Genomic DNA, 57,671 nt, shown 5'->3' with positions numbered 1-57,671 from the left:
GTCCACGTATTCCACCGCTTTCTGTGGATAACTTGTTAATAACTCCTGATTTATTGTTGAGAAACCCCATTAAATCAATACATATGCAAATGTGGATAACCTGTTAAAACAAATTGTAATAAGCAAAAGTCCGTTAAATCGGGATTTTATCTTAAAATTAGGTTAAACCTTGCAAAAATAATGGATTTCTACCTAACTTTCAGTTGTTTTTTAAAAATTATACGCTTTTAAAACGTTTTATCTATAGATATGTCGTTTATTATTCCTAATAAGGGTGAAAATATCGAATGTTAACTTAGCTTTTTCCTCATATATTTTGTAAAATAATTAAACATCAACTTCTTGTATTGTGTATAACTTTTTTTGTACTTATTTATAATGAGTATAATTTCACTAATTTAGCGTTTACAAATGCCGTTGTCATCACTTTTTATAACTTATGCACAACCAGTATTCACAACAGTGGATAAGTGACTTAAAATCTTCACAAAGACCGCCGTATACTTTGATATAATAGTGCTCGCGGGCTTTTTTAAGGTTGTGGTTAACTTGTGGATAACATGTGTTTTACGATATATTTTAGTATTTATCCACATCTTACAAAGCAATTGATAAAAATAACGAACTATTTTAGAAAGGTAGACGAACAATGAATATAAAAATCATCGGCGTTGGCAAATTAAAGGAAAAATACCTGAAAGATGGTATTGCAGAATACACAAAACGTTTGCATAAATTCGCTAAGGTAGAAATTATTGAAGTGCCTGATGAAAAAGCACCCGAACAATTATCTCAAGCACAAATGGATCAAGTAATGTCTAAGGAAGGTGAACGTATCCTTAATAAAATTAAAGATAAAGAATACGTTTTTGCATTAGCCATTAAAGGAACCGAACGTTCTAGTGAAGAAATGGCTGCTGAAATTGATCATTTAACGACCACAGGCAAGTCAGATTTAACTTTTGTGATCGGTAGTTCCTTAGGATTATCACCCGAAGTACTAAAACGAGCCAATACACAAATCAGTTTTGGGCGCTTCACATTACCTCATCAATTAATGCGTCTTGTATTAACTGAACAGATTTATCGTAGCTTTATGATTAATGCACATACGCCATATCATAAATAGGTCATATAAATTAGGGATGCTCTCCTCATTTTTGTATATATAAACATAATGAAAGATATGTACTAATTTTTATTAAATGTCCCATATGTGATTTAATAAACAATGTATTTGCATGATAAATGGTATTAAATTTAATATTAAATCTTGTATTTCGGAATTAAATAGTGTAATGTACTCCTTGTAGGTTTGGTGTAAGCGGTTGCACCTATTGATATTTTATTTAATTATTAGGAGATTTATGCATATGACAGAGTACATTACTAGTGAACGTGAACAAAAAATTGATTTTGTTAATACAACCGATTTGGAAGAGGGCGCTGCAAAAGTCATTCCAAAGGGTGGTTATGGTTATATCCAGAGTGGTGCTGGCGATTTAATTACATATAAGAACAATGTTAAGGCATTCGATAAGAAGGTTATTGTTCCTGGTGTCTTACGAGATGTTGAAGATCCCGATACATCCGTTGATTTCCAAGACATGCACTTAACAGCACCAATTATTATGGCACCTGTTGCCGCCCACGGTTTAGCTCACGTTGAAGGTGAGAAGTACTCAGCAAAAGGGGTTTCTAACTTTGGTTCAATCTTCACTGCTTCTTCATTCGCATCAACAACATTAGAAGACATTCGTGAAGCTGGTGGTCAAGATGCTAACCAATGGTTCCAATTCTATATGAGTAAGGATAACGGTATTAACGATCAAATCATCGAAACTGCAGAACGCAATGGTTCAAAAGCAATCGTTTTGACTGCTGATGCAACACTAGGTGGTAATCGTGAAGCCGACAAGCGTAATCACTTTACGTTCCCACTACCAATGCCAATTGTAGCTGCCTATCAATCAGGGGTTGGCCAAACAATGGATGCTGTGTATAAGTCTGCTAAGCAAAAGTTAGCTCCACGTGATGTGGAATATATTGCTAGCCATACTGATATTCCTGTTTATGTTAAGGGTGTGCAAAGTGCTGAGGATGCTTACCGATCACTAGAATCTGGTGCTCGTGGAATCTGGGTTACTAACCATGGTGGTCGTCAATTAGACGGTGGTCCTGCAGCATTCGAATCACTTGAAACAGTTGCCGAAGCCGTTAATGGTCGCGCACCCGTTGTCTTTGACAGTGGTATTCGTCGTGGTCAACACGCCTTTAAGGCATTGGCTTCTGGTGCTGACTTGGTTGCCATTGGTCGTCCTGCTATTTACGGTCTAGCACTTGGTGGTGCTACTGGTGTTGAACAAGTCTTCAACTTCTTTAAGGATGAACTAGCACTCGTTATGCAATTGGCAGGTACACAAACAATTGATGACGTTAGAAAATTCACTTTGCGAGACACATGGTAATTAAAAATAAAAAATAAATTAACACTTTAGGAGAAGACATGGATATTCCACAAGATAGAAGTTATGAAGCTGATGTTCCTAGCGTAGAGGCCAAAGAAGCGCCTGCTGAGAAATCACCTTTATTCCAAAAAATTGATGAAGCTTTAATGAATAAAGTTGCGCTATTTAACAATAGTTATGCACGCTATGCTGCACGAGCAATGCTCGCAACCTTATTCCTAACACTAGGAACCGCTGCTGCATTCGGAACAGCGCTAGAAGCTGAAAAAATAGCACCTGGTTCAGGAAAGTTCACTTTCGCTTTCATGTTTAGTTGGTCACTTGTGATGATCATCTTCATGGGAGCTGAACTTGGAACCTCAAATATGTTATTTATGACCGTTGGTGTTTATCGTAAAAAGTTGAAAGTCTCTAAGGCAGCTAAGATTCTTGGTACCACGTTACTATTTAACTTAATCGGGGGAATTCTATTTGCTTATATGGTTTCCCTAACCGGACCATTCCAGGATTTGCCAGCTGGTAATTACCTATTTACTGGTATTGCTAGTAAGTTGGGTAAGTCATCACTTCAAATTTTCGTCGAAGCTATTTTCGCTAACGTTATCGTTAACACGGCCTTCACGATCAACTTACGTATGAAGGATGATGGTGGTAAAGTTATGGCTATTATTTTCGTTATCTTTATCTTTGCTTTCTTAGGATACGAACACGTTATCGCCAACTTCCCAGCATTCTCATTAGCTTTCTTTGCTTCAAACGGTGCAATTGCTGGTATGACGCTTGGAAGTATACTACACAATCTATTCTTTGCCCTGATCGGTAACTATGTCGGTGGTGCATTGATTATTGGAATGACATATGCTTGGTTGAACCGTACCAAGACATCATATGTTGACTAATACAAATTAACTATAAAAAGCATTGCAATCAGTGAGTTGCAATGCTTTTTTTGTGTTATTGAATTATTCTTCTAAAAAGAGTTTATTAGACAATAAAAACCATAGTCACATTATGTTGGTGACTATGGTTTTTATACTTAATATTCACCTACTGTTTGACGCTTCTTAGGTGAAATAACCCCAAATAGAAGGGTTACCACCATCAAAATCAAATGAACAACGACTAACCAAGGCTTATCCTGGAATACTCCAATATAGAATCCCATATACATAGAAACAATATAACTTAATCCAAATTGCAAGATGAACGCCCAGTCAACATTTTTAAAGAAATCAACTTGTTGTTTCATAAATACTGCGTAAAGCATATACAACAGAATACCAATGAACAAAACTAGGAATGCCACGATAGCAAATGAAGCAACGAAATTATTGATTAATGCAAAGATAGCAACAACCACAATAAACGCAGCTAATCCTTCTAGATAGTTAATAATTGAGAACCAAAAACTACGTGCATTACTGTCTTGTACGTGGAACTTGCGCTTGTTGAACGCCATAATCATTGACAGCGGTACAATAGCACCCGAATATCCCAAATAATTCATCCAAGGAATACCATATAATGCGTCAATCGTAATCTTCAAATCCGTTGGGTAACCGTGCCAAACCCACATACCACCGCTTGTACGAATGGCAATGATGTCCCAGATCAAATCCCAACCAATCACAATCACATACGCAATTAACCCAGCGGCAAAGGGCGTCTTCACGATTTTCTTAGCTGCTGAGATAGCCAATGGCATGAGCAATCCCCAGCCAAGACCAACCCATAAAGGCACACTCTTCAAAGCACCAGCGTCACCAATATTAATCAGAAAATGAGAATAATAGTGGTACGTTTTAAAGATATATACACTAAATAACTCTAAAGAAACACCCAATAATGAACACGTAATCAACTGAAATAATTGCTCAAGTCGTTTATTTTTGACCAGCACCACGGCTGCCGAAAGATAAACAAAATAGAAAACCACTTCAATTGTTCGTGCTAATACCATATTAGTCACAACATTAAACCTCCTAGTAGAAATGAGAATAATAGCACCATAATCAATTAAATCATAATTAACTAATTGCTGTGATTTTAAGGCCAACCTTTACACGTGTCAAGTTTTTAACTTTTGCAATTTTTCAGGCAAGAATCTATCGAAAAAATAACTTCTTTGTGTTCGCTTAACAGTAAAGCCGACAACACAATACCAAACTTTTTAGGCAGTTTTATTGGTTGAGTAACTATACACTATGACACTATAATGCATATGTAAGATTAATAACGAAGATATAAAAGAGGGAATTTCACATGGCAAAAGCACGTTTAATGGACCAACCTGCAGATTTTGAAAAATTAGGCATTGATCCTAACAAAGTTCAAACTTGGGAAGACGATCGTCGCGATACTGACATACCTGGTACATCAGAAGTTTGGTATTTTGATGCTATTTTAGATGATGGTAGTAAAGCCGTTTTCTACTTCCATCCAAAGTCACCATATAAGCTTCAAGAAGCCGGTGATCATCCTGATATCGGTATTTTTATTACTTCACCAGAGGGAGAAACCTATGGTCAACAAATCATTGATTATCCAGCCGAGGAGTCATATTTCGGTAAAGAGAAGTGTGATGTAAAGGTTGGACCACACAGTGTTGTTGGTGACTTCAAAGATTACGAAATTCATATTGATCCAGTAGCTGATGTGGCTGCTGACTTGCACTTCCATGCGCTTGTTAAGCCATTCCGGCAAGGAAATACTGGTATCATCACCTTAGGAGATAATGATGAATATCATTATACTGACTTAAGTGTTGTGAAGAACCAAGTCACTGGAACATTAACTTATAACGGTGAAACTCATGAAGTCACTGGCTCAGGTTACCACGATCACCAATGGGTAAATATTTCACCAATCGTGGCTTGGCATCACTGGCTTTGGGGACACTTGTATACTGAGAACTACACTGTATTAATTTATGATTTCGTTGCTGCTAAGCAATTCGATTACCAGCAAATTCCATTCTTTGGTGTAATGGACAACAAAACTGGTGAAGTCATCTTCCAAACGGATGGTAACTTCACACACGAAACTGAATTGACCTTACAACCAGAAATCAAGAAGCATTTCCCAAAGACTTCAAAGTATACCTTCGCAAATGCAGATGGTGAGACTGTTACGTTCACAACAGAATGGCACCAAGAACTTGAGGTTCGTAACATGTACTGGGGTGCAACGGATGAAGTTCGCGCACAATATGATAAGATGGGCATTCAACCCGGTTATATGCGTTACTTTGCAAAGGGAACCTTGTCATTTGAAGAGGATGGCCAGCAAGTAACTGAATCAGGAGATATGATTTACGAGTATAATTACGGTGGTAAAGAAGACCCTGAAGCACACGTTTAATTCCACAATTTAAAAACTAAAAAGGACAGCTATGTAGTTTACTGAAAGTTCATTTCAGATGACATAATAGCTGTCTTTTTTAATACAACAAGCTGACCATAACTGGTTTGAAGTTTGACAAATAAAATCCTTAATGATAATATGAGAAAATTTAAAAAATAATTAGACATTGAAAAGAAGAGTAGTTATTCAAACTAGTAGACAGAGAAACCCGTTTGGTAAAAAGGGTAATTCGTGCGAATAATGAAGATGAACTTAGAGTCTAGATATTGATCATTTGGCTAGTATTCTCGGTGTGGTGCCCGTTATTTTCACCAGGTTTACTGAAAAGTGAACTTATTAAGCCTATTTAGTGTGAACTAATAGGAAATTCAGGTGGTACCACGAAGCTTTCGCCCTGTGCATTTATTGCATAGGCGAAAGCTTTTTTATTTGGCGTACATAAAACGATTAGAAAGGCAAAACAATTAAAAAAGCAACTACTACGACACTAACGACTAACAAAGAGGGAGTTTAACACATGAGCGAAACTAACTATAACGATGCAACCAAAATCATTCACGATACTGTACGTCCAGATCCATTGACTGGCGCTGTTAACACACCCGTATATTTTTCTTCAACTTTTGCACAGAAGGACCCTTGGAATCTGGGAAAGTATGACTACGCAAGAAGTGGCAATCCTACTCGTGATCAAGTAGAAGAGAGCATCGCTAATTTGGAAGGTGGTTCACGTGGCTTTGCTTTCTCGACTGGTATGGCTGCAATTACAGCAGCTTTTTTGACCCTCCATCAAGGTGACCACATTATTATCACAAAAGATGTTTATGGGGGTACGTTCCGTTTGGTTACTGAACTGTTGCCTAATTACGGTATCAGCCATACATTTGTTGATTTAAATGACCAAGAGGCGCTAGAAGCAGCTTATCAAGAAAACACAAAGGTCGTTTATGCAGAAACGCCATCTAATCCGACCCTTACCGTCGTTGACTTAGCAGCAACAGCTAAGTCAACTCATGCCCATGGTGCCTTGCTATTTGCCGACAACACTTTCATGACACCACTTTATCAAAAGCCACTATCGCTTGGTGCTGATTTGGTTATTCACAGTGCCACAAAGTTTTTGTCTGGTCATTCCGACATTTTGGCCGGCCTGGTTGTAACCAAAGATGATGCTTTGGGAGATGCCGTTTATTTCATTCAAAATGCCATGGGCGCAACGCTTAGTATCGGTGACTGTTGGTTGCTATTACGTGGCCTGAAAACACTCAAAGTTTGTTTACAAACAGAAACAGAGAGCACGACCAAGATTGCGCAGTGGCTACAACAACAGCCAGCTGTCAAAGCTGTTAATTACCCCGGATTAAAAGACGATTCAAATTATGCCATTCAATCTAAACAAGCATTATCAGGTGGGGCGGTCTTATCGTTTAATATTGGCAGTGAAGACAATGTCCAGACCCTAGTGCAACACCTACAGTTGCCTATTTTTTTAGTCTCTCTGGGAGCAGTTGAGACGATTCTGTCATATCCTTGTACGATGTCCCATGCCGAACTTAGTCCCGAAGAACAACAAGCTAGTGGGGTGACACCAGGATTACTACGCCTATCAGTAGGTCTCGAAGATTTTGACGATTTAAAGCAAGATTTTGCCCAAGCATTGGCTTATTTAACAGATTAGTAAGTTGCTGCTAAAAATTAACATGCCTTTAAATACAAAAACAAGTGGTTGGGATACACAAATATCCCAACCACTTTTTATAATAAAAATATATTAATTATAAGTCTGTAAATGTTATAGCATGAACCACCAGCTTCAAAACAACTCTTACATTGTTCAGTTTGAACGCACGACTTTCTTCGCAGGCAAAAATAATGATGCCAATAAACCAATCAATGCAAATCCTATCATCAGAATAAAGGCCCAATAAAAGCCGTGCTCAAGCGCAATTTGATGAGGCATGTGTGACTGCAAAGTAATCGTTAACGTAACAATTAACATCGAAATTGCTGTTCCAAATGAACCACCAACTTGTCTAAGAGTTGATGACGCTGCATTCGCATGCGCTGTTAAATCAGACTGCACCGCATTAATAGCTGCCGTAAACGTTGTCATCATCGTGAAAGAAATACCGACCATTCGTACAGCGTAACTGATACCAATAACTAACAAACTCGTTGTTGTATCAAACATCAACATTGGCAATGTCCCTAGTATCAGCATGCCAAAACCAAATAATGATAATTTCTTGATACCCAATTTATCATACAGGATACCAGATACCGGGTTACAAATCATCATAACGATTGCACCTGGCATCATAATCAAACCTGAAGTCAATGCTGTTTCGTCTCTGGTAGTTTGTATATATAGTGGCAATACCAACTCAACACTGACCATCGCAATATTACTGATCATACTTAATAATGTGCAGATATCAAATTGAATATTTTTAAACACGCGAATATCTAATAATGGTTGGGGGAGCTGTAATTGACGGCGACCGAAAAGATAAATCGTTACAAGCCCGATGATAAACAAAACTGCTAACAACGGCGTGACTTTACCGGTATTACCAACTTCTGACAACGCATATAACAGTAAGCCAAAACCAATAATTGATTCTAAGAACGATAACATATCTGTTGTCTGTTTATTAGGCACGTGTAAATTACCAATCGTAAATATAGCCACAACGCCAATTAATGCACTAAGCGCACTTAAAATAATAAATAACATTTGCCAGTGACTATACTGTAAGATCACTCCTGATATCGTTGGACCAATTGCAGGACCAAAACCGATAACTAGCCCTGTAATTCCCATCGCCATCCCACGTTTTTCTGGTGGAAACATCATCAAAATAACATTTTGAATAAACGGCATTAAGCCACCGGCTGCGACTGCTTCAATTATTCTACCGGTCAACAAGATACCGAAATTAGGTGCGAAAACACAAATCAACGAACCGATAAAAAAGATACCAATCATGGTTAAATAATTTTGCCGTAGATTAAATGACTCAAAAATCCAAGCAGACAGGGGAATCATTAAACCGACAACTAATAAATAGGCTGTCGTTAACCATTGAGCTGAAGACTGTGTCACTTGAAAAGCCGACATGATGGTAGGTATTGCATTATTTAAAAACGTTTCCGCCAACAGGGCGACAAACGCACCGGCTAACAATACAATCATCATGACGGTTCTCTTCTTTGTACTAATTGCTTGAGACGTCATACTTCCTCCTTATAATATGTAGCATGCTACACTTTATACAAAAAACACCATTAAAAATGATGAATAATCGTACTTAGATACTGTTGTAATTGTTGAATATCTGCATCACTTAACTGACTGACAATTTGCTTATTAACATCTGTCATCGTTTGCCGAATATCATCAATATGCTTTTCAAGTAATTGAAAACCCTTATTTGATAAGGAAAGCGTAACTTGGCGATGATCCGTTTCTAAATAACCAACATCAACCAAGCCATGGTTAGCTAGCCGTTTGACAATACTACGAATCGTTGGGTGGCTTAAAACAAATTTATCAGCAACTTCTTTTTGCGTGATTGTTCTACCTTTTGATTCATATAAATAAACCATTAACGTAATTTGTGGTCCCGTCAAAGGGTACTCGCTAATTAAACTTGCGACCCGGCTATTTAATTCCTTTTCAATTAACGTATTCGCAATTTTTATCTGTGGTCCAATTTCATCCAAGAATGTTTGTTGCATAATTTCTCTCCAAAAATATGTTGCTTGCTACACTAAATTCTATCACTTCCATTTACTTTGTAAATAACCTAAATGATACAAAAAGAGAACGAGACAAAAGTCGCTTTGAAGCCGGTTTGTAACGTTATTTGCGTCATTTTTGGCCGTAGCAAAGCGAAGGACAAGAATGTCGTAAATAACGTTATATTGGGGCTTCAGACTTTTGGAACGCGTTTATGCTAAATTTATAACCTTATAATTAATGCATTTTTAGCACAAAGAGGTTGGGACCGTTGTTTTGTCCCAACCTCTTTCAATTAATTTTTCGCTGGTAAACCAACTTGTTTTAACTGCTTTTCATCAGCAGCAATCATAATGGCAGTTGTTGTATCACCAACAACATTGAGCACCGTTCGGAAAATAACGGCAAACCAATCAATACCTGCCAACAAAGCTATACTTTCTAACGGTAAGCCAAGCGTTGGTACGATAATCGTAAGGGCAACTAAACCACCGCCAGGTACCGCAACTGTCCCTAAACAAGCCACAATGGCCAACATCACGATTTTAAACATCATGATAAATGATAAGGACAAACCATAAAATTGTGTCATGGTCACACAAGATAAGGCTAAGTACATCGCAAGGCCGTTACTATTCAGTGCCATCCCCAAAGGTAACACTAATTCACTAATTTCCTTCTTAATACCTAATCGCTTTTCGGCATCATGCATTTCAACAGGTAGGGAGGCTGCTGAAGATGTTGTCGTCATCGCAATAAGTAAGATGTTAGAAAAGCCGTGCATAACCGTCCGTAAAGACATGTGTGCACGCAGCATGATCATGCCAAACAAGGCCGCTAAAAATACTAATGTACCAATACCGAATAATGCTAAAAATTTAAACAGCGGAATCAAGACTGTTAAACCATTCTCAGCGATTACTGAAGCAATCAGAGCACCAATACCAAGCGGTGCTAGTCGTAATACCCATTGAATCAAATCAACCAGTAATTGATTAAGCTTTTCTAAGCCATTAACCAACCCTTGATACTTTTGCTGGTTATTTGCCTTACTCAAAACAACCCCAAAGCATAGCGCAAAGATAATAACTTGAATTGTATTACCTTTGGCAAGTGCATCAAAAATATTAGTAGGGAAAAAGCCCAAAATCATATCTGAAGTAGAAACTGGATGGCCGGTTAATTTTTCGACTAACTCAGGATTTAGTTTTAGATCAATCCCAACACCTGGCTTGAACCACCAACCTAATACAAGACCTACTAAAGCCGCTATAAAGGTCGTGCCCATAAACCAGGCAGCTGTTTTGACCCCCAATCGCCCTAATCGTTTGGTCGGTAATTTACCAATGGCTGCAATTACCGTACAAAAAACTAAGGGAATGACGGCCATTTGAATGAGTCTTAAAAAAATATCACCAATAATTTTAACACCGGCAATTTTGGTACCGAAAACGGCACCCAAGATCACCCCAATGACCATACCAATAATAATTTGCGTTGTTAGTTGGATTTTTCCTCGCATTTTTTATGCCTCATTTGCTTGAGCAGATAAACTAGCAGTTAACAATGCCACACCAATCAACAAATCTGACATTTTTGTATATTCAGCCGGCGCATGACTAATTCCAGCCTTACTTGGCACAAAAATCATGGTTGTTGGCACGACTGTATTCATAATTTGACTATCATGACCTGCACCCGAAAATAACTCTCGGAAGGGGAACTTCATTTGAGTGGCTATCTCAGCATTTTGTTTTCTTAATGCCTGTGATAAAAGGGTAGCAGGAACATGTAATGTCTGTTCGATTGTGACATTATCAAATTGCTTGACGACTGTGTTCATAGCTGACAAAAAGGTGGCTAATCGTTCATCGGATTCCTCGCGACAATCAATCGTAAATGTACAACTTTCAGCAATGACGTTGCTAACATTAGGTGACACGCGAATTTCACCAATCGTAAACGTCAAACTATTCGAGGACCGATCAACTAAATCATATAACCTTGCCATTAGATGACTGGCAGTGGCAATAGCATCTTGGCGTTGTGCCCTCGGCGTTGTACCAGCATGATTTGCTTGTCCATGTACCGTCACATTGTAACGATTTTGTGCAACAATGCCGGTTACTAACCCGATTGATTGGTGAGCTTGGGACAAACGTGGTCCTTGCTCAATATGCAATTCAGTAAAATTGGCTGGCAAGGGCGCTCGCTGTCGCCTAACATCAGGCATAGCCTGCAATTGCTTGATTGCATTTTCTCGCGCTTGTGCAAATGTTATGCCAGTTTCATCAACCAAGGCAGCGACTTGTTGCTGTTGGCCTGTATAATGCTTTGAACCGGTAAAAGCCGCTGGAAAACGACTACCTTCTTCTTCACTAAAAGAAATTAACCGTAGCGGCTTTTTAGGCAAACTACCTTGTTGGTACACTTTTTGAATGGCACAAAAACCACCAAGGACACCATACAAACCGTCATAGCGACCACCTTGTCGCACTGTATCCATATGTGAACCAGTCGCAATAGGTAATGTCGCTTCTTGCCCAGGAAAATCCAATGAGACGTTCCCATAATCATCAACTATTGCTTTGGCACCATACTTTTGGCCCAATAAAATCAATGTTTTTTGATTATGTAGCCACTGCTCACTATAAACTAAGCGATTTTGACCAGTATCAGCTGTCGTATTAAATTGATTTAACAAATCAGCTAGTTGGTGCTCTTCACTAAACATAATTATTTACTAATACCACTAACCGGTGATGATGCCGCTGCCTTCTTATCCAAGACACGTCCTGGATGAGCCAGATAACCCTTACGACCAGCTTCAACAGCCAATTTAAAGGCTTCTGACATTAGTGGAATGTCACCAGCTGTTGCCATAGCTGTATTAGCCATGACCGCTGCAGCACCCATTTCCATCGCTTCGGCAGCTTGGCTTGGACGGCCAATACCAGCATCAACGATTATTGGCGCATCAATCTCGTTAATTAAGATCTGAATCAATTCTTTAGTTGCCAAACCTTTGTTAGTTCCAATAGGGGCACCTAATGGCATCACCGCTGCAGCACCTGCTTCGACCAACTTACGGGCGGCATTTAAATCGGGTAGCATATATGGCATCACAATGAACCCTTCATCAGCCAACACCTTCGTTGCCTTAATGGTTTCCTCATTGTCAGGTAACAAATAAGTTGGATCTGGCACGACCTCAAGCTTAATAAAGTCACTACCACTTAACTCACGGGCAATGCGTGCCATACGAATAGCTTCCTCAGCATTCTTACTACCAGATGTATTTGGCAAAATAGTCACATCATCTGGAATATAATTCAAAATGTTCTCTTCACTCGTAGAAGTACGACGCAATGCCATCGTAATAATTTGGGCACCGGCATGGTGAATGGCAGAATCAATTAATTCATATGAATACTTACCTGATCCCAAAATAAAACGTGAAGAAAAGTAGTGACCACCAATAATTAAATCATCATTACTTTCGACCATGATTATTTATCTCCTATTCTGCTAGAACGGGTTGCTCAGTCAGTAAACGTAAAATGGCATTGGCTTCATGACCAGCACACACCATCACACGAGGTGCCATCAATCCTTCAGGGCCTTTACTGTAACCATCCCCGCAAATATATACATTTGATAATTGCTGTTTCGTCTGCATCTCATTCGTTATATGCAATCCAGCCATCCCGTTACCCATTACAAGTGGCTTGTCAGGATAATAATTGGTTACACCATCTAACAACATCGCTTTTGCCATCGGGTTATCGAAGGCTTCACAAACGATATCACAATCAGCAAATAACGTTTCAATATTGTCAGGTGTAATTTCAACTTGATAGATTTCAATATCAATAAATGGATTGAATTCTAACAAATTCTGCTTTAATGCCACGACCTTCGGCATACCAACTTGGCTAACTTTATATTGTTGTCGATTCAAATTACTCATTTCGATGATATCAAAATCAATAATTGTTAGATGACCAACGCCACTACGCGCTAGTGCAATCGCAATATTTGAGCCCAAACCACCAGCACCTGCAATCGTGACACGTGCATTCTGTAAAGGCTCAGTCGTACCAGCCACGTTACGTTCCTTCATTCCCATAAAGAAATCATTAACCGCAACTCCTTGAAACTTTGGCGTCATTTTATTTTTTCCTCTTTTCTAACCACCACCAACAAAAGAAATTAGTTCAACATGGTCATTTTCTGACAATGTTTGATTTGCTAATTCCTCACGATGCATAATCTTGCCGTTTAATTCCACCACAACGTTTTGCATCATATCTGTTTTTTCTTGTAATAAATCAGCTAATGTTTTACCAGCCATGTTGGCTGTTTCTTCACCATTTAAAATAATCAAAAAAATGCCCTCCTTTCTGATCTTGAAAGAAGGGCATTTGCACACAGTCAAATATCGCACTTCCTTCGATCGTATTAACGACATCAGGTTCATGGGTATGTTCTCAGCCTTTCGGCACCCCAGACGATGGTTGTTTAGATTTAGTTTTGCCAATTGCTCTATTCAATCCTTATAAAATAAAAAAGCAGTCTCTTTGTTTTCACAAAAAGACTGCCCATCAAAATCTATATACGGACTGTATCTTCCTGCGCAGGTTTTAACCAAATCAGGTTCAGTGGGTATGTTCTCAGCTTTTCAGCACCCCAGATACGTTAATTAACTTAACAAGATAACCATAGCATGTTTATCTGTAGAATACAACTAATTTTAGAAACCGCTTTCAAAAAATGTTAATATATTGCCTTTATCAACGTTCAAAAATTAGATAATCAATCAATGTTTTATTCTGTATAATACGACAAGTAGAAAAGTTAAGATGGTAGCTATTCCTATACTAAAGAGGAGGTGGTGCTTATGGTGTAATAACCATATTGAAACCAGATTCTAAAGAAAGGGGTAGTTGGGTGTCGATTTCAGATGCCCTACAACTGATGCTGATGTTTGGCACTTTTATTGTGTCCTTAATCACATTAGTTGTTGAGCTAATTAAAATTAGCAAAAAAAAATAACCGTCTTAGCTTAGCAGAGCTAACGGTTATTTCAACTTAGATTTTGCTACCGTCTAACGGTTCTACAAGGAGTCCTGTTGCCACAGGGCTCTTTTTCTATTCATATTATAACATGACTCAACTATAGTTGGCGATTTTTACGTATAACAATCCCTCAACTACATCGTTGCAGGCTTAACTGTCTGTTCTAAACGGCCCATCCACCAACCTAACCATGTTCCCAAGGCTAGTAGGGCAATCGAGAACAAATAATGCCAAATGGTGAAACCAGTATAATCTACGGGGACGATCATGACCGTTGAAGCCATGACAATACCAAAAATCATATGGAATAATTTCGCGTAGGCAACTTTGAAAATATAGGCCATAACCTTAGCTAACACAAGGACAATCACTAGTAGTCCTAATATTAGCGGTACCAAAACCGTCAAATCACCGGTCTTAATACCATCGCTCATCCCTTTATACAACCCCAAATAAATCAAAAAATTAGATGGGCTTAATCCCGGAACAAGTAATCCTAATCCAATCAAACCACCCGCTAAGAACCAAGCATGCATACTTGGCTCAATCGTTGAGAATAACGGCCGACCAAACCATAAAAATACTAACATTAAACTACCCGCAATCACGACTAAGCTAATGTCCCATTTTGAACGACCCATTTTTCCTGCTTCATACCATAATGTTGGCACGGTTCCTAAAATTGCGCCGATAAAGAACCATCGGGCCACACTCTCAATTTCTCCAAGCATAAAGCTAATCAAAAATGATAGTAAAAAAATCCCAATCACTGCGCCAATACCCACGGGCATAAAGAAACGCACATTTGCTTTAAAATTTTTCAATGGATTAGCCATAAACAAAATTAATCGTTCATATAATCCAAATACGGCAGCTAAAGCACCACCACTAATGCCTGGTAAAATAAATCCTGATCCAATTAATGCACCTTTAACAGCACGGAAGATACTATCTCCTGGTCGTTTTTGCATTGATTATTTCCTCATTTCATTTAATTCATCGTGTATTAGTCATTACGAGCAAAAAGCCCTTACTGTTAAGTATAACTAAACTTTCCTTATAATAAGTTAAAAAATCAGGTTTTATTAGCTTATTTTTTAACTACTGTCATGGACATTATTTGATATAATTAAATACAAAATTTAAACATGTAAGGGGATAAATCCTATGCCATTAACTTATACTCGTCAAGCGAGGTCCTCAGATATTGATGCTATCTACCGTATCATTCAACAAGCTGTCGCATATCTCGGTAGTCAAAATTCACCACAATGGCAAGGATCAGCCGAACCACGTCGCGAAGAATTTGAAGAAGATATCCGTCAGGGTGTTATGTATGTCTTAATTCATAATCACAAAGTTGCTGGGGTTGGAAAACTAGTGTCTGGTCCAGAAAAAGCCTACGAAGAAATTGATGGTTCTTGGTTAGGTAACGATGCACAGTACATGACCTTACATCGTATCGCAATCGATGCTGAAGTTCGTGGTCAAGGACTGGCTCATCAACTTATTCATGATTTAGTGATGTTATCTTTGGACCATGGGTATCGTGACATCCGCATTGATACGCATGAAATGAATAAAGGCATGCAAAAGACTATTAAAAAAGCTGATTTCGATTATCGTGGTCATGTTCAGATGCCCGTGCCAAACGGAGATCGACTGGCCTTTCAATTGTTATTAACGGATTAGCGAGCAAAACAAACTACGCTTAGAACAAAAAGTGGTTGAGACATTTACTTTGTCTCAACCACTTTCTTTAATATCCTATGATTTGCCGTTAAGTCCATCTTGAAATCCGTCAATAAGACTCAATATAAAGTCGTTGATTGCTGGAACTAAAAATAAAATGACTGTAATGGCTATTAGTATAATGATATGTCTGGGAACAATTTTATCTAATTTATGCCAATCTAGTTTAAACATAATGATAATCAAAAAAACAGCACCTAAGTCCGTAAAATACGAACTAATATTATAAACATCAATACTAGATATTTTCAGACCAATAAACATGATAAACGCAATTATAGCGCTAATAATAATTGCTTTAAGTATCTTTGACATTTTCATTTTGGCATCGATTTTTTCAACCAACTGCGTATCAGATTTAATAAATTCATCTAAAGAAATACCAAATAATTCACTCATGGTCACAATGTTAGTGAAACTGGGTAATGCTGTATTTTGTTCCCACTTAGAAATTGATTGACGCGAAATATGTAACTTATCAGCTAGAACCTGTTGTGACCATTTTTCTGCTTCACGCTGTTTTCTAATCTGTGACCCTAAATCCATAACTCTCATTCCTCCTAATACTAATAACCTATCGAATTTTGGCATAATTACCAAGCACCTAATAGTTGCATCCCCGTTGTGATAGGATTTAAAGCAAATAAAAATTGGTTGGAAATCTTTAAGATACTTTCCAACCAATCAATAATTTATACTTTATTTAAATGTTTTGACCATGAACTATAACCAATTAACATCAATCCAAAGAAGATGATGGTTAAGAAGACTGATAGTCTTGTTGATGGGTCGAATGCCAAAATAATTAGCACAACGACAAAGAAACCAATCGTTAAGTAGCTGGTTGCTGGGAACCAAGGCATCTTGTATGGATTATGAGCAGATTTCTCCGTTTGCTTATATTTAATATGAGCAACCAAAATCAATATCCAAACAAAAATAAAACTCATCGTGGCAACACTTGTGATCATTTCGAAAATCTTTGATGGGTAGAAATAGTTTAGCAATACGACTGCTAAAAAGACAATTGCTGATGCTAACATCCCGGTAACTGGCACCATATTTTTCGAAACTCGCGCCAATGACTTTGGTGCTTGTTTATTTTTAGCCAACACATATAACGTACGTGAAGTTGAGAAAATTGCTGAGTTAGCAGCCGACAGGGCAGCCGTTAATACCACAAAGTTTACTAAGGTTGCGGCAAAGTTAATTCCCATCCCTGAAAATACTTGAACGAATGGTGATTGTGACGTATCAATTTGGTTCCAAGGATAAACTGACATGATAACAGCAATTGCACCAACGTAGAACAAACCAATTCTTAATGGCACCGAATTAATAGCTTTAGGTAAATCACGTTCCGGATTTTCTGTTTCACCAGCAGTTAAACCAACCATCTCAATTCCGGTAAAGGCAAAGATTACCATTGGAAAGGCCATGATAAAGCCCTTAAACCCAGTGGCAAAGAAACCACCATGTGAAACCAAATTACCAAAACTGGCAGTATTACCACCAGTATGGAATCCAGAAAGGACCAAACCAATTCCAACCACGATTAAGGCAAGTATCGCAAATACCTTAATAGAAGCAAACCATGACTCCAACTCACCAAACCAACGGACATTAATCAAATTGAAAGTGACCAAGACAATAATAACAATTAATGGTGTTACCCATTGTGGTAAGGAAGGGAACCAATAACGCAAATAAATACCACTGGCAGTTAAATCTGCCATCGCCAAACTTGCCCAACTTAACCAGTATGCCCAACCAATCGCGAATTCCCATTTGTCACCCAAATAAATCCGAACGAAATCAATAAATGACCGTATCTTTGTATTTGATAGTAGCAATTCACCAACTGCGCGCATCATTAAGTATGCAAATAAACCTGTTATTGCATACGCCAAAATGAGCGCTGGCCCTGCCGCTTTGATTGCCGATCCTGATCCTAAAAATAGTCCCGTTCCAATCGCGCCACCAATAGCAATCATCTGCACATGACGTGCTTTAAGACCACGTGATAATTCACGTTCCGACTGATTATCCATAAATATACCTCACTGCATGAGGATACAAAAAAGTCCCCATGCCAAATTAAATTTGACATAGGGACGTTTAATAACGCGGTTCCACCCTAATTCTTAGTCGCTGACTAAGCCACTTAATTACAGGTAATTTTCGTCTCTCCAAAAGCTCCTTTACTAGCCGATAATAATTTGTTTTCACCAAACACAAATCTCTCTAGATATTATCAATAACCAATAACTTCTTTTTTCCTCAAGACACAAATTAGTATGACTAACTATATGCCGTTTGACCTTAATAGTCAATAGCAATGACTACCTAATTTTCGCCACTAATGATTCGAAACGCTTCACATCTTTTGTTTCACCCGCAACAGTTAACACATCACCCACTTGAATCAGCTCATCAGGTTCTGGCGTGATAATAACACGGTCTTCTGAACGGATAGCTATGATATTTAAACCATAAGTTTTCCTAATATCAATGTCTTCTATTGTTTTATTAGCAAAGCGCAAACTAACAATTTTGATTTCTCCCAATGAATATTTATCCCCTAGATCAATAAAATTAAGTAGGTTAGGGGTCATCAATTGTTCAGCCAAACGGTGGGCCATTTCATTTTCAGGTCTGACAACCTGGTCAGCACCAACCTTATCCAGTACGCGTGCATGCAAATTAGTTTCAGCTTTAGCAATCACATGACGAACACCATTGTCCTTCAATAGAATGGTTGTCAAAATTGAAGCTTGTTGATTATGACCAATCGCTACCACAACATGGTCGAAACTGGCCAAATCTAAATCACGCAAAGCATCCTCATCCTGAGCATCCGCAATGACCGCATGAGTTGCAATATCCATATAACTTTCAACCAACGTTGGGTCTTTATCAATTGCTAAAACCTCTTGATCAGCGTCTATTAGCGATTCTAGTAATGAGCTCCCAAAACGGCCCAAACCAATAATCGCATATGTCTGTTTCATATCGGTAACCTCTCAATTTTTCTTTAATTTATTCTATCACTAATGGTATCGAGACTATAAATTTAAATAGCTTGATTAACCTAAAAATAAGCTTTAAAATTAGCTATGTTCAATTATGAACTTTTCATGAACTTTGTGTGAAGTCTTATATATAGGACAAAATTTAATATTATATAGGGAGTTTTAGGACAGTTATGAGTACTTTTTCACGAACTGCAACATTGTTTTCAACAGTTGTTCTTGGAAGTATGCTAGCAACGACAACTGTTTCAAGTGTTAACACCGTTGTTAACGCTTCCGAAACAGAGACGACGCAAGCTGCTACCACCAAAAAGAATTACGCTTTGAAAATTTTGCAGGGGGACAAAGATGCAACTTCGACTGCATCACAGTTTTATCTAGACACTATTTCATTGGAGAAGCAGGCTAATGGTAATTACTATGCCTACTTAACTTCAAATACACCAGTTAATCTAGGTGATAAGCCTATTTCGAGTGAGGATACCCAGCACCAAGTTGTTGAAATGGGCACCACCGAAAAAAATGGGCATAACCAGACAGTTTATCGTCTAACTTTGACAGCCGATGAATTGGCTAGTGGTCAACCTATCAAAACGAAGGTTCACGTTAAGCTTGATGCGATGGATTATGATCATAAATACGATATTCGCCTAGCAATTCAAGGATTTAAGCCAGAAACGGCTGCTAGCTCTAGCGCTAACACAAGTTCTTCTTCAAGCTCAGTTAGTTCCGCTAGCTCAGAAAGCTCTTCAGTAAATTCTTCTGAAGTAAGTTCAAGTTCTTCAATTGCTGATTCAAGCACAACCACGAGCGTCGCACCTTCTAGCTCAAGTCAAACAAGCAGCAGCAATTCACAGTCATCTAATAATGATACAACTTCATCAAGTGTCGTGGCTGATGATAAAGCAAAAAGTACTGACACTAATTCATCAACTGTTAATGCCGAAGACAAGAGTGATTCGTCAACAGGATCAACAGTTAACGATACTGCTAAACAAAGTAACCTAAAGACAGGTGACTACAAAATTGCGGTCAGCCCTGATAGCCAGATGGATAAATTCTTCGCCAAGGAATTCAACGTTAAAGTTGGTGAGTCAACTAGTGTGGTTAGTGTGACTTACCAAGTTCCCGACATGATGAAGATGATTCCATCAGTCACTTTTGATGGTCAGACAAACTCAGTTGTTGATAACGCAACAACCGTTGACTTCACTATCCCAACTAAGGATTTGACGCCTGACAAAGATGGTAAAGTGACTTTGGCATCATTCACTAGTGTACCAATGAGTCCAAGTAAGGGTTATAACTCAAATATTACTTTTGATATGACCCCCGCACTTGCTGGTACAACAAGTGATAGTAACAGTTCATATAGCTCATCATCAGAATCAACGGCAGCATCTGACAAAGACATCTTGCAAGACGGCACTTATTCTATTAATTATAATGTCTACAAGTCAGGTACAACTACTGATTCAACGATGAAGACCTATATGAAGTCACCGGCAAACATTACCGTTAAAAATGATCAAGCAACGATCAAATTTGCAACGCAAAACGATGCTATGTCAATGATGAAGGAGTTTTCGATCAACGGCACCACCGCCAAAGCTGATGGTGATGATTGGGTCATAACTGTTCCTATTTCTGAATTATCAAAGACAATGAAATCCGACATGACGATTTACGTTGCCGCAATCGACTTCACTGAAAAGCCAAGCGCAGATATTGTCTTTGATATGAGTAGTACTAAGAAAACCAGTCCTGACAAAGATAGTAACAGTTCTTCTAGTGCTTCATCTTCAAGTAAGGACCGTTCTAACTCATCTTCTAGCCAAGTAAGCTCAAGTTCTACCAGTTCTTCTCATGATTCGAGCGTTTCATCTTCAAGTCAAACCAGCTCTAGTTCTGCTAGCTCTTCTAGCCAAGTAGATTCAAAAACTGATATTACCAAAGATGGTAAGTATTCTGTAAACTATGCTATCTACAAGTCTGGTACTAAAACTGATTCGACGATGAAGACCTACATGAAATCGCCGGCTAAAATCGCGGTTAAGGATGGTAAGGCAACTATTACCTTCGCAACAAAGAACGATGCTATGTCGATGATGAAGGCCTTTTCTGTTAATGGTACGAACGCTAAAGCTGACGGCAATAATTGGGTAGTAACCGTGCCTGTTTCTGACCTGTCAAAGACAATGAAGTCTAAGATGACAATTTATGTTCCTCAAATGGACTTCACTGAAAAGCCAAGTGCAGATATTGTCTTTGATATGAGCAGTGTTAAGAAGACGGGTGACAATGGTGATGGTAATGCTTCTAGTTCAAGTTCAAGTTCATCTTCTAGCCAAGCTAGCTCTTCTAGTGCATCCCATTCATCAAGTGCTTCGTCTTCAAATCAGGAAAGTTCAAGTTCTGCTAGTTCTTCTCATGCTTCAAGCGTTTCATCTTCTAGTCAGGCCAGCTCAAGTTCTGCCAGCTCTTCTAGCCAAAAAGATACTAAAGCTGACATTACCAAAGATGGTAAGTATTCTGTAAACTATGCTATCTACAAGTCTGGTACCAAGACTGATTCAGCAATGAAACGTTACATGAAGTCATCAGCTAAAGTTGCTGTTAAGGATGGCAAAGCAACCATTACCTTTGCAACAAAGAATGATGCTATGTCAATGATGAAGGCATTTTCTGTTAACGATAAAAACGCTAAAGCTGATGGTGATAATTGGGTCGTAACGGTCCCCGTTTCTGACCTATCAAAAACGATGAAGTCTAAGATGACAGTTTACGTCTCTCAAATAGACTTTACCGAACATCCAAGTGCAGACATTGTCTTTGATATGAGTAGTGTTAAGAAGACGGGTGACATTGGTAGTGGTAGTTCTTCTAGTTCAAGTTCTGCTGCTAGCCAAGCTAGTGATTCTAGTGCGTCTCATTCATCAAGCGCATCATCTTCAAGCCAGACCAGCTCAAGTTCTGCCAGTTCTTCTAGCCAAAAAGATTCAAAGGCTGATATCACCAAAGATGGTAAGTATTCTATAAACTACGCTATTTACAAATCTGGTACCAAAACTGATTCAACGATGAAGACTTACATGAAGTCGCCAGCAAATATTACTGTTAAAAGTGGTAAAGCAACCATCACGTTTGCAACAAAGAATAATGCCATGTCAATGATGAAGGCATTTTCGGTGAATGGCGTCACTGCTAAGGCAAGTGGTAATAATTGGACAGTAACTGTCCCTGTTTCTGCATTATCAAATAAACTGAAAGCTAGTATGACGATTTATGTTTCTGATTTAAACTTCACAGAGAAGCCAAATGCTGACATAGTCTTTGATATGAATAGTATCAAGAAGGGTGCCACCGATAATGGTGATGGCACTAATGATTCTTCTCATACAGGATCAACTGCCAATAAAATCAATACTGGTACTGCCTTATCAAAAAGCCCTCAAACGCTTGTTCCAAATGCAACTTTGCATCAACTAACGATTTTGCAAGGTAATAGTAATAGCACCTCAGTTGCTGCCCAATACTTCTTGCCAACCATTCAATTGGTTAAGAATAGTAACGGCTCATATACCGGTTATGTCACAACTCATACGCCAACAATGATGGGTTCAGCACCAATCTCATTTATGGATGGTACTCATCAAGTTAAACGCGTAAGTAACATTAAAACTGGTAACTACTACCAAGCAACTTACAAGTTCTCATTATCAGCAAACGAAGTGAAAGCACCAATCAACACAAAGATTCATGTACACTTCACAGCGCCATTGAACTATAACCATACTTACACGATTCGTTTAGTTATTGGTCGTGCGCTGAACAATGCTAGTGAGGCAACCCAACCAACAACTGGTTTGCCAAACATGTCTGGTGACACAATGACGATGCCATTGAACAACAGTGTTTCACGTGGAACATTCGACCCAGCCGCAACAGGCACATTTGAAAATAATGATGCTAATGCTGAGCAACAGGCCGATGAAATGACTGATAAGAAGGCTAATAAAGAGGCTAATTCAGATAAAAAAGCTACCGTTAAATCTGGTACAAATGTTGCCAAGAATGCCAAAGCTGATCAAAAAGATAACTCAACTCAACGTAATGTCCTTATTATCGCTGGTGGTATTATTGCTGCTGCCTTAGGATATGTTGGTGTATCACTATTGACCAACTTCTTTAAGAAGGGGTAAGTAGATGACTAACAGAAAATATTTACGCTATCTATTAAGTACCTTTGCATTGCTACTATTTATGTTTGGTATACAATTACCAGTTCATGCTGAATCATATAACGTACCGATGCAGGTACTGGAGAATGGTTCATCAAATACATCCTATGCGGCCGCTTACTTTGCAAAATCTGCAACAGTAACTCCAACTGGGAACGGTAGTTATAATGTCACATCGTCAGTTACAACCCAAAAGGACCTTGGTAATTATCCTGTACAAATCTTGAATATTGACGGCGCTGGTGCTAACGTTTCACGAAGCGACTCAGGTGATTCACAAACCATCACCTATAGCTTCACAACAACGGACTTAAAAGCTCGTCATAATGCAGCGATTAAGGTTGATGTTAATAGTATTAACTACCATCATAACTATGTTGTTGGTTTATCACTTGATGCCTCAGCAGTACCTGCTGCAGTATCATCAAGTTCATCTGCATCTAGTCAAGCTTCAAGTTCAAGTAGTCAATCGGCCAGTTCACAAGCCACGAGCTCAACTGAAATTGCAAGTAGTTCTAGCGTAACTGAAGCAAGCCAAAGTTCTGAGCCAGCTACTAGTTCTAGTGAAACGAGCAAGTCAGCTACAAGTAAGAGCAGCCAAAAAGCTACAAAACAAGTGACCAAAGAAACTCACCAAAATAAGGATAAGCAATTGCCTGTCGCTGCTATCGTCGGTGGTGGACTAGCAATTGGTGTTATTCTTGGGTTAGTAATTAATCTAAAAAAGAAGTAATTATCCTATGCGAAAACAACAAAAAGTATTAACCATTTTGTTGGTCATACTATTAATTATTAGTGCTGGTTGGGTTTGGTTAATGATGCGTCCAACTCATAACACAACGACCACTTCAAAACGAATCGTTGTGACAACCAATGCACAGGCGCAAATATTTAACCAACTAGATATACCTTTAGTTGGTGTCCCAACGCCTGGTGATCAGCAATCGCTCCCTAAGCAATATCGTGATTTACCGCAAGTTGGTAATCACGTTGCCCCAAATTTGGAGAAAATTGGTCAGTTAAAACCCGACTTGGTCTATTTGGATGCTGCTATTGCTTCAGACTATCAACAAAAACTAGACAGTGATGATATTAAGCATAAACAATTGAAGTTTGATACACTATCAGACCTCAAATCAGCGGTGACTTCTCTGGGTAAGACTTACCATAAAGATGCTGCTGCTAAAAAGCTAAATCAATCTCTGTCATTGCCACAACAACATCCCAAGAAACAACAAAATGTCTTGTTATTAATGGGGATGCCTGGTGGTTCATTCTTAGTTGGTACAAAGCATAGTTATGTTGGTGACTTAATTAACCAAGCTGGTGGTAACGTTGTTGGGTCAGGTTCAAGTCCATTTGTTTCTATGAATGCTGAACAAGTTGCGCAATCACAACCAACGGTTATCATTACAATGGCTCACGCAATGCCCGACAGTGTCTTTAAGAATTTTGATAGCTTGTTTAAACAATCAACCTGGCAAAACGTTCCGGCTGTTAAAGAAGGGCATGTTTACCGTGCTAAGGAGTCAAAATTCAGCATGACGGCCAATTTAAATGCACCTGAAGCTTATCAACAAATTCGGACTTGGCTCAAAAAGTAGGAGGAGACAATGTCCAAATATTATCGATTTATTTTGGCCATCTTAGTGATTGTCAGCATCCTAATTGCATTGGTTGTCGGCAGCACCCCGGTTTCGCTAGTAAAAGTCATGCAAGGAAATCATGACACTTGGCAATTAATTATTAATTACCGTTTACCGCGAATTCTAGTCACTGTGATTAGCGGTTCCCTGATTGGTATCAGCGGACTACTACTGCAAAGCGTTTTACGAAACCAACTCGTTGATACTTCAATTCTAGGAATTATGAATGGTAGTCAATTTTTGCTCATTGCTTTCCTGGTTTTTTTACCTAATTTGCTGAACAGCAATGTTTTACTTGGTAGCTTTGCCGGATTAGTGTTAACGACTATCTGGTTCATTGTCTTACCTAAACAGCAACCACCGTTACGGTTGATTCTGCTGGGTATTGCAACGGCAATGACTTTCCAAGCATTAACAAATATTACCAGCGAAGGTTTAGGTGTGCCATTGCCATCGCTAAGCACAGTCAGCTGGCCACAAGTCATGCAGCTGATTATGGTAACCATTATTGGTTGGATTCTGATTATCTTTGTTTGGTCAAATTTGAAATATTTTGCACTCCCTTCTCGCCAAGTAAAACTACTTGGAATTTCAGAAGAAAAAACAATTTGGTTCGTCCTACTAGCCATTGGCTTGTGGACCGGGGCTTTAACCAGCCTCATCGGGATTGTTTTTTTCCTAGGTGCTATCTTGCCAGAAATTGCTCGCTTTATGAGTCCAAAACAAAAAAGTCAGCATTTACTCTGGCCAACCGCCTTATGGGGAAGCTTACTATTACTAAATGCTGACACGATTGCACGGACAGTGTTGGCACCTAAAGAATTGCCAACTAGTGCTATCTTGTTAGCAATCAGTGGTCCATTATTTGGCTTAATGTTAATCAAAGGAGGTCGCCATGCTCGACATTGATCATCTATCTTTTAGCCGTGGTCAACATAAATTATTAGATAATGTGTCAGCGCGACTGCCTGCACATCAGATCACAGCATTGATTGGTCCAAACGGTGTTGGTAAATCAACCTTAATTCAACTATTAACAGCAGAGTTATTACCTGATAGTGGTTCAGTAATTAGTCAGGCAAAGCATGTTGCCGTATTATCACAACACAATCAGTTATATGAACCTTTGACTGTTCGTGAATTACTACAACTTAGCCAAGCAACCATGGATGAGGAATTGATTGAAGCTTTACAGCTAACACCTTTACTAGACCGCAGTATGTTTGATTTATCTGGTGGACAGCAACAGCTTGCCTGGTTAGGGTTTGTTTTACAACAACAACCAGATCTATTAATTTTAGATGAGCCAACAACGTTCTTAGACCTACATTTTCAAGAATTGTTCCTAAAAACGTTGCAACGGCTACAAGAAAAGCGACAAATGACCGTGTTAATGGTGCTGCATGATTTAAACCAAGCATTTCGCTACAGCCATCATATTTGGTTATTACGCCGTACTGCTGATTTGGTCAGTGAATCAGCTGCACTGATGCATAATCAAATTGATTTGCTTTCTGAAGCCTTTGAGACGCCATTGCAATTAATAAAAACGCCTAATCAGACGATTATTCAACCAAAATAGGTTTGTTATCTGTATGGCACAAAAAGCACTAATGGACACGATACTATTTCGTCCATTAGTGTTTTTTATTTTATACTAGGAATTTATTAATAGTTAAGTATATAAAAATGTTACAATATCCCCAAAGAGGAGGGATTAGATGATTGATTGGAAATATGGGACATATATGACAATTTGGTGGATTATATTATTAGCTACTTATATCAGCACTAAGGGACTCACTAATAATTTTGGCTGGTCATTCTTAGCGCTATGTATAGCAGGGCTGATAGTAATAGTCGCCAGCTATTTTTACGAGCGTGAACATCCCCAATTTAAAGATAAAGACAGAATATCGACAGTTAATCACTTACGGGGAATTTGGATAGTATTTATTTTAGTAGTTTATCTAGTTGTTGAACTAACGGTGCCTAATTTAAGTAACATAGCTGTCCTTATTGTCATCGCACTCGCTCAGATAGTACCAGCGTTCTTCACCAAATACACCAACTCAAAACCTGACAAGAATTAAACGATAAGGGTTAAAATGACACCATCATTGTTACATTGAAGCTTCATTTTTTGAAGCGTTTTTATGCTATAAGCCTAATAATTTAGTACATTTTTAGAATAAAGAGGTTGGCACATTTTATTTTGCGCCAACCTCTTTACGTTTTAAACAATTTCGTACACATTTTAATCATCAACAACTATGCCAAACGCTTTTCTAACATCGTTTGCACAATCGTCATTAGCCAGCAGAAAAAACAATATAAAATCGCAATCGTGATATAAATCGTCATATAATCCTGGTCAGCACCAGCAATAATTTGCGCATTCATAAACATTTCACTAACTGTAATCATGGCAGCTAGTGAGGTCCCTTTAAATAAATCGAGTAAAATATTCCCAAGTGCCGGGATAGAAATCCGGAAAACTTGCGGGAAAATCACTTTTCTAACCGTTTTACGATAGGGTAAACCTAACGAATACGTTGCGTCCCATTGACCCTGGCCAACAGCCAAAAATGACGAACGGTAAACTTCTGAGACGAAGGCGCTACTACTAACTGTAAAGGCAATCACCGCCGCCGGAAAAGCAGCTGTTTCAAACCCGAAGTAGATCACAAATAAAATCACCAACATTGGCACGCCACGCATAAACGAAATAAAACTACGGGCTGCCCAATGTAAAATTTTAAAATGGCTAAGTTGTGCCAAAGTAAGCAATAGACCTAAGAGCAGCGCTAAGCCAAAGCTGACGATTGTTAGGCCGAATGAAATTGGAAAACCAGCTAAAATTGATGGAATTAATGAAATAGCTAGCGGTGCATCAAAGAAATTAGGAATTGAAAGATACTGTAAAAATGCCATCAGCACTTCCCTTAGTCCTTAATCGTAAAATTCTTTGAAATATGAACATTTGGCTTCTTAGTCACATCTGCATCATAAAATTTTTCAGACAAATCCTTTAACGTGCCATCTTTTTTGAGGGATGCCAGCGCCTTATTTACTTGCTTGGCAAGCTTTTTATTATCCTTTTTCATCAAAATTCCAGTACCTGAGCCATCATCTTTCGTTTTAAAATACATGTTTTTCTTAATTTTTAGATCATTATTAGGAACCGCTTTTAAGGCAAGTTTTTGTAGATAATAATCGTTCATAATGAAATCAGTACGCCCATTTTTAACATCACGGAGGTAGACATCATTTGAAACATTATTGTAGTTAACCGTCTTCGCATCAAGTTGTTTGGCTAAACGCTGGTAACTTGTACCCGCTTCACCAGCAGCTTTTTTACCCTTGATATCATCCCAAGAATTGATTCCCGAGCTATCACTTTTACGAACAATAATACTGTTAAACGAGTGCTTGTATGGGGTTGAGAGCCGATATGATTTCTTACGTTGTGGCGAAATACCAATATCATTAGCTGCCATATCAACCTTGCCCGTTTTGACAGCCGTTAGTTGACCGTCGACATTCAACTGCTTAAATTCAACTTTGCGTCCCATTTTTTTGGCCACAGCACGAACTACTTCGATATCATAACCCGTTAACTTTTTCGACTTTGAGTCATGATATGAAGTCGGATACAGTGTCCCCGACGTCGCGACTTTCAGTGTCGCCTTATCCGCTGAATTACTGCTCACTTTTTGGCTATATCCCACTGTTAATAACCCCGCAGCAGCTATTGTTGCGACTCCCACTACCAAACTAACTTTTTTCTTAACCATATGCCTTACTCCTTTTTGGAAACGCTTTCATTTATCAGTATAGAGGGCATATCTTGCTTTTTCAAGAAAATAAAAAAGTTATCTTTTTAAGTCACAAAACCATATATAAAAAAGCTCAAATCCTACAATTTTAGGTAAGATTTGAGCTTTTTATATCATTCAGATATTTAATCATTCGTCAGCAATTTGTGTTAAATATTGGTGACTCGCCATCATTTCTTGGCAATTTCCTTGATCAGCCAAATTAATTTCATAAATTCGACTAGCTGCTGGATTTAATTCACCAATCACGCGCTGCCAGTCTACCAATCCAGTCCCTAATGGCAGACTATCATGGTCTTTACCCATCGAATCAACTAAATGATAATGTTTCACTTGTGGGTTGAGATGTTTTAGGCTCGCAATTAGTGCGTCATTATCAGCCTGGACCGAAATAAAGGCATGGCTAACATCAAATGCCAAGGGGAGGTCGGCTTGAATAATCCTGTCTTCAAATGTTGGATCACCATACCAGTAAACTGGTGAAATCCCATTCTCAAAAACAACATTTTCGGGCGCAATCTCTCTTAACCGTGACATGGCATCAAACACTGCATCTTGTGCTGTCGCAATTGTTGGCCATTGGGTCATAATATCACTTGTCGCAGATTTATAAGCCCCATGGACTAATGCATAACTATTAGTTTGTGCCGCCAACTTGATTAAACGCTCAGCACTTTGGATAACAAATCGATACAATTCTGGATTGATTGCTGGATTAGTATATAACTCGCAACGTTGATCATGCCATTTCATGGGATGATGAAAAACGATGTGGGGGACTTGATCACTAACATAAGCCACCATTTTTAATAAATGTTGCCAACCATCTCTTGTAAAGTCTTGATCTGTTAAATGAAATTCAAATACATCAGGATGATACTTTAATCGATCATCAATTTGATTCTTATTAGTGCTAGCCTTTAATCCTAACTGCATGACAGTACCTCCGTTCATTTTATAGTATACACTGTTTAAAAATGGACGATTATTAATTTGTGTCCAGTTATTTGGCTATACATGTTAAGCTTTTTAAAAATAAACGACTATGAACAGAGGTACTTTACATGCAAAGCATCCCCAAGTTATTTCATAAAAAACGAATTTGGTTACTTCTTTTATTTCTAATTTCTACGGCTGAATATCTATGGACATTATATATTAATCTCTATGGACCCGGGATTAACATAGCTTGGGGAGCAATTAATTTAGCCCTGTTAAACATTCTTCTATCATAAAGGTGTCGTTCTCAATTTTTTAAAAAACATACTTTTTAAGTGGTAGATATGAAAAATAAACTGTTAATACCTATAAATTTTATCTTCATATTAGTATTCGGAATAATAATTTCCATTAATTACTATAGACAGCAAGCAGAATATAAAATAACAACAATACAACCAAATGAATATCGCATAAACTTACAACAGACATATCCAATTAATAATGTCCAATTAAAGGCCCTCATGAAAGGGCAGTTTTCTCAAGCCTACTATATTTTTATTGGTTGTCCGACAAATCTTTATTCTCGAAAATTATCACCAGTTATTAAACAATTGTCACGGCAACAAACTGTCTACTATTTCAACACTGATAGATACTCATTGGACTCAGACTTACAACGGTTTATCTGTGATACAAATCATTTCGAAAAGAACACTTGCTTAATTCAAATACATCATGACAAACGTTATTTCATAAAATAAGCCTCAGGACATGGATCCATGTCGTGAGGCTTATTTGTCTAACTACTTTTATTCAAAATACGACTTCCAAGCCGTATTAATATTTTGTTTCTTAGTATCGTTACCCCAGAATGGTACCTTAACAACACCGAGTACTTTATCGTTATCTACAAATCCCCAATAACGAGAATCATTAGAAACCGTTCGGTGATCACCTAGTACAAAGTACTTACCAGCTGGTACTTTAACCGTCTTTTTGCCGGTCCAACCTTGTCGATCACCCAATTGCTTAAGTGATGACCAATTACCAACTTGGTTGACGTTGTTGGTAGCTGCTTGTTCTGATTCAGAAATGTAATCCTGATCAACAACTTTGCCATTTACTTTAAGAACACCGTCAACGGCACTAACCGTATCACCAGGTAATCCAATGACACGCTTCACATAATCCTTACTTTCAGTTGCGGTTGGATCTTCACCGTAAGCGTCAAAAACAACAACGCTACCACGATGAATCGTTTCTGTTTTTATTTTATCCGTCCTAAAAACAAAAACTCGTTCGCTATTGGTTAGATTTGGATCCATTGATGAGCCATCAACTTTAACCATGGTAAACCAAACAGACCTTACCCCAAAAGCGATAAGTAATCCGACCAAAATTGGAATAACCCAAGACATTATTTCACGAAATGCTTTCATGGGTACGCTCCTTATAAATATTATTATCAATGCTTAATTTTACCATAATTAATACTATAAGGGTTTTAAATTAAAAATAGATTAATCCATCAATCGTAAATAAAAATAGCCAGAACAAAGTATTGTACCTTCATTCTGACTATTTATTATTGATAATTAACGCTTATGACGCCGTACTGCTTTACGTATTGCACGTTGCTTAGCACGTTCAGCTTCTTTCTTTGCTTCACGTTCACGACGTATTTCAAATGGGTTTTGAATTGTCCAAGTTTGGGCAACTTGGAACGCATTTGAAATCACCCAGTAAAGTGATAGGGCAGAAGGCACTGAAATGGCAAAGATGAAAATCATAATTGGCATAACATATGTCATTGATGTTGTCATACCATTCTTTTCGGGCTGTCCCATCATCACTAAGTATGATGAAGCAAACGTAAACAAAGCTGCCAAGATTGGCAGGATGAAGTAAGGATCACGTTCTCCAAGTTGTACCCAGAAGAAAGTTCCCGTCTCCAACACTTTTGTCGTACGAATAGCCGTATACAAGGCAATCAAAATTGGCATTTGAACAAGTAGCGGAATAAAGCTAGCAAAAGGATTGACACCTGCATCTTTATACAGTTTCTTTTGTTCTGCTTGCATTGCCTGCATTGTTTCAGGATCACGACTTGAGTACTTTTGTTGTAACTTCTTTAACTCAGGTCCAATTTCTTGCATTTTGCGCATTGATCCCGTTTGATAAACCATCAAAGGTAGGATCAATAAACGAATCAGTACGGTGAAAATAATGATTCCAAAACCATAGTTATCACCAAACCAAGCTGATACACCTAAAATTGAACGTGAGAAGTTAGCAATAATGATACCACGCCAGAAACTGTCGCCTGCGACATGTCCATCATACATCACTGCTGCAATAACCATAATCAATAATGCAACAAGTGCTGTAATTGCCGAACGCATTGTAAACATTTTTCTAAGAGTCTGCATTCGTTCTCTCCATATTATAGTAGTTTTTTATTTCGTTTCCTCATCAACAAAAACATTTGCTAACTTAAAAACGTGTTCTAAATTCTTTTTGATGATCGCCATGTCTTGATCATGTGCCGATGGACGTGCAATAACTAAAATATCAATATCCGAACGCATTTTTGGCTTAAATTCCAAAACACTTTGACGAATACGACGTTTTACCCACACACGCTCATGACCACGTAGACCCACTTTTTTAGAAATAGAAATTCCTAGACGAAAGTGGGTCGGTTGTTCACGCGTCATTGTGTAAACAATAAACATTTTATTTGCGACCGAGTGATGCTGTTCAAAAACTAATTGAAAATCAGCTTCTTTTTTTACACGGTAACTCTTACGCATTTGTTTTTGCTCCAAACTTTTTCACGACAAAAGAAAACGCACGAATCAGCCAAAAAGCCGACTCATGCGCGATCATTATCAGTAATCCTAATAGAAGGCCTGACCTAATTAGGCTGACAATACCTTGCGGCCCTTTTGGCGGCGACGTGCTAGCACCTTGCGACCGTTACTAGTGTTCATGCGCTTGCGGAAACCATGTACGCGTTCGCGGTGACGCTTCTTAGGTTGGTATGTACGCTTCATATGAATACACCTCCCATTCGTAGTTAGATTTGGCCTGCGGTTGGCAAGGCCAAACCACAATTCGTATTCAATTGTACCATCACAAATTAACCAAATCAAGAATATTAAGCATTTTATGCTTTCTTAAGTACTTTTAAACTGAAAAAATAGCATGATCACCAACTGCCTTTAAAAAAATTTTATATTTTATATAATTATCTTTTTCCAAAAGTTTTCCAAAATCTAACAGAGAGTTATGTTAATAAAAATAATTAACATAACGGAGCGTTACATGAGTTTTCCCCATAATCCACAGTTTATCCACATGTTCCACATATCGGGAAAACCAACCACTGATTACCCTGTGGATATGTGCATAACTAATTTATAAACTATTATGACAAGCTTTGGTTGTTAACAACTGCTTGTATATTTCTCTATTTTCCCCTAAGTTATCCAAAATTTCCAGAATTGGCCTAAAAATTTGTTTCACATCCAGTTGATAACTCATATTTAGATTTCCACAGCCTGTGAATCTACCGAATTGTTACCTAAAGTGGTGTAAATCATTAATATAACAAGCATATTCCTTGTGGAAAACTTATCCACATACTGATAAAATGAAATTTGTCGAATTGTGCTATTTATGAAAATAAATTCAGCAAACGTCCTGTGGAAAACCCACAAAATATATAAAAATTTTAAAGGAGGTTACCAAATGGATCCTATCCAACTTTGGAACGCCATTAAAGAAGAGCTACGTCAAACAATCTCGCAAGGCTTTTCATATACAAATTACGTTGATACGCTCAAACCATTGCAACTGGTTGAAAACGAAAATAATACGGTAACCTTACAGTTAACCACCGCATACGAACAAGTTGCATCAGAATGGTTGAACGCAAGTAGTTCGTATTACCAAGCTTTCATGCAAGCCGCCATGACTGCGACGCTAAAGTTAACGGGACAACCAACATTCATCATTCCTTCAGTAACATATGTTTCGCCAACACCAACAACATTATTTGACTTACCAGAAGATAAAGATGAAGAAAAAGAGCAACAACAAAGCAAAGACAGTTTGGCATCTGAATTTGTAACCCAATCAATTCTCAATCCAGAATTCCGCTTCGAAACATTTGTTTCTTCTGATGAAAACCGGGAAGCCTATGCTGTTGCACAAGCAGTAGCCGATAAACCAGGTACACAATGGAATCCACTTCTTATATATGGTGGCGTTGGTTTGGGTAAAACCCACTTGATGCAAGCAATTGGTAACAAAGTATTAGAACGTACGCCTGATGCAAACGTCAAATTTATTACAACCGAAGATTTCATCAATGACTTTACTGAAGCACTACGTCGTGGCCAAAAAGAAACCGAAGCTTTTAAACGCGAATACCGATCAACCGATTTACTTATGGTCGATGATGTGCAGTTCTTGGCTGGTAAAGAAAAAATACAAGAAGAGTTTTTCAATACATTTAATGCAATAACTCGTGAAAACCACCAAATTGTCCTCACATCTGATAAATTACCAAAAGAAATTCCTGGACTAGAAATGCGACTAGTTACTCGTTTCGGTCAAGGATACTCAGCAAATATTACCAAGCCTGACTTACCAACACGTGTTGCTATTTTGAGAAACAAGTCTGATCTCGAAAATCTCAGCATTCCAAATGATGTTATCGATGAAATCGCGGCTGCCGTAGATACCAACGTTCGTGATCTAGAAGGTGTGTTCAACCAAGTTGTTGGAAAAATGCGTTTTTCAAATGTACCGATTACAGTTGAAACTGCCCGTACAATATTAGAAGCCATGAACTTCAAACGACAACGTGCGATTACCATTCCAATCATTCAAGAAGCAGTCGCTAAGTTCTTTAACGTCACTGTTCAAGATCTAAATGGTAAAAAGCGTAATAAGGAAATTGTTGTCCCACGCCAAATTGCAATGTATATTGCCCGCGAACTAACACAGGATTCCTTACCTCAAATCGGTCGTTCATTTGGTGGCAAGGACCATACAACAGTCATGCATTCTACTGAAAAAATTGAAAATGCCATCGAAAATGATAGTATTTTAGCTGAACAAGTACAAAACATTCGTGAAGAATTGAACAATGGGTAAGAAATGACGTTGTGAATAATTCACTAACTATCCAAAAGTTATCCACAGGTTTCTATACATAGACCAATCCGTGGTGTAATGGTATAGATTATGGTTATCCACAATTTCCACACCCCTTATTACTATTATTATCTTTTTTATTTATAATTAAGTAAGGCATTACGCACTTCATAATTATGTTTTTGTGCATTGAGGAGATCTTATGGAATTTACAATTAATCGAGCAGCTTTTATAAAAGCAATGAATAATGTTAATCGTGCTATTTCTTCACGAACATCAATGACGATCTTAAAAGGGATCAAATTAGTTCTTGATGAAACAGGATTGACATTAACTGGATCAAACACGGATATTTCAATTGAAATCTTGATTCCAGTTAATGATGATGAAGCCAAATTACAAATTGTCGAATCAGGTGCCATTGTTTTACCAGCCACTTTCTTTTCAAATATTGTTAAGCGACTACCTGGTGAAACATTTAAGTTGACTAACACTTCTGGTTTACAAACAAAAATTGCATCTGAAAATGCTGAATTTAATATTAATGGGCAAGACGCCAATAATTATCCACACCTCCCTGAAATTGAGGTTCGTAATGATTTGACGTTATCTGCTGATACATTAGATGAAATTATCCGTCAAACCGTAATTGCGGTTTCAAAGCAATTAAGTCAACCCATATTAACGGGTGTTCACTTTATTCTTGCAGGCGGTAATCTAACAGCCGTTGCAACTGATCGTCATCGTTTAGCACAACGTTCAGTTGCCTTTGATGACTCAGATGTCAATGCAGACATCATCGTGCCAGGAACTTCATTAACACAACTACAAGCAATGCTGGATGAAGTTGAAAAAGTTGACGTTCGCGTTGCCGAAAATCAAGTTATTTTCCAATTAGGAGAAAATACAACCTTTTATTCACGCTTGTTAGAAGGAAATTACCCTGATGCATCACGGTTGATTCCAACTGAAAAGCGTACAACTTTGACGATCAATGCACGTGATTTACTACAAACAATTGAACGTGCTGCTTTGCTGAGTCACGAAGGTCGTTCAAATGTTATTCAATTTGCAATTGCTAGTGAAAAGTCTTTGATTTCATCAAATTCACCAGAAGTTGGTCGCGTTGAAGAGCAAATTTTTGCTGCTGAAACAGCTGGTGATGATTTGACGATTTCATTTAACCCAGATTACATGCGTGAAGCATTACGTTCATTTGGGGATGAACAAATTCAAATTGGCTTTAAAACAGCTTTGGATCCATTCACATTAGTGCCAACAAATAATGAAACAAACTTTATTCAACTGATTACGCCAGTTAGAACTTATTAAAAACAGTTAAAAAGCCGAAAATTGCTATTTCACGACAAAAAAGCAATTTTCGGCTTTTTTATTTAAATATCATTAAACAACCTGAGAGACGCTATGAAGCCGTAATTAGATTGTGAAATGCAAAAAAAAGGCGTATAATATAGTCAATATGGAACCGTGTAAATGCCGTTTTAACAAACGGTAGAAAGGATGGAAAAATTGGCAACAGAAGTGCAAATTCAAGCACCCTTTATTACATTAGGGCAATTGTTAAAAGAGGAAAGTATCATTGCAACTGGTGGTCAGGCAAAGTGGTTCTTACGTGAGAACACTGTCTTAGTTAATGAGGAGCCTGACGATCGACGTGGTCGTAAACTATATCCAGGAGACATCATTGCCGTCCCATCTGGTGAACGTTTTGTCATTAATGGAACAGGTGCTAGTGCAAACTAATGGAACTAATGTCGTTAAAACTAAACAACTTTCGAAATTATGAAGCATTAGATGTTTCATTTTCATCGGGAGTTAATGTCTTTTTGGGTCCAAATGCACAAGGTAAGACCAATTTATTAGAAGCCATTTATGTTTTAGCTTTAACTCGTTCACATCGGACGTCGACGGATAAAGAATTAATTAGTTGGCAAGCAAAAGAAGCACAAGTTGCTGGGACGGTTGCTCGTCAATATAGCGATGTACCTTTATCCTTAAAATTCACGAATAAAGGTAAAAAGGCGCGTATTAATCATTTAGATCAGGCAAAATTAGCTAATTATATTGGTCAATTAAATGTCATCTTATTTGCTCCGGAAGACTTGGATCTAGTGAAAGGTTCGCCAAGTGTTCGACGTAATTTTATCGATCGTGAATTTAGTCAGATGAGTGCGAAATACTTATATACTGCTAATCAGTATAAAGATGTCTTAAAACAACGAAATCGTTATTTAAAACAATTACAGAGTAAACAAGCATCGGATAAATTGTATTTAGATGTTTTAACCGAACAATTAGTTGATTTTGCGAGTGAATTAATCACTCGTCGCGTGGTATTAATTAAAAAGTTAGATGCGGCAGCGCAACCAATACAAGCTGCAATTACACAAAATAATGAACAGTTGCATATTCAATATGTTTCTCAGCTTGATGATGAGTCATTAACAGACGTTGCATCGGTCAAACAGGAAATGTTAGCAAGGTTCAAAAAATTAGGTGAACGTGAAATTATAATGGGCACAACCATGTTAGGACCGCACCGAGATGATTTACGTTTTGATGTGAATAAACATGATGTTGCTAACTTTGGCTCACAAGGCCAACAAAGAACAACAGCTTTAGCAGTGAAGTTAGCTGAAATTGAGTTGATGAAAGAAGAAACGGGTGAATATCCAGTGTTGTTATTGGATGATGTCCTTTCGGAGTTAGATAGTGACCGACAAACACATTTATTAGCGGCAATGCAAGATAAAGTGCAGACGTTCATTACCACACCTTCGTTAAGTGATGTTGCCCGTCAATTGATTCATGAACCGAAGATATTTCATGTTAATTCAGGACATTTGATAGAAACTGAAGATGCTAAAGCAGAGGATACTAGTGAAAATAACTAGTTGTTAAGTTTAAGGAGGGAAGCATGGCTGAAGAAGATGTATCTCAAATGCATACACAAGCAGATGATTATGATGCCAGTCAAATTCAAGTTTTGGAAGGATTGGAAGCTGTTCGTAAGCGTCCGGGTATGTATATTGGATCGACATCAAGTCAAGGACTACACCATTTAGTGTGGGAAATTGTCGATAATGGTATTGATGAAGCCCTAGCAGGGTTTGCAAACCATATCACAGTAACGATTGAAAAAGATAATTCAATCACTGTTATTGATAATGGTCGTGGTATCCCAATCGATATTCAAGTTAAGACTGGTAAACCAGCCCTTGAAACCGTCTTTACGATTTTACATGCCGGTGGAAAATTCGGTGGTGGTGGTTATAAGGTTTCAGGTGGATTGCACGGAGTTGGTGCATCAGTTGTTAATGCCTTATCAACTAATTTGGATGTTTTAGTTGTCCGTGATGGTAAAGGTTACGCAATGGACTTTGAGCGTGGTCATGTGAAAACAGGTATGCATACTGTTGCAGTAGATGACGAACCTGTTTCACGTGGAACAATTGTGCATTTTGCGCCAGATCCAGACATTTTCCGCGAAACAACGACATTTGATTATAAAACGTTGATGAATCGTGTTCGTGAATTGGCTTTCTTGAACAAGGGCTTGCGTATTTCAATTAGTGATATGCGTCCCGAAGAGCCAGTTGTCGAGTCATTCCACTATGATGGTGGAATTAAAGAATATGTTGATTTCTTGAACGTTAACAAAGATGTTATTTTCAATGAACCTATCTATGTCGAGGGCATGGAAAATGATATTGATGTTGAAGTGTCATTGCAATATACGGATGATTTCCATAGCAATTTGCTATCATTTACCAACAATATTCACACGTATGAAGGAGGAACCCATGAAACTGGGTTCAAGTCAGCCTTAACGCGTGTAATCAACGATTATGCTCGTAAAAATAAATTACTAAAAGACAGTGATGATGCACTTTCTGGGGATGATGTTCGTGAAGGATTAACAGCAATTGTTTCAGTAAAGCATCCTGATCCACAATTTGAGGGACAAACGAAAACGAAGTTGGGTAATTCAGATGCTCGAACAGCTGTTGACCGTATGTTCTCAGACACTTTTGCTCGGTTTATGATGGAAAATCCAACGACTGCTAAGCAAATTGTTGAAAAAGGAATTCTAGCTGGTAAAGCACGTATGGCTGCAAAGCGCGCACGTGAAGCAACTCGTAAGAAGTCAGGATTGGAAATTGCCAACTTACCTGGAAAACTTGCTGATAATACATCGAAAGATCCAGAAATATCAGAATTATTTATCGTTGAGGGTGATTCAGCGGGTGGTTCTGCTAAGCAAGGTCGTGAGCGGTTAACGCAAGCTATTTTGCCAATTCGTGGAAAAATTTTGAACGTTGAAAAAGCATCAATGGAAAAGATTTTGGCTAACGATGAAATCCGTTCATTGTTTACGGCAATGGGTACTGGTTTTGGTGGCGAGTTTGATGTCACAAAGGCAAAATATCATAAGTTGATTATCATGACCGATGCCGATGTCGATGGTGCTCACATTCGTACATTGTTGTTGACACTAATTTATCGTTACATGCGGCCATTATTGGAAGCAGGCTATGTTTATATCGCTCAGCCACCACTTTACCAAGTTCGTCAGGGTAAATTTATTAAGTATTTGGATGCTGATGAAGAACTTGACGCTTTGCTGCCAACGTTGCCAGCATCACCTAAGCCCGTTATTCAGCGATATAAGGGACTTGGTGAAATGGATGCTAGCCAATTATGGGAAACAACCATGGATCCATCAGTTCGTCGCTTGTTACGTGTTGAAATGGATGATGCGATTGAGGCAGATATGATTTTCTCAATGTTAATGGGTGATAAGGTTGAACCTCGTCGTAAGTTTATTGAAGAAAATGCACAGTATGCTGAATTAGACGTCTAACAGTAAGAGAAAGGAAGTCAAATGGCTGAAGAAGAACAAACAAACAGCCGCATTAAACCCGCCAAACTTGGCGAGCAAATGCGAACATCTTTCTTGGATTATGCCATGTCAGTTATTGTGGCACGTGCACTACCAGATGTACGAGATGGGTTAAAGCCAGTTCATCGTCGTATTCTATATGGTATGAATGAATTGGGTGTGACGCCTGATAAGCAACACAAGAAGTCAGCGCGTATTGTTGGGGATGTTATGGGAAAGTACCACCCACACGGAGATTCAGCTATTTATGAATCAATGGTCCGTATGGCTCAGGACTTTTCATATCGTTACATGCTAGTTGATGGACACGGTAACTTTGGATCAGTTGATGGTGATCCTGCTGCCGCCATGCGTTATACTGAGGCTCGTTTGAGCAAAATTTCGACCGAAATGTTGCGCGACATCAATAAAGATACGATTGATTTCCAAGAAAACTATGATGGTACTGATCGTGAGCCCGTTGTCTTACCAGCTCGTTTCCCTAATTTAATAGTTAATGGGGCAAATGGTATCGCTGTTGGAATGGCCACTAATATTCCACCGCACAACTTGGGAGAGGTCATTTCAGGTCTTCATATGTTAATGAAGAATCCAGACGCGACAACAGCTGATTTAATGGAGGCTATTCCAGGGCCTGATTTCCCAACTGGTGCGATTGTGATGGGAAAATCTGGTATTCGTAAAGCTTATGAAACCGGAAAAGGTGTTGTGACTGTTCGTGCTAAGACGGAAATCGAAACTGAAAAATCAGGTAAAGAGCACATTATTGTGACTGAGTTGCCATATATGGTTAACAAGGCCAAGTTGATTGAGCGTATTGCTGAATTGGGTCGTGATAAGCGTATTGAGGGAATTACTGGTGTCAATGATGAGTCTGACCAAGAAGGTAATCGAATTGCAATCGAAATCCGTCGTGATGTGTCAGCCTCGGTTGTATTAAATAATTTATACAAGAATACATTGATGCAGACTGGCTTTAGTTTCAATATGCTTGCCGTGCAAGATGGTCGTCCAAAGTTACTTAGCTTAAAAGACATGCTAGTTGCTTATCTAGACCATCAGCAAAAGGTTGTTCGTCGTCGAACAGAATTTGAATTGCGTAAAGCGCAAGCACGTGCACATATCCTTGAAGGTTTGCGTATAGCTTTGGATCATATTGATGCCATTATTAATATTATTCGTCAGTCAGAAACATCAGAAATTGCTAAGCAAAAGTTAATGTCTGATTACGCCTTATCTGATAAGCAATCACAAGCTATTTTGGATATGCGTTTGGTTCGTTTAACTGGTTTGGAACGTGACAAGATTGAGAAGGAATATCAAGGATTGTTAACATCAATTGCTGATTTCCAAGATATTTTGGCAAAGCCTGAGCGAATTGATGAAATTATCTACACTGAATTACTTGAGGTGCAATCTAAGTATGGTGATGATCGTCGTACTGAATTGCAAATCGGTGATGTGACAAGCATTGAAGATGAAGATTTGATTGAAGAAGAAGACATCATTGTCACATTGACTCATGCTGGTTATATCAAGCGAATGCTACAATCTGAATTCCGCGCGCAAAACCGTGGTGGTCGTGGTATTCAAGGGATGGGCGTCAATGATGATGACTTTATCGATGAATTGATTGGTACATCAACTCATGACACACTGTTATTCTTTACAAATTCAGGTAAAGTTTACAAGATGAAGGGTTATGAGATACCAGAATATGGTCGCACAGCCAAGGGTATTCCAGTGGTTAATTTGCTGGGTGTTGAAGCCGGCGAGAGTATCCAAGCGGTAATTAATGTCCGTGGTGATGCAAGCGAAAGCGAAGACTATTTGTTCTTTACTACACGCCAAGGTGTCGTAAAGCGTACACCAGTTAATGAATTCGGTAATATTCGTACCCATGGTTTGAAAGCTATTAATTTGCACGATGGGGATGAATTGATTAACGTGCTTGTGACTGATGGTGATCAAAATATCATTATTGGTACACATGGTGGTTATGCCGTTTCATTTAACAGTGGAGCAGTTCGTTCAATGGGACGTTCTGCCGCCGGTGTTCGTGGCATTACCCTACGTCCGGATGACTATGTTGTCGGTGCCCAAGTACTGATTGAAAATGGTCATGTTCTTATCATTACTGAAAAGGGTTATGGTAAGCAAACAGCAGTTAATCAGTATCCAATTAAGGGTCGTGGTGGTAAAGGTATTAAAACTGCCCAAGTGACCGAGAAGAATGGTCCATTGGCTGGCTTAAAGGTCGTTGATGGTAGTGAAGATATCATGTTGACCACTAATAAGGGTGTTATGATTCGTTTCACAGTCGATTCTATTTCTGAAACTGGTCGTGCCACACAAGGTGTTCGTGTCATTCGCTTGGATGATGACTCAGCTGTAGCTACTTTTGCTAAAGTGGAACATGTTGTGCCAGAAGAGGATGAAGAAGTTGAAACAGTAGTGAGTGAAGAAACAGTTGCTGCTGAAACGACTGGTGAGTTACCAACGGCACCTGCTGATGGTGAGCAACCAGCAGAAGTCACTGAATTATTACATCGTGCTGAAGATGATGATCAGGAGTAGTTTTATCTGATATCATTCATGACTTTTGGAACGCGTTTAAGCTGTTAAATTTATAAGCTTATAATTAATTTATTTTTAACAACACAGGCTGGGGCAGTTATTAATGTCCCAGCCTTTTTGCAAAACTATTTAAATTGTTTGGGGGAAAATAATGAATCAACTGGGTTATCAAGCACATCAAAAAACATGTACAACTATTTTGGTCGGTAAGCGTGCAACCATTGACGGATCAACCATGATTGCTCGTAATGAGGATGGTGGTGATGAGCCAAATCCACAAAAATTTGTGGTCTATCCAGCAAATACTGCCGGCACAGTTTATGAATCTGGAGCTAATCATGTGAAAATACCATTACCTGAAAATAGTTTCCGTTATACGGCAAAGCCAGATGCTGACGATTCATTTGGTGTCTGGGCAGGAGCGGGTATCAATAGCCAAAACGTGGCAATGACCGCAACTGAAACTAGCACAACGAATACCCGTGTATTAGCTGCTGATCCCTTAGTTGATGTTGGCATTGGCGAAGCTGATATAACAACACTTGTATTGCCTTATATTAAATCTGCCCGTGAAGGTGTAACTCGTTTGGGCCAGTTATTAAAGACGTACGGCACTTATGAATCTAACGGGATTGCTTTTTCTGACCAAGAAGAAGTGTGGTATTTTGAATCAATTGGTGGTCACCATTGGGCAGCAATTCGGATTCCTGATGATGCCTTTGTGGTCGCACCAAATCGTTTTAATATTGATTATTTTGATTTTAATTCAGAAGATACCATGTCATCAGCTGATTTGGAACAATTTATTACAGATCATCATTTAAATCCAGATATTGACACGACGACACCTAATCTTCGGCATATCTTTGGTAGTGCAAGTGATAAGGACCGTGTTTATAACAATCCACGCGCTTGGTATGTGCATCGCTTATTTGCTAAGGATGCTACGAATGAACAGCCTGAAGATCAAGATTTGCCATTTATTGTTTATCCAAAAAAGAAATTATCAGTGGATGATGTCAAATTTGCCTTGAGCTCACATTATCAAGGGACTGCGTTTGATCCATATGAACATGAGCAAGCATCATTAAAGTACCGCCCAATTGGTATCAATCGTAATCAAGAGTCACATATTTTACAGATTCGACCCAATATGCCGACTGATATTGCTGGCGTGCACTGGTTAGGTTACGGACCAAATACCTTTAATGCTTTTGTGCCATTTTATGTCAGTGTCACAACGACACCAGCAAGTTTTGAAAAAACCACGCCAACCTTTGATGTATCAACGAGTTATTGGTTAACTCGAGTTATTGCGGTCATTGCAGACAAGGATTTTGCTACTTACCAAGATATGCAAGCAAGATTTGAACAACAAATTGTCGCCGATAATGTCAATTTACAACAACAGACAGATCAAGCCATTCAAGCAGGCCAAACTGTTGATTTAGAATCAGTTAACCAAAAAATGGCAGATAATTATATGCTGGCTGCCAATACATTATTGGGTAAAATGACTAAATTGGGGACGAAAAAAATGCAATTACGTTTTTCAGTGGACGACTAAAAATTAATTGGAAACATAATAAAAAGTCAGCACAAATTTTGTGCTGGCTTTTTAATCTTGATTAATATGACGAGTTAATATACCAAGACTACAACCAAATGTAAATCCAATGAGTTGAATAAGAGATGATTGAGAAATAAGGGGTTCATCCATTTGCCATTTTATAATGAATAGACAAATGATAAACAAGGTCATGGTATAGACTAGTTCTTTCCACCAAATCATTTTAGAACCTTTTTTCAAGGGATACGCTCTATCTAAAATACTATTAAAAATAAAAGCGCTGGCAAATATAGTAATAAATGGCCACCAGAATGAATTAGTTAAAACATATAGAAATAAGAAAATTAATAATGCAACAAATAATATTAAATCTTGTCGACGTTGTTTACTCATAAAACTAACCCTCATTGTCATATCGATGTATAATCTCAAATTAACATAACGAAAGTGTCTGCTTCAAATATATTAAACCTTGACATGACATATTAATGAGTTTAAAATTCATATCAGATTAAAATAAGGTTAAAAAGCAATGATGAGATGAGTAAGATCGTGGCGTATTCAGAGAACTTGTGGTTGGTGTGAACAAGTAACTAAGCGGACTGAAGATGGTCTTTGAGCGAAAGAGCAGTGAGCGTTGGTAAGCTGTCGATGGTTGACTACCAATATCAAGTTAATTATGGCAACATGATAAGCTGGTTTTTTACCAGGAATTAAGGTGGTACCGCGTGTAAAACGCCCTTAGGAAGTTATTTCCTAAGGGTGTTTTTTATTTTAATAATGAAGTTAAATAATGTGATTCGGAAAGTAGTTACAAAACAAATTTACAGAAAAACGACAACTGTTGAGAGTCGTGATTTGGATTGTAAACGAAAAATGGCCGATGATTAAGCAGTGTGAGCAATCAAGTGAGCACTGTTCGGGTTGTCTCCGTTATCGGACAAACCACAAGATAGACAAAAATAGTCATCTTGCGGTCAATGAGGTTTGTCTGAGTAATCGGCAAACAAATCAGAATGGTAACGTGATGCCCTCACTTCTGTTATTACCAACAGAAGTGAGGGCTTTTAGTTTAGTAAAAATATGTTATTGAAAAGGGGATTTAAACATGGGACAAACAGCAATTATTACAGGTGCCGGTCAAGGAATTGGGGAGGCTGCTGCATACCGCTTAGCAAATGATGGTTTTAATATTGCCGTTGCCGATATTAATGAAGAGACCGTGACACAAGTTGCACAAAATTTGCGTGATCAAGGATTTCAGGCACAAGCATATGTCTTGGACGTGGCTGACCGACAAGCCGTCTTTAATTTAGTTGAGGAGGCTGTTAACGATTTAGGTGAATTAGGTGTCTTTATAAATAATGCAGGGGTTGCCTTTATTGATTCGATTATTGATTCAGACCCAGAAAAGATTTCGCGGTTGTTTGATGTTAATTTGAAAGGGACTTATTGGGGAATCCAAGCAGCTGCAGAAAAGTTTAAGCAACAAGGTCACGGAGGCCACATTATTAATGCAGCATCACTTGCTGGGATTGAAGCATCAGCCTTACAAAGTGCCTATTCAGCATCAAAATTTGGTATTCGTGGTTTGACACAATCTGCTGCCAAGGAATTAGCTGCTGATCAGATTACAGTGAATGCTTACTGCCCCGGCATTGTACGGACACCGTTGCGTGATGGGATTGATGATAGAACTGCCCAAATTAAGGGACTGCCAGTTTCACAACAACGTGCTAATTCTTTGACTGAAATTCGTTTAGGTCGTGAAGCGACCCCAGAAGATGTTGCTGAAATTATTGCTTGGTTTGCATCACCAAGTGCAGCTTATATTACTGGTCAATCACTGTTGGTAGATGGTGGTATGCATCTTAGTTAATCGCACAATTACTTTTATTGTTGACGTTAAATAAAATAAAGGGGGAACATGCGATGAGTGTGGCAGATGTTGCGATTGATTTGCAAGACATTAATGTGACGTTTGAGCGCAAAGGTGAAACAGTGACCGCCGTGAATAATGTTTCGTTACAAGTAAAAAAAGGTAGCATTTATGGCATTATTGGCTACTCAGGAGCTGGTAAAAGTACTTTGGTCCGGGTAATTAATTTATTACAACGACCAAGTAGCGGTAAAGTCAGTGTGTCTGGTCAGGATTTACAACAATTAACTGATAAAAAACTACGGGGTGTTCGCCAAAAAGTGGGGATGATTTTTCAACACTTTAATTTATTACGTTCACGAACGGTGTTGAACAATGTTGAATATCCACTGCTCGGCAAAAAAATATCACGCAAGGATCGTGAAGCCAAAGCCCTTGAATTACTAAAATTAGTGGGCTTAGCGGAATATGCACAATCATATCCTGAAGAGCTTTCAGGTGGTCAAAAACAACGAGTTGCGATTGCACGTGCGTTGGCGAGTGATCCTGACATATTGATCAGTGATGAGGCAACCAGTGCTTTGGACCCACAAACAACGGCATCGATTCTAGAATTACTAAAAAAATTGAATGATGAATTGGGTCTAACCATTGTTTTGATTACACATGAGATGCAGGTCATCAAATCAATTTGTCAGGAAGTTGCGGTAATGGCCGATGGTGCAGTTATTGAACAGGGTCTTGTTGGTGATCTCTTTACTGATCCACAGCAACCATTGACGAAAAAGTTTGTTGAGTCTGCGGCTAATGTGACTGAAATGCGCCAACAAATCGTATCTGATCAATTAGTAGAAAAACTACAGCCAAATGAACGTTTGTTATATTTGCGGTTCTCAAGTGATGAGACCAGTGAGTCGGTGATTTCTGAATTAGCCATTCAATATGGTGTCAAAGCCAATATTATTTTTGCGAATGTACAAAAAATTGCGCAATTATCACTGGGCTATATGTTAGTTGTTTTATCTACTATCGATGGCCAATTTGATCAAACATTTCACTACTTGCAAACGGCGGGTGTTAAAGTGAATGATTTTTCTGAGGCACCACAAGCGAAAGGAGAAATAGATGTTAGCTAATTGGTTTCCAAATGTGGCTAGTATTTGGCCACAATTTGTACAGTCCACTTGGGAAACACTGTATATGACATTTTGGTCAGCCTTAATCGCTGGTGTACTAGGGTTGGGAACAGGTATTTTTTTGGTTGTCACACAACCGGGTGGCATTAATGCTGATCCACCATTTTACAGCTTTTTAGATAAAGTGGTTAACCTATTACGATCAGTACCATTTATTATCTTATTAGCAGTTATGGCGCCGGTCACAAAGTATATCGTGGGGACCACAGTTGGGACGCCGGCTGCCCTAGTCCCATTAATTGTTGGTATTTTTCCATTTTACGCACGCCAAGTCCAAAACGCCTTGCTAAGTATTGAACCATCAGTTATTGAGGCGGCACAAGCGATGGGTTCAAGTGCAACTGAAATTATTTTCCGGATTTATTTACGAGAGTGTTTACCTGATATTATTCGTGTCTCAGTTGTTACGATTATTAGTTTGATTGGCCTGACAACGATGGCTGGTGCTATTGGGTCAGGTGGTCTTGGTGACATTGCCATTAGTGTTGGCTATGCGCGTTTTGAAAATGACGTTACGATTGCTGCCTTATTGGTTATTTTAGTTTTGGTATTCATTACCCAAATTATTGGTGATTGGATTGCTCGTAAAGTGGAACATTTATAATATCAAACAATTAATATGTAACATCGTGTAAGGAGGGGCAGGCAGTGAAAATAAAAAATTGGTTGATATTAATTGGTAGCCTCGTGATTCTAGGTGTCGTTTCAGTCGGATTGCACACGTTTAACACCTATAAAATTGCCCACGCACCAAAACAAATCACAGTCGGATCCATGGGTAGTGACTACGACATTTGGCAACATATCGCGAAAAGTAAAGAAGCCAAAGCACTAAACTTGAAAATTCGTGTGAAACAAATTAATGATGGTGTACAAATGAACAATGCAACATCAGAACATAATGTGAACGTTAATGCTTTTCAATCTTATTCATATTATGATTCTTATAATCATGAGAATCCGAAAAATAAGTTAACGATGTTAGGCACAACTTATTTGGAACCAATGGGAATATATTCAGATAAGTATCAGTCAATCAAAGATATTCCGACTGGTGCAACGATTGCGATTGCAGACAATCCAGCAAATACCTCGCGAGGATTAATGTTATTGCAGGATGCAGGGCTTATTGAGTTAAAGCCTGGGTTTGATTCTTTGGGTAATGTCGGGGATGTTGTTTCGAACCCCCGTCATCTAAAGTTCAAGAAAATTGATGATACGACTGGTCCACGTGTCTTAAACAGTGTAGGAGCGGCGTTGATTTCAAATACGGTTGCCTTAGAAGGCAATCTGAATGTGCTGAAGGACTCGCTTTATCATGAAAAAATTAATCAAAGCACTCGGCAAAATGTTAATATTTTAGCCGCCGCTGATGATATCTCTGATAAAGATAAAAAGGTCTATAAGAAATTAGTTAAGCTTTATCATGATCCAGCAATTCAAAAGTATGTGAAAGATAAGTATCAAGGAACAAAGATTGACGTGCAAAAGCCGATTTCTTATTTGAAGTAGTCATATTGCATGTTAATCAAAAGGGAGTTGGAACATTTATTTTGTTCGAACTCCCTTTTAAAATTCATTCGTTATTTTTTGGAAACTTTTCGGTACGATAAATTTCATCTAATAGTTGATAATCACGAAACATATCATATTTATTTTCATTCAGATCATTCCAAAGTAAAATTCCCGCTATTTTACCAATCTGCCAGAAAACATGTTCATCATTTTGGGTGTTGATGATGAGTTTTAAAAAACTATTTTGGGCAATCGTTTCAAAAGTATGGTCGTCCTTTTGTTGGTTAATGACTTTTTCAATGGATGAATAATACAAGTCATGAAAAAACTTGAAGGGTTGATCTTTAAAGTTTCTAAAATTAAACTCTCGATTTTTAAATTCATAGTTAATAAATTTATCTAACAAATCATATTTGTCTGTGAAGTGGTGATAAACGGTATTGCGATGAACGAGTGCTTTATCAGCAATATCTGTTATGGTGATATCGGAAAAATCATTGTTCTCCATTAATTCTCTAAAAGAATCAAAAATCAGCTTTTGCATTCTTATTTGACTACGTTCTCCCATACAATTTTCCTCCATTGCTCATTTTATGTGCACTTCACATATATTGTACATGGACACTATTTATCAAATCAACTAAATTAAATAATTGTTAATTAATGTTGGATTGTAGGAGGAGAGCGCGTATGAAAAATGGTTTAGCCAGGTTTGGACAATGGGCTTATAACAATAAGTTTAAAGTCCTCCTTTCTTGGGTTGTCATATTAATTGTTTTTGTTGGTAGTGTCGTCACATTGGGGTCGAACTTTAATGATAACCTGAAGATTTCAGGTGTGCCATCAACAGATATCCAAAACGTTTTAAAGAAAGAGTTTAATCAATCTGTTGATGCTGGAACTATGAATATTGTGGTCCAGAATAAAGATGATGACAGTATTAAATCAACGGCTGACAAGAAACGAATTAACGCAGCGGTCTCGAAAATAAAGTCGGATTATAAGGATGATATCAAAACCATTACAAGTCCTTATGATTCTCAGATGGTTAGTGAAGATAATACAACTGGTATTATCAGTGTGACTTTTAAAAAGGAAACTAATAATGTTTCAAAAAGTATCGTGAACGATATTGAAAAAATTGGTAACGATAAAATTAAGTCACAGAATCTGAAGGTTGCTTATTCAGGAAGTACAATTGCTAGTTTTGATATTGGTGGTACTTCTGAGGTTATTGGTATTGCGATTGCCTTTGTCTTGTTATTAGTTTTGTTCCGTTCTTTTGTAACAGCTGGTTTGCCAATTATCTCAGCACTTGTTGGTCTGGTAAGTGGTCTAGTACTGATTATGGTCGGTACAAACTTCTTCTCGATTGCTAGTGTGGCACAAACACTATCAATTATGATTAGTTTGGCTGTTGGTATTGATTATGCGCTATTTATTATTCATCGATTTATTGGTGAATTGCGTCAAAGTCGCCAGCATGAAATAGATCAATCAGGTAAAGTGATTGCGCCGGATGAAGCGATGGGTGTGACTTTAGCCAGTGCTGGAAGTTCAGTGCTATTTGCTGGTATCACAGTTATTATTGCTTTAGTCGGATTGTCATTAGTACGTATTGATTTCTTAACGCAAATGGGAATCGCAGCAGCGGTTGGTGTTGTATTCGCTGTACTATCTGCGATGACTTTATTACCAGCTTTGATTGCATTACTGCATAAATTTGTTAAACCGTCAGAAAAGTCAGTGAAAGCCGCCAAGCATAAAAAGGACGGCTGGTTTACAAAATCAATTATCAATCATCCGATTATCGTGAGCCTTTTGACTGTTGTTGTCCTAGTTGCCTTTATGATTCCAGCAGGTCATATGCGACTGGGGATGCCATTTGATGGTGTCTTACCAAAGGAAAATACACAGCGCCAAGCTTATGATATGACTGCTGATAAATTTGGGGATGGTTATAATGCAACTTTGGTCGGGGTCGTTAAGTTGGATACGACGAACACTGATGCGCAAAATAAACAAATTTTGAAGAAAACTACGAATCACATCAAAAACATGGACAATGTTAAGATGTTGACACCGGTAGTTGATGAAGAAGCTGTTGCCAAGTTTAAGACACCGGCCATGCAACAAAAGCTGAAGGCAGAAGGTCAAAAATATGTTCAGGCTAAGGTTATGGACTATATGAAGGCTAACCCAACAGCAAGTCAAGCCGAACAACAAAGTATCACACAAAAGTATACAAATGATTATCAAGCTAAGGTAAAGGCAGATATGCAAAAGGCGGCCATATCAGACATACCAGCAAAAATTAGTAAAGATAAGAAGTATGCCATGATTGTTGTCATGCCTAAAACAAATTCCGCATCAGCTAAGACTGAAAACTTAGCAAAGAAGATCAATGATTATTCTGATTCTCTGCAAAAGAGTGATGATACGAAGATTACATTGACGGGAACTAACGCGATTAACATTGATATTACTGAAAAGTTGAATAATGCAATTCCTATGTTTATGGGTATTGTTATGCTACTAGCATTCGTATTGTTGATGTTTATGTTTAAGTCATTTATTATTCCATTGATGGCAATTATTGGATTTGGTTTGTCATTAGTTGCTTCACTAGGATTGACAACGTTGATTATGCAAGACGGTGCCTTCCATATTAGTGAAGGTTCGCCAATTATTGCCTTCTTACCAGTGATTATGATTGGAATTGTCTTTGGATTAGCAATGGATTACGAAGTATTCATGGTTTCTCGAATCAGAGAAACATTTATTGCTACTGGGGATACAAACCGGGCTGTGAAAGCAGGATTACAAGAAAGTGGTCCTGTCATCATTACCGCTGCTTTGATTATGATTGCTGTCTTCGGTAGTTTCGCATTAGTCGATGATCCAACAATCAAGTCAATTGGTATTTCATTAGCCAGTGGTGTGCTATTTGATGCCTTCTTGGTACGTTTGATTATTATTCCAGCAACTATCAAAATTTTTGGTAGAGCTAATTGGGTATTCCCAGGCGCAAACTACTATAATAAATTTAAAGATGATGCTGAATAAGTAGACGTCTTGCGTTTAAAAATAAAATAATTAGATGGTTGGGACAAAATAAACGTCCCAACCATTTTTTATTTAGCATGCATTTTATACCAGCTTCAAGGCATTTTTTGTCATGCTCTTCATAAACGCGTTCCAAAAGTCTGAAGCTTCAATGTAACGCAATTTACGACATTCCTGTCCTTCGCTTTGCTACGGCCAAAAATGACGAAAACTACGTTACACACCAGCTTCAAAGCGACTTTTTCCACGCTCTTCTTTAATACAAAACGCTGTATTTTTATGGTTATAAGATATAAAATGGCGCTAACTTATTATTTAATATTCGCATAAGTTATGGGGGAATAACTGTGATAAAGAGTAAAAAAGTTAACCTGCTCGTTGGATTAATTTTGGGTGTCAGTTTAGGCATCTATGGGGATGCTAGTAATGATGTCATGGCGGCAAAAACTGATAGTCAGAAAACCAAAGCAGTGAAGCAGGCCACAGATTTAAGTGAGCAGTACCAATACAAAGAAGCTAAAACAGTATTATCCCAATATAAAGGATCATCAGTTAACGCACTGAAAAAACGCATCAATAACCAACAAGCAAAGTTGGTGGCTTGGGATGATCCAGCAAAGATTCCACATCTTTTTTACCATTCATTAATTGCTGATCCTAAAAAAGCCTTTGCTTCTGAGCAAGCACAAGGATACAAAGATTACATGGTGACCATTGATGAGTTTATGCCGATGTTGAATCAACTATATGATAATGGCTATGTGCTAATTAACTTTAAAGATATTATCTCGGTTGATAAGCAAGGTCAGGTAACGTTCAAACCAATTAAACTACCAGAAGGCAAAAAGCCTTTAATTATTTCACAAGATGATGTTAATTATTATGAGTATATGAAAAAGTCAGGATTTGCAGATAAATTAGTGCTTAATAAGCAAGGTGATGTTAAAAATCAGTATACCAATAAGGGTCAGAAGAAAATTGGTGATTATGATATGGTGCCAATTATTGATACTTTTATCAAAAAGCATCCGGATTTCTCTTATGGTGGTTCAAAAGGTGTGATTGCTGAAACGGGGTATAACGGTACACTTGGTTATCGTTCATCAAAGAGTCAATACGGTGATACGAAGAAGACACATCGTGAAGGTCAGAAGGCGACCAAGGTGGCGAATGCCATGAAAAAAGATGGTTGGCAGTTTGCTTCACATTCATGGGGCCACATCAATATGACCGAGTCAGGTATTGATGATATTAAAAAGGATACAGCGCTTTGGCAAAAGGAAGTGCAGCCAATTGTTGGCAAGACACCAGTATTGATTTTCCCATTCGGAGCAGATATTGGTTCATTTACCAATTATACGGATGATAATGAAAAGTATACTTATCTCAAAAATAAAGGCTTTAGTATTTTCGATAATGTCGATGCCTCGCAAACATCATGGGGTCAATTAACGGATAACTATTATCGTAATGCACGGATAAATGTTGATGGTATTCGTTTGCATGAAACGGTAACGGGACAAAATACCGTCTTAAATGATTTCTTTAATGCCAAAAATTTCTATCATCGTGATAATTAATTTTATGATGATTTGTCTGTCGTTTCTTTGAATTAGTAGAAAATTAATTAAGATTTACTATTGGTATACAAATTAGCGGTATAATGATAAGTAAGAGTAATATGTAGTGGAGGAAAGATTTACCATGGGAAAAAATCGCGTGCCTGCTGAGGCGGTCCGGAATGCGTTAATACATTTTATAAAGAAGCGTAATATTTCTATTCCGATTATTTTGAAATCTGTCGATATTTCTAGATCGCGCTTGTACGATTATTTAAAGGGCAATGGTCGAGTTAGCGCAACAACATTTGTGAACTTATTGAGTACAATTGGTGTATCTTACGATGAAGTTTTGCTACATATTTATTTGGAACAACCTGAATTGGTTGATTCAACAGTTAAAGAATTAGGATTAGATCCTAGTTCATACACACAAACTCCAAATGAGGATATGGTTTATCGGGTCTTGGCGTTATTTGAAGAAACGCAAGATACTCGGTTATTATTATATGTAGTACGTGCAATCAATGCACAAGTGGTTGATTCTGGACAACGGTATCGTTTGGTTGAAATCGCACGGCCAGCAATTGTGAAATTGTTGGATCATCGTGATTCATATTCTTCAACGGATATGTTGTTATTTGCCAATATTATTCGTCATGAACCATACGAAACCGTTAAGACAATGGTTAAGAAAATGTCTGATCAAGTACAAAAAATTGCCACTTTAGAGGGCTATGGTCTTGTGGAGATGGACAACTTTTTGCCAGCAGCTGTTTGGAATGTCGGCCTTTTAAATTTCAATATGTTATTGCTAGCGTTGGAAAATGGCGATGAAGAGACAGTTGAAGGAACGCTGACATTTATTAAGGAATGTGAGTTGCCAGACTTTGGTAGTTACTTTACATTCGTTAAGAAATTAGCAGAGGTAGTTAGATTGACACTGGATGATCAGCAAGAACAAGCTGAGGAGCTTTGGAATTCAACAGTCAATGCCTTGAAGTTTATGGTTGATGATCGTTTATGGCCAAGCTTTACCTATTTGTCACAACAATCGTATCGTGAATTTATCAAACCGGTTGTTGATTATCGTAGCATCATTGATGCACGATAATGCTTTAAGACAGTAATAATGATAAAAAAGCCCCCCGCATGCCTTTGCGAGGGGCTTTTTATCAGGACTATTCTACTGTAAAAATCATATGACGATGATCGATATTAGCTTCTTGGAAAACAGGTCCTTCAGCAACGAAACCAAGTTTTTCGTAAAAGCCAATTGCTGGGACTTGGGCACCTAAGTCAAGTGTTTGTGCATGCGCGTTGCGGGCATCGGTAATAATTTGTTTGAGTAGTGTCGCTGCATAACCGTTGCCACGAGCATCACGTAATGTCGCAACTCGTTGAATGTGCCAATTTTGGGTCGCTGCATCTTTAGCGACACGTGCAGTAGTTACCGGTTTATCAGCTAAAAAGCCAACATAATGTTCCGTCTGATTATCGAGGCCATCGATTTCAATTGTCGCTGGTACGCCTTGCTCGGCAATGAATACTTGCTTACGAATCGTTAGGGCGGCATCATTGATGACACCAAGTCCTTGTGCGTGATTAACTTCTAAATATTTTTCTGGCATCATCTAATCCTCGCTGAATAAAGTTTTTATCATTTTAGCGCATCTCTTTTGATTTATAAATAGTAAAAGTCTAAGGTGTATTCAACAAAATTACGCTATAATGGAAAAGATTATTATTTTTTAAAAGTAATGGCACAAGATTTAGAAAGAAGAGAACAGACAACTATGACGCATAAGGGTCGTTTTTCTTGGATTAATACACGATTTGGTTTTGTTATCTTATTGATTGTATTAGTTTGGGCAAAAACACAACTAGCAAATGTAATGGATTTTCACCTTTATTCGGGGGCATCCATTATTCAAGTAATCACCTTGTTGCTCAATCCAATACCGATTGCTGCATTACTAATCGGGATAGCTTTTTATTTTCGGAAATCTAAGTTATTTTACCCAATAGCAATTGTTATGTACATCATTAATGTTCTGATGGTGCACTTAAATGTTGTTTATTATCGTGAGTTTACAGATTTTATGTCTGTGGCTACGATGCTAGGATACAACAAGGTTAATCAGGGGTTAAGCGCATCTGGTTTTGCGTTAACAAACATTCATGACTTGCTGTACTGGATTGATATACCTATCTTTATCATCTTATTCTTCCTAAAAAAGATGCGTTTTGATAAGAAAGCAACGACAAAGTTCATGGGCTTTGCATTTTCAACTTTTTCTATTTTCGGAGCGATGACGGTCCTCGTATTAGGTGAGGCGGATCGACCACAACTAATTACGCGTCAATTTGACAGTAAGATGTTAGTTAAATATCTGGGGATTGATACATATACGGTGTTAGATGGTATTAAGACCCATGGCGTGACGGAAATGCGCAAATCAGCGAAAAAGTCTGATATTGATAATGTTTTGTCATATGTTAACAAAAATTATACCGATGCCAATGCAAAGTATGCTGGTGTGGCTAAGGGTAAGAATGTGTTTGTGATTCATCTGGAATCGTTCCAGCAGTTCTCACTTGATTTAAAGATCAATAACCAGGCAGTTACACCAAATCTAAATAATATCTACCATTCGGATTCAACGATTGGCTTTGATAATTTCTTCCATCAGGTTGGACAAGGTAAAACTTCAGATGCTGAGAATATGTTAGAGACCTCAACATTTGGTTTGCCACAAGGATCACTATTCGCTACCCAAGGGAATGATCAAACCTTTCAGGCGATGCCCAATATTTTGAAACAAAATGGTGGTTATTCATCAGGGGTATTCCATGGTAACAATGCTAGTTTCTGGAATCGTAGTAATGTATACAAAAATATGGGTTATCAAAATTTCTTTGATGCCAGTTATTACGATACCTCTGGTGATAAAGCGATGGGATATGGATTGAAGGATAAATTATTGTTCTATGATTCAATTCCTTATTTGGAAAAGATGCAGCAACCGTTCTATGCAAAATATATTACGGTAACTAATCATTTCCCTTATAGCCTCGATAATGAAGATAAGGATCCAAACTTTACGACAACGGATACAGACTCTGATGTTGTGAACGGTTATTTTGAAACAAACCATTATTTGGATCAGTCGATTGGAGAATTCTTTAATTATCTAAAGAAGTCCGGCTTATATGATAAGTCAATCTTTGTACTGTATGGTGATCATTATGGTATTTCAAATTCCGAAAACAAGCAGTTAGCTTCAGTATTAGGAAAAGACGCTAACGACTGGAATGATTTTGATAATGCCCAGTTACAACGTGTACCATTTATGGTCCACATTCCTGGCTGGCATGGTGGTGGTATTAACCATACGTATGGTGGTGAGATTGATGTTATGCCAACGTTGTTACATCTTCTAGGTGTTGATTCTAAGAAGTATGTACAATTAGGACAAGACTTGTTGAGTAATAATCGCAAGCAGGTCGTTGCTTTCCGTGATAAAGATTTTGTCACGCCAAAGTACACTTATACGAACCATGTCCTATATGATAATAAGACCGGTGAAGCAATTGAATCGCCTTCCAAGAAGGTGCAAGCTGAGCTGGATAAGTATAAAAAGGCTGTTCGTAAACAATTAAAGGTTTCAGATAATTTGAATCAGAAAGACTTGTTGCGCTTTTACACGCCAAAAGGTTACAAGGCGGCAGATGCATCTAATTACAACTACTCAAATGGTATGGCTAAACTAAAAAAGCTTGATGAACAGCTAGGTACTGGTTCAACATCTTTGTGGCATGAACGTGGTGATGAGAAATCACAATCATTGTACGAAACAGATGCACCAGAAAAGGATAAACCAAAGTCGGATACATCGCGTATTCAACAAGTTAACCCTGATGGTGGTGATGATACTGATGGTGGTGACGATACACCAAATCCATAATAGGTATTGCACCGTATTTATAAAAGGTTGGGACAAAAACATGTCTCTGAACTGAACCCCGTAAGTTGGAGTAATTTCCAAAACTTACGGGGTTTTACTATGTTTTCAAAAGAAGTACAAATTGAAGCAGTCACGATGTACCTACA

The 57,671-nt window shown here is 38.1% G+C and carries 50 protein-coding genes, 2 riboswitches and 1 other annotated feature; of the genes, 28 read left to right on the top strand and 22 right to left on the bottom strand.

Annotated elements, in window-relative coordinates; all coding sequences use genetic code 11:
* Positions 1-649: 649 nt before the first annotated feature.
* From rlmH to FFM62_RS01950, 3 genes are all read left to right on the top strand, one after another.
* The gene (rlmH, locus tag FFM62_RS01960) at positions 650-1,129 is read left to right on the top strand and encodes a 23S rRNA (pseudouridine(1915)-N(3))-methyltransferase RlmH (RefSeq protein ID WP_115470598.1); all 480 of its coding nucleotides are present in this window, start codon (positions 650-652) and stop codon (positions 1,127-1,129) included.
* 238 nt (positions 1,130-1,367) lie between these two features.
* Complete coding sequence (locus FFM62_RS01955; protein WP_371851230.1) at positions 1,368-2,468, top strand: alpha-hydroxy-acid oxidizing protein; 1,101 nt, start codon at positions 1,368-1,370, stop codon at positions 2,466-2,468.
* 38 nt (positions 2,469-2,506) lie between these two features.
* The gene (locus FFM62_RS01950; RefSeq protein WP_075270551.1) at positions 2,507-3,367 is read left to right on the top strand and encodes a formate/nitrite transporter family protein; all 861 of its coding nucleotides are present in this window, start codon (positions 2,507-2,509) and stop codon (positions 3,365-3,367) included.
* A gap of 137 nt (positions 3,368-3,504) precedes the next feature.
* On the opposite strand, the gene FFM62_RS01945 is transcribed toward FFM62_RS01950, so the two are convergent.
* Positions 3,505-4,437 (bottom strand): hypothetical protein, encoded by a 933-nt coding sequence (locus tag FFM62_RS01945; RefSeq protein WP_115470596.1) that lies wholly within the window; start codon positions 4,435-4,437, stop codon positions 3,505-3,507.
* Between the two features lie 293 nt (positions 4,438-4,730).
* Here FFM62_RS01945 and FFM62_RS01940 point away from each other — a divergent pair, with 293 nt between their 5' ends.
* Together FFM62_RS01940 and FFM62_RS01935 are read left to right on the top strand one after the other, a co-directional pair.
* Complete coding sequence (locus tag FFM62_RS01940) at positions 4,731-5,828, top strand: lipocalin-like domain-containing protein (RefSeq protein WP_115470595.1); 1,098 nt, start codon at positions 4,731-4,733, stop codon at positions 5,826-5,828.
* Positions 5,829-6,348: 520 nt separating this feature from the next.
* Positions 6,349-7,509, top strand: a complete 1,161-nt coding sequence (locus FFM62_RS01935; protein ID WP_115470594.1) for an aminotransferase class I/II-fold pyridoxal phosphate-dependent enzyme — start codon at positions 6,349-6,351, stop codon at positions 7,507-7,509.
* A 156-nt stretch (positions 7,510-7,665) separates the two neighbouring features.
* Here the strand turns inward: FFM62_RS01935 and FFM62_RS01930 are convergent, their stop codons facing one another.
* From FFM62_RS01930 to thiS, 7 genes are all read right to left on the bottom strand, one after another.
* On the bottom strand, positions 7,666-9,069 hold the full coding sequence (locus FFM62_RS01930; protein ID WP_115470593.1) for an MDR family MFS transporter: 1,404 nt from the start codon (positions 9,067-9,069) through the stop codon (positions 7,666-7,668).
* 50 nt (positions 9,070-9,119) lie between these two features.
* A complete protein-coding gene (locus FFM62_RS01925; RefSeq protein WP_115470592.1) occupies positions 9,120-9,572 on the bottom strand; it encodes a MarR family winged helix-turn-helix transcriptional regulator in 453 nt (150 codons plus the stop codon).
* 296 nt (positions 9,573-9,868) lie between these two features.
* Entirely contained in the window at positions 9,869-11,095 is a 1,227-nt protein-coding gene (locus FFM62_RS01920; protein WP_115470591.1) for a dicarboxylate/amino acid:cation symporter, read from the bottom strand.
* 3 nt (positions 11,096-11,098) lie between these two features.
* Positions 11,099-12,307, bottom strand: coding sequence for a hydantoinase/carbamoylase family amidase (locus FFM62_RS01915; RefSeq protein WP_115470590.1), 1,209 nt, complete (start codon positions 12,305-12,307; stop codon positions 11,099-11,101).
* 2 nt (positions 12,308-12,309) lie between these two features.
* Entirely contained in the window at positions 12,310-13,080 is a 771-nt protein-coding gene (locus FFM62_RS01910; RefSeq protein WP_115470589.1) for a thiazole synthase, read from the bottom strand.
* A 13-nt stretch (positions 13,081-13,093) separates the two neighbouring features.
* The gene (gene thiF / locus FFM62_RS01905; protein ID WP_115470588.1) at positions 13,094-13,744 is read right to left on the bottom strand and encodes a sulfur carrier protein ThiS adenylyltransferase ThiF; all 651 of its coding nucleotides are present in this window, start codon (positions 13,742-13,744) and stop codon (positions 13,094-13,096) included.
* Positions 13,745-13,762: 18 nt separating this feature from the next.
* The gene (gene thiS / locus FFM62_RS01900) at positions 13,763-13,960 is read right to left on the bottom strand and encodes a sulfur carrier protein ThiS (protein WP_115470587.1); all 198 of its coding nucleotides are present in this window, start codon (positions 13,958-13,960) and stop codon (positions 13,763-13,765) included.
* Between the two features lie 42 nt (positions 13,961-14,002).
* Positions 14,003-14,092, bottom strand: a riboswitch (TPP riboswitch).
* 93 nt (positions 14,093-14,185) lie between these two features.
* Positions 14,186-14,275, bottom strand: a riboswitch (TPP riboswitch).
* A gap of 248 nt (positions 14,276-14,523) precedes the next feature.
* On the opposite strand from thiS, the gene FFM62_RS10260 reads away from it, so the two are divergent.
* Positions 14,524-14,628, top strand: a complete 105-nt coding sequence (locus FFM62_RS10260; protein WP_222610183.1) for a putative holin-like toxin — start codon at positions 14,524-14,526, stop codon at positions 14,626-14,628.
* A gap of 158 nt (positions 14,629-14,786) precedes the next feature.
* Here the strand turns inward: FFM62_RS10260 and FFM62_RS01890 are convergent, their stop codons facing one another.
* Positions 14,787-15,623, bottom strand: a complete 837-nt coding sequence (locus FFM62_RS01890; RefSeq protein WP_115470585.1) for a DUF368 domain-containing protein — start codon at positions 15,621-15,623, stop codon at positions 14,787-14,789.
* A 196-nt stretch (positions 15,624-15,819) separates the two neighbouring features.
* Between FFM62_RS01890 and FFM62_RS01885 the strand changes: the two genes are divergently transcribed.
* A complete protein-coding gene (locus tag FFM62_RS01885) occupies positions 15,820-16,344 on the top strand; it encodes a GNAT family N-acetyltransferase (RefSeq protein ID WP_115470584.1) in 525 nt (174 codons plus the stop codon).
* Between the two features lie 75 nt (positions 16,345-16,419).
* Here FFM62_RS01885 and FFM62_RS01880 read toward each other — a convergent pair whose 3' ends face one another.
* From FFM62_RS01880 to FFM62_RS01870, 3 genes are all read right to left on the bottom strand, one after another.
* Positions 16,420-16,950 carry a helix-turn-helix domain-containing protein gene (locus FFM62_RS01880; RefSeq protein ID WP_165845870.1) on the bottom strand — a complete coding sequence of 177 codons (531 nt, stop codon included), beginning with the start codon at positions 16,948-16,950 and terminating at the stop codon, positions 16,420-16,422.
* A gap of 146 nt (positions 16,951-17,096) precedes the next feature.
* Positions 17,097-18,455 (bottom strand): amino acid permease, encoded by a 1,359-nt coding sequence (locus tag FFM62_RS01875; protein WP_115470582.1) that lies wholly within the window; start codon positions 18,453-18,455, stop codon positions 17,097-17,099.
* Between the two features lie 291 nt (positions 18,456-18,746).
* Positions 18,747-19,415 (bottom strand): potassium channel family protein, encoded by a 669-nt coding sequence (locus FFM62_RS01870; RefSeq protein WP_115470581.1) that lies wholly within the window; start codon positions 19,413-19,415, stop codon positions 18,747-18,749.
* Positions 19,416-19,609: 194 nt separating this feature from the next.
* Here FFM62_RS01870 and FFM62_RS01865 point away from each other — a divergent pair, with 194 nt between their 5' ends.
* From FFM62_RS01865 to FFM62_RS01840, 6 genes are all read left to right on the top strand, one after another.
* Positions 19,610-23,638 (top strand): NEAT domain-containing protein, encoded by a 4,029-nt coding sequence (locus tag FFM62_RS01865; RefSeq protein ID WP_115470580.1) that lies wholly within the window; start codon positions 19,610-19,612, stop codon positions 23,636-23,638.
* Positions 23,639-23,642: 4 nt separating this feature from the next.
* Positions 23,643-24,410, top strand: coding sequence for an NEAT domain-containing protein (locus tag FFM62_RS01860; RefSeq protein WP_115470579.1), 768 nt, complete (start codon positions 23,643-23,645; stop codon positions 24,408-24,410).
* A 7-nt stretch (positions 24,411-24,417) separates the two neighbouring features.
* Positions 24,418-25,281 (top strand): ABC transporter substrate-binding protein, encoded by an 864-nt coding sequence (locus tag FFM62_RS01855; RefSeq protein ID WP_115470578.1) that lies wholly within the window; start codon positions 24,418-24,420, stop codon positions 25,279-25,281.
* Between the two features lie 9 nt (positions 25,282-25,290).
* Positions 25,291-26,232 carry a FecCD family ABC transporter permease gene (locus FFM62_RS01850; protein WP_115470577.1) on the top strand — a complete coding sequence of 314 codons (942 nt, stop codon included), beginning with the start codon at positions 25,291-25,293 and terminating at the stop codon, positions 26,230-26,232.
* Complete coding sequence (locus FFM62_RS01845; protein ID WP_115470576.1) at positions 26,219-26,905, top strand: ABC transporter ATP-binding protein; 687 nt, start codon at positions 26,219-26,221, stop codon at positions 26,903-26,905. Before FFM62_RS01850 ends, FFM62_RS01845 begins: the two co-directional genes overlap by 14 nt.
* Before the next feature lie 139 nt (positions 26,906-27,044).
* Positions 27,045-27,416 carry a hypothetical protein gene (locus FFM62_RS01840; RefSeq protein WP_115470575.1) on the top strand — a complete coding sequence of 124 codons (372 nt, stop codon included), beginning with the start codon at positions 27,045-27,047 and terminating at the stop codon, positions 27,414-27,416.
* A gap of 178 nt (positions 27,417-27,594) precedes the next feature.
* Here the strand turns inward: FFM62_RS01840 and FFM62_RS01835 are convergent, their stop codons facing one another.
* From FFM62_RS01835 to rpmH, 7 genes are all read right to left on the bottom strand, one after another.
* Entirely contained in the window at positions 27,595-28,257 is a 663-nt protein-coding gene (locus FFM62_RS01835; RefSeq protein ID WP_115470574.1) for an amino acid ABC transporter permease, read from the bottom strand.
* Positions 28,258-28,268: 11 nt separating this feature from the next.
* Positions 28,269-29,120 (bottom strand): transporter substrate-binding domain-containing protein, encoded by an 852-nt coding sequence (locus FFM62_RS01830; RefSeq protein WP_115470573.1) that lies wholly within the window; start codon positions 29,118-29,120, stop codon positions 28,269-28,271.
* Between the two features lie 171 nt (positions 29,121-29,291).
* Positions 29,292-30,098, bottom strand: a complete 807-nt coding sequence (locus FFM62_RS01825) for a TIM barrel protein (protein ID WP_165845869.1) — start codon at positions 30,096-30,098, stop codon at positions 29,292-29,294.
* 815 nt (positions 30,099-30,913) lie between these two features.
* Positions 30,914-31,543, bottom strand: coding sequence for a signal peptidase I (gene lepB, locus FFM62_RS01820; RefSeq protein ID WP_115470570.1), 630 nt, complete (start codon positions 31,541-31,543; stop codon positions 30,914-30,916).
* 156 nt (positions 31,544-31,699) lie between these two features.
* The gene (locus tag FFM62_RS01815) at positions 31,700-32,533 is read right to left on the bottom strand and encodes a YidC/Oxa1 family membrane protein insertase (protein WP_115470569.1); all 834 of its coding nucleotides are present in this window, start codon (positions 32,531-32,533) and stop codon (positions 31,700-31,702) included.
* Positions 32,534-32,560: 27 nt separating this feature from the next.
* Positions 32,561-32,917, bottom strand: coding sequence for a ribonuclease P protein component (gene rnpA / locus FFM62_RS01810; RefSeq protein ID WP_075270587.1), 357 nt, complete (start codon positions 32,915-32,917; stop codon positions 32,561-32,563).
* A gap of 108 nt (positions 32,918-33,025) precedes the next feature.
* On the bottom strand, positions 33,026-33,160 hold the full coding sequence (gene rpmH, locus FFM62_RS01805) for a 50S ribosomal protein L34 (RefSeq protein WP_075270588.1): 135 nt from the start codon (positions 33,158-33,160) through the stop codon (positions 33,026-33,028).
* Positions 33,161-33,857: 697 nt separating this feature from the next.
* On the opposite strand from rpmH, the gene dnaA reads away from it, so the two are divergent.
* The 7 genes from dnaA (at position 33,858) to FFM62_RS01770 (ending at position 44,339) form a co-directional block, all read left to right on the top strand.
* Complete coding sequence (gene dnaA / locus FFM62_RS01800) at positions 33,858-35,270, top strand: chromosomal replication initiator protein DnaA (protein WP_115470568.1); 1,413 nt, start codon at positions 33,858-33,860, stop codon at positions 35,268-35,270.
* 202 nt (positions 35,271-35,472) lie between these two features.
* Entirely contained in the window at positions 35,473-36,603 is a 1,131-nt protein-coding gene (gene dnaN, locus FFM62_RS01795; RefSeq protein ID WP_115470567.1) for a DNA polymerase III subunit beta, read from the top strand.
* 189 nt (positions 36,604-36,792) lie between these two features.
* On the top strand, positions 36,793-37,035 hold the full coding sequence (gene yaaA, locus FFM62_RS01790) for a S4 domain-containing protein YaaA (RefSeq protein WP_075268726.1): 243 nt from the start codon (positions 36,793-36,795) through the stop codon (positions 37,033-37,035).
* Positions 37,035-38,186 (top strand): DNA replication/repair protein RecF, encoded by a 1,152-nt coding sequence (gene recF / locus FFM62_RS01785; protein WP_115470566.1) that lies wholly within the window; start codon positions 37,035-37,037, stop codon positions 38,184-38,186. Before yaaA ends, recF begins: the two co-directional genes overlap by 1 nt.
* Positions 38,187-38,209: 23 nt before the next feature.
* Complete coding sequence (gene gyrB / locus FFM62_RS01780; RefSeq protein ID WP_115470565.1) at positions 38,210-40,156, top strand: DNA topoisomerase (ATP-hydrolyzing) subunit B; 1,947 nt, start codon at positions 38,210-38,212, stop codon at positions 40,154-40,156.
* A gap of 21 nt (positions 40,157-40,177) precedes the next feature.
* Positions 40,178-42,772: a DNA gyrase subunit A gene (gene gyrA, locus FFM62_RS01775; RefSeq protein ID WP_115470564.1), complete on the top strand. Its 2,595-nt coding sequence runs from the start codon at positions 40,178-40,180 to the stop codon at positions 42,770-42,772.
* Positions 42,773-42,923: 151 nt separating this feature from the next.
* Positions 42,924-44,339, top strand: coding sequence for a C69 family dipeptidase (locus FFM62_RS01770; RefSeq protein ID WP_115470563.1), 1,416 nt, complete (start codon positions 42,924-42,926; stop codon positions 44,337-44,339).
* A 51-nt stretch (positions 44,340-44,390) separates the two neighbouring features.
* Here the strand turns inward: FFM62_RS01770 and FFM62_RS01765 are convergent, their stop codons facing one another.
* Positions 44,391-44,735, bottom strand: a complete 345-nt coding sequence (locus FFM62_RS01765; RefSeq protein WP_115470562.1) for a hypothetical protein — start codon at positions 44,733-44,735, stop codon at positions 44,391-44,393.
* A 130-nt stretch (positions 44,736-44,865) separates the two neighbouring features.
* Positions 44,866-45,088 (top strand) — a binding site (T-box leader).
* A gap of 362 nt (positions 45,089-45,450) precedes the next feature.
* Between FFM62_RS01765 and FFM62_RS01760 the strand changes: the two genes are divergently transcribed.
* Genes FFM62_RS01760 through FFM62_RS01745 form a run of 4 tightly spaced genes read left to right on the top strand, consistent with a single transcriptional unit; the run spans position 45,451 to position 48,929 of the window.
* On the top strand, positions 45,451-46,221 hold the full coding sequence (locus FFM62_RS01760) for an acetoin reductase (protein ID WP_115470561.1): 771 nt from the start codon (positions 45,451-45,453) through the stop codon (positions 46,219-46,221).
* Positions 46,222-46,280: 59 nt separating this feature from the next.
* A complete protein-coding gene (locus tag FFM62_RS01755) occupies positions 46,281-47,357 on the top strand; it encodes a methionine ABC transporter ATP-binding protein (protein WP_371851231.1) in 1,077 nt (358 codons plus the stop codon).
* Positions 47,347-48,021, top strand: a complete 675-nt coding sequence (locus FFM62_RS01750; protein WP_115470559.1) for a methionine ABC transporter permease — start codon at positions 47,347-47,349, stop codon at positions 48,019-48,021. The genes FFM62_RS01755 and FFM62_RS01750 overlap by 11 nt, the downstream gene beginning before the upstream one ends.
* Before the next feature lie 44 nt (positions 48,022-48,065).
* Positions 48,066-48,929, top strand: a complete 864-nt coding sequence (locus FFM62_RS01745; RefSeq protein ID WP_115470558.1) for a MetQ/NlpA family ABC transporter substrate-binding protein — start codon at positions 48,066-48,068, stop codon at positions 48,927-48,929.
* Positions 48,930-48,993: 64 nt separating this feature from the next.
* On the opposite strand, the gene FFM62_RS01740 is transcribed toward FFM62_RS01745, so the two are convergent.
* Positions 48,994-49,500 (bottom strand): TetR/AcrR family transcriptional regulator, encoded by a 507-nt coding sequence (locus FFM62_RS01740; RefSeq protein ID WP_165845868.1) that lies wholly within the window; start codon positions 49,498-49,500, stop codon positions 48,994-48,996.
* Positions 49,501-49,622: 122 nt separating this feature from the next.
* On the opposite strand from FFM62_RS01740, the gene FFM62_RS01735 reads away from it, so the two are divergent.
* The 3 genes from FFM62_RS01735 to FFM62_RS01725 all read left to right on the top strand — a co-directional run bounded on the left by FFM62_RS01735 (position 49,623) and on the right by FFM62_RS01725 (position 54,671).
* On the top strand, positions 49,623-51,998 hold the full coding sequence (locus FFM62_RS01735; protein ID WP_115470556.1) for an MMPL family transporter: 2,376 nt from the start codon (positions 49,623-49,625) through the stop codon (positions 51,996-51,998).
* 347 nt (positions 51,999-52,345) lie between these two features.
* Entirely contained in the window at positions 52,346-53,578 is a 1,233-nt protein-coding gene (locus tag FFM62_RS01730; protein WP_115470555.1) for a polysaccharide deacetylase family protein, read from the top strand.
* 124 nt (positions 53,579-53,702) lie between these two features.
* Positions 53,703-54,671 (top strand): XRE family transcriptional regulator, encoded by a 969-nt coding sequence (locus FFM62_RS01725; protein ID WP_115470554.1) that lies wholly within the window; start codon positions 53,703-53,705, stop codon positions 54,669-54,671.
* Positions 54,672-54,738: 67 nt separating this feature from the next.
* On the opposite strand, the gene FFM62_RS01720 is transcribed toward FFM62_RS01725, so the two are convergent.
* Positions 54,739-55,191 carry a GNAT family N-acetyltransferase gene (locus tag FFM62_RS01720; RefSeq protein WP_240005895.1) on the bottom strand — a complete coding sequence of 151 codons (453 nt, stop codon included), beginning with the start codon at positions 55,189-55,191 and terminating at the stop codon, positions 54,739-54,741.
* A 162-nt stretch (positions 55,192-55,353) separates the two neighbouring features.
* Here FFM62_RS01720 and FFM62_RS01715 point away from each other — a divergent pair, with 162 nt between their 5' ends.
* Positions 55,354-57,525 carry an LTA synthase family protein gene (locus FFM62_RS01715; protein WP_115470552.1) on the top strand — a complete coding sequence of 724 codons (2,172 nt, stop codon included), beginning with the start codon at positions 55,354-55,356 and terminating at the stop codon, positions 57,523-57,525.
* Positions 57,526-57,671 lie beyond the last annotated feature (146 nt).

It is taken from the genome of Weissella thailandensis (genome assembly GCF_005405465.1).
GTDB classification, from domain to species: domain Bacteria; phylum Bacillota; class Bacilli; order Lactobacillales; family Lactobacillaceae; genus Weissella; species Weissella thailandensis.
Note: the sequence above shows the minus strand (reverse complement) of the source record. Positions and strands in the feature narration are given on the sequence as shown.

Coding starts and splice junctions, on each gene's coding strand:
- rlmH (WP_115470598.1), top strand. CDS start 650: ATGAATATAAAAATCATCGGCGTTGGCAAATTAAAGGAAAAATACCTG.
- FFM62_RS01955 (WP_371851230.1), top strand. CDS start 1,368: ATGCATATGACAGAGTACATTACTAGTGAACGTGAACAAAAAATTGAT.
- FFM62_RS01950 (WP_075270551.1), top strand. CDS start 2,507: ATGGATATTCCACAAGATAGAAGTTATGAAGCTGATGTTCCTAGCGTA.
- FFM62_RS01940 (WP_115470595.1), top strand. CDS start 4,731: ATGGCAAAAGCACGTTTAATGGACCAACCTGCAGATTTTGAAAAATTA.
- FFM62_RS01935 (WP_115470594.1), top strand. CDS start 6,349: ATGAGCGAAACTAACTATAACGATGCAACCAAAATCATTCACGATACT.
- FFM62_RS01930 (WP_115470593.1), bottom strand. CDS start 9,069: ATGACGTCTCAAGCAATTAGTACAAAGAAGAGAACCGTCATGATGATT.
- FFM62_RS01925 (WP_115470592.1), bottom strand. CDS start 9,572: ATGCAACAAACATTCTTGGATGAAATTGGACCACAGATAAAAATTGCG.
- FFM62_RS01920 (WP_115470591.1), bottom strand. CDS start 11,095: ATGCGAGGAAAAATCCAACTAACAACGCAAATTATTATTGGTATGGTC.
- FFM62_RS01915 (WP_115470590.1), bottom strand. CDS start 12,307: ATGTTTAGTGAAGAGCACCAACTAGCTGATTTGTTAAATCAATTTAAT.
- FFM62_RS01910 (WP_115470589.1), bottom strand. CDS start 13,080: ATGGTCGAAAGTAATGATGATTTAATTATTGGTGGTCACTACTTTTCT.
- thiF (WP_115470588.1), bottom strand. CDS start 13,744: ATGACGCCAAAGTTTCAAGGAGTTGCGGTTAATGATTTCTTTATGGGA.
- FFM62_RS01890 (WP_115470585.1), bottom strand. CDS start 15,623: ATGCAAAAACGACCAGGAGATAGTATCTTCCGTGCTGTTAAAGGTGCA.
- FFM62_RS01885 (WP_115470584.1), top strand. CDS start 15,820: ATGCCATTAACTTATACTCGTCAAGCGAGGTCCTCAGATATTGATGCT.
- FFM62_RS01880 (WP_165845870.1), bottom strand. CDS start 16,950: ATGGATTTAGGGTCACAGATTAGAAAACAGCGTGAAGCAGAAAAATGG.
- FFM62_RS01875 (WP_115470582.1), bottom strand. CDS start 18,455: ATGGATAATCAGTCGGAACGTGAATTATCACGTGGTCTTAAAGCACGT.
- FFM62_RS01870 (WP_115470581.1), bottom strand. CDS start 19,415: ATGAAACAGACATATGCGATTATTGGTTTGGGCCGTTTTGGGAGCTCA.
- FFM62_RS01865 (WP_115470580.1), top strand. CDS start 19,610: ATGAGTACTTTTTCACGAACTGCAACATTGTTTTCAACAGTTGTTCTT.
- FFM62_RS01860 (WP_115470579.1), top strand. CDS start 23,643: ATGACTAACAGAAAATATTTACGCTATCTATTAAGTACCTTTGCATTG.
- FFM62_RS01855 (WP_115470578.1), top strand. CDS start 24,418: ATGCGAAAACAACAAAAAGTATTAACCATTTTGTTGGTCATACTATTA.
- FFM62_RS01850 (WP_115470577.1), top strand. CDS start 25,291: ATGTCCAAATATTATCGATTTATTTTGGCCATCTTAGTGATTGTCAGC.
- FFM62_RS01845 (WP_115470576.1), top strand. CDS start 26,219: ATGCTCGACATTGATCATCTATCTTTTAGCCGTGGTCAACATAAATTA.
- FFM62_RS01840 (WP_115470575.1), top strand. CDS start 27,045: ATGATTGATTGGAAATATGGGACATATATGACAATTTGGTGGATTATA.
- FFM62_RS01835 (WP_115470574.1), bottom strand. CDS start 28,257: ATGGCATTTTTACAGTATCTTTCAATTCCTAATTTCTTTGATGCACCG.
- FFM62_RS01830 (WP_115470573.1), bottom strand. CDS start 29,120: ATGGTTAAGAAAAAAGTTAGTTTGGTAGTGGGAGTCGCAACAATAGCT.
- FFM62_RS01825 (WP_165845869.1), bottom strand. CDS start 30,098: ATGCAGTTAGGATTAAAGGCTAGCACTAATAAGAATCAAATTGATGAT.
- lepB (WP_115470570.1), bottom strand. CDS start 31,543: ATGAAAGCATTTCGTGAAATAATGTCTTGGGTTATTCCAATTTTGGTC.
- FFM62_RS01815 (WP_115470569.1), bottom strand. CDS start 32,533: ATGCAGACTCTTAGAAAAATGTTTACAATGCGTTCGGCAATTACAGCA.
- rnpA (WP_075270587.1), bottom strand. CDS start 32,917: ATGCGTAAGAGTTACCGTGTAAAAAAAGAAGCTGATTTTCAATTAGTT.
- rpmH (WP_075270588.1), bottom strand. CDS start 33,160: ATGAAGCGTACATACCAACCTAAGAAGCGTCACCGCGAACGCGTACAT.
- dnaA (WP_115470568.1), top strand. CDS start 33,858: ATGGATCCTATCCAACTTTGGAACGCCATTAAAGAAGAGCTACGTCAA.
- dnaN (WP_115470567.1), top strand. CDS start 35,473: ATGGAATTTACAATTAATCGAGCAGCTTTTATAAAAGCAATGAATAAT.
- yaaA (WP_075268726.1), top strand. CDS start 36,793: ATGGAAAAATTGGCAACAGAAGTGCAAATTCAAGCACCCTTTATTACA.
- recF (WP_115470566.1), top strand. CDS start 37,035: ATGGAACTAATGTCGTTAAAACTAAACAACTTTCGAAATTATGAAGCA.
- gyrB (WP_115470565.1), top strand. CDS start 38,210: ATGGCTGAAGAAGATGTATCTCAAATGCATACACAAGCAGATGATTAT.
- gyrA (WP_115470564.1), top strand. CDS start 40,178: ATGGCTGAAGAAGAACAAACAAACAGCCGCATTAAACCCGCCAAACTT.
- FFM62_RS01770 (WP_115470563.1), top strand. CDS start 42,924: ATGAATCAACTGGGTTATCAAGCACATCAAAAAACATGTACAACTATT.
- FFM62_RS01765 (WP_115470562.1), bottom strand. CDS start 44,735: ATGAGTAAACAACGTCGACAAGATTTAATATTATTTGTTGCATTATTA.
- FFM62_RS01760 (WP_115470561.1), top strand. CDS start 45,451: ATGGGACAAACAGCAATTATTACAGGTGCCGGTCAAGGAATTGGGGAG.
- FFM62_RS01750 (WP_115470559.1), top strand. CDS start 47,347: ATGTTAGCTAATTGGTTTCCAAATGTGGCTAGTATTTGGCCACAATTT.
- FFM62_RS01740 (WP_165845868.1), bottom strand. CDS start 49,500: ATGGGAGAACGTAGTCAAATAAGAATGCAAAAGCTGATTTTTGATTCT.
- FFM62_RS01735 (WP_115470556.1), top strand. CDS start 49,623: ATGAAAAATGGTTTAGCCAGGTTTGGACAATGGGCTTATAACAATAAG.
- FFM62_RS01725 (WP_115470554.1), top strand. CDS start 53,703: ATGGGAAAAAATCGCGTGCCTGCTGAGGCGGTCCGGAATGCGTTAATA.
- FFM62_RS01720 (WP_240005895.1), bottom strand. CDS start 55,191: ATGATGCCAGAAAAATATTTAGAAGTTAATCACGCACAAGGACTTGGT.
- FFM62_RS01715 (WP_115470552.1), top strand. CDS start 55,354: ATGACGCATAAGGGTCGTTTTTCTTGGATTAATACACGATTTGGTTTT.